This is a genomic window from Longivirga aurantiaca (assembly GCF_042660085.1).
Lineage (GTDB): Bacteria > Actinomycetota > Actinomycetes > S36-B12 > CAIYMF01 > Longivirga > Longivirga aurantiaca.
In genome coordinates, this window is record NZ_JBHSTI010000002.1 from 1 (window position 1) to 56,144 (window position 56,144).

55 protein-coding genes, 1 tRNA gene and 2 pseudogenes (1 of these 58 running past the window's edge) are annotated in these 56,144 nt (G+C 71.4%); 43 read left to right on the forward strand and 15 right to left on the reverse strand.

Annotated elements, in window-relative coordinates; genetic code table 11:
- Positions 1–449 (forward strand): gamma-glutamyl-gamma-aminobutyrate hydrolase family protein (locus ACFQGU_RS00155; protein WP_386763323.1); only part of this gene is annotated, 449 nt, incomplete at its 5' end.
- 160 nt (positions 450–609) lie between these two features.
- Here the strand turns inward: ACFQGU_RS00155 and ACFQGU_RS00160 are convergent.
- Complete coding sequence (locus ACFQGU_RS00160; protein WP_386763324.1) at positions 610–1,185, reverse strand: hypothetical protein; 576 nt, start codon at positions 1,183–1,185, stop codon at positions 610–612.
- 84 nt (positions 1,186–1,269) lie between these two features.
- Here ACFQGU_RS00160 and ACFQGU_RS00165 point away from each other — a divergent pair, with 84 nt between their 5' ends.
- The 6 genes and pseudogenes from ACFQGU_RS00165 to ACFQGU_RS00190 form a co-directional block, all read left to right on the forward strand.
- Complete coding sequence (locus tag ACFQGU_RS00165; protein WP_386763325.1) at positions 1,270–1,608, forward strand: transposase; 339 nt, start codon at positions 1,270–1,272, stop codon at positions 1,606–1,608.
- A gap of 21 nt (positions 1,609–1,629) precedes the next feature.
- Positions 1,630–1,854, forward strand: a pseudogene (locus ACFQGU_RS00170) (IS3 family transposase); the annotation flags it as partial.
- A gap of 619 nt (positions 1,855–2,473) precedes the next feature.
- A complete protein-coding gene (locus tag ACFQGU_RS00175; RefSeq protein WP_386763326.1) occupies positions 2,474–3,130 on the forward strand; it encodes a TetR/AcrR family transcriptional regulator in 657 nt (218 codons plus the stop codon).
- Positions 3,127–4,008 carry an amidohydrolase family protein gene (locus ACFQGU_RS00180; RefSeq protein WP_386763327.1) on the forward strand — a complete coding sequence of 294 codons (882 nt, stop codon included), beginning with the start codon at positions 3,127–3,129 and terminating at the stop codon, positions 4,006–4,008. Before ACFQGU_RS00175 ends, ACFQGU_RS00180 begins: the two co-directional genes overlap by 4 nt.
- Positions 4,005–5,525: an AMP-binding protein gene (locus tag ACFQGU_RS00185; protein ID WP_386763328.1), complete on the forward strand. Its 1,521-nt coding sequence runs from the start codon at positions 4,005–4,007 to the stop codon at positions 5,523–5,525. The genes ACFQGU_RS00180 and ACFQGU_RS00185 overlap by 4 nt, the downstream gene beginning before the upstream one ends.
- 164 nt (positions 5,526–5,689) lie before the next feature.
- Positions 5,690–5,952 (forward strand): annotated as a pseudogene (locus ACFQGU_RS00190) (transposase); the annotation flags it as partial.
- A 280-nt stretch (positions 5,953–6,232) separates the two neighbouring features.
- Here the strand turns inward: ACFQGU_RS00190 and ACFQGU_RS00195 are convergent.
- A tRNA-Gly gene (locus ACFQGU_RS00195) sits at positions 6,233–6,303 on the reverse strand.
- A gap of 179 nt (positions 6,304–6,482) precedes the next feature.
- On the opposite strand from ACFQGU_RS00195, the gene ACFQGU_RS00200 reads away from it, so the two are divergent.
- Positions 6,483–7,676 carry an aromatic acid exporter family protein gene (locus ACFQGU_RS00200; RefSeq protein ID WP_386763329.1) on the forward strand — a complete coding sequence of 398 codons (1,194 nt, stop codon included), beginning with the start codon at positions 6,483–6,485 and terminating at the stop codon, positions 7,674–7,676.
- Positions 7,677–7,752: 76 nt separating this feature from the next.
- Positions 7,753–8,328, forward strand: coding sequence for a dCTP deaminase (gene dcd, locus ACFQGU_RS00205; protein ID WP_386763330.1), 576 nt, complete (start codon positions 7,753–7,755; stop codon positions 8,326–8,328).
- A 20-nt stretch (positions 8,329–8,348) separates the two neighbouring features.
- On the opposite strand, the gene ACFQGU_RS00210 is transcribed toward dcd, so the two are convergent.
- A complete protein-coding gene (locus ACFQGU_RS00210) occupies positions 8,349–9,278 on the reverse strand; it encodes a hypothetical protein (protein WP_386763331.1) in 930 nt (309 codons plus the stop codon).
- Positions 9,279–9,457: 179 nt separating this feature from the next.
- On the opposite strand from ACFQGU_RS00210, the gene ACFQGU_RS00215 reads away from it, so the two are divergent.
- A complete protein-coding gene (locus tag ACFQGU_RS00215) occupies positions 9,458–9,838 on the forward strand; it encodes a VOC family protein (protein ID WP_386763332.1) in 381 nt (126 codons plus the stop codon).
- Here ACFQGU_RS00215 and ACFQGU_RS00220 read toward each other — a convergent pair.
- On the reverse strand, positions 9,835–11,085 hold the full coding sequence (locus ACFQGU_RS00220) for an MFS transporter (RefSeq protein WP_386763333.1): 1,251 nt from the start codon (positions 11,083–11,085) through the stop codon (positions 9,835–9,837). The genes ACFQGU_RS00215 and ACFQGU_RS00220 overlap by 4 nt on opposite strands.
- Before the next feature lie 73 nt (positions 11,086–11,158).
- Here ACFQGU_RS00220 and ACFQGU_RS00225 point away from each other — a divergent pair, with 73 nt between their 5' ends.
- Positions 11,159–11,752: an ArsR/SmtB family transcription factor gene (locus tag ACFQGU_RS00225; RefSeq protein ID WP_386763334.1), complete on the forward strand. Its 594-nt coding sequence runs from the start codon at positions 11,159–11,161 to the stop codon at positions 11,750–11,752.
- Between the two features lie 148 nt (positions 11,753–11,900).
- On the forward strand, positions 11,901–14,111 hold the full coding sequence (locus ACFQGU_RS00230) for an acyltransferase family protein (RefSeq protein WP_386763335.1): 2,211 nt from the start codon (positions 11,901–11,903) through the stop codon (positions 14,109–14,111).
- A gap of 40 nt (positions 14,112–14,151) precedes the next feature.
- Here ACFQGU_RS00230 and ACFQGU_RS00235 read toward each other — a convergent pair whose 3' ends face one another.
- On the reverse strand, positions 14,152–16,329 hold the full coding sequence (locus ACFQGU_RS00235; protein ID WP_386763938.1) for a (Fe-S)-binding protein: 2,178 nt from the start codon (positions 16,327–16,329) through the stop codon (positions 14,152–14,154).
- A 479-nt stretch (positions 16,330–16,808) separates the two neighbouring features.
- Between ACFQGU_RS00235 and dnaK the strand changes: the two genes are divergently transcribed.
- The 5 genes from dnaK to clpB all read left to right on the forward strand — a co-directional run bounded on the left by dnaK (position 16,809) and on the right by clpB (position 23,543).
- Complete coding sequence (gene dnaK, locus ACFQGU_RS00240) at positions 16,809–18,659, forward strand: molecular chaperone DnaK (protein WP_386763336.1); 1,851 nt, start codon at positions 16,809–16,811, stop codon at positions 18,657–18,659.
- Positions 18,656–19,231, forward strand: coding sequence for a nucleotide exchange factor GrpE (grpE, locus tag ACFQGU_RS00245; protein WP_386763337.1), 576 nt, complete (start codon positions 18,656–18,658; stop codon positions 19,229–19,231). Before dnaK ends, grpE begins: the two co-directional genes overlap by 4 nt.
- 41 nt (positions 19,232–19,272) lie before the next feature.
- On the forward strand, positions 19,273–20,475 hold the full coding sequence (gene dnaJ / locus ACFQGU_RS00250; protein ID WP_386763338.1) for a molecular chaperone DnaJ: 1,203 nt from the start codon (positions 19,273–19,275) through the stop codon (positions 20,473–20,475).
- Positions 20,472–20,876, forward strand: coding sequence for a heat shock protein transcriptional repressor HspR (locus ACFQGU_RS00255; RefSeq protein ID WP_386763339.1), 405 nt, complete (start codon positions 20,472–20,474; stop codon positions 20,874–20,876). Before dnaJ ends, ACFQGU_RS00255 begins: the two co-directional genes overlap by 4 nt.
- A 75-nt stretch (positions 20,877–20,951) precedes the next feature.
- Entirely contained in the window at positions 20,952–23,543 is a 2,592-nt protein-coding gene (clpB, locus tag ACFQGU_RS00260; RefSeq protein ID WP_386763340.1) for an ATP-dependent chaperone ClpB, read from the forward strand.
- 64 nt (positions 23,544–23,607) lie between these two features.
- Here clpB and ACFQGU_RS00265 read toward each other — a convergent pair whose 3' ends face one another.
- Together ACFQGU_RS00265 and ACFQGU_RS00270 are read right to left on the reverse strand one after the other, a co-directional pair.
- On the reverse strand, positions 23,608–24,759 hold the full coding sequence (locus ACFQGU_RS00265; RefSeq protein WP_386763341.1) for a DUF6159 family protein: 1,152 nt from the start codon (positions 24,757–24,759) through the stop codon (positions 23,608–23,610).
- 106 nt (positions 24,760–24,865) lie between these two features.
- On the reverse strand, positions 24,866–26,038 hold the full coding sequence (locus ACFQGU_RS00270; protein ID WP_386763342.1) for an aminotransferase class I/II-fold pyridoxal phosphate-dependent enzyme: 1,173 nt from the start codon (positions 26,036–26,038) through the stop codon (positions 24,866–24,868).
- Between the two features lie 85 nt (positions 26,039–26,123).
- On the opposite strand from ACFQGU_RS00270, the gene ACFQGU_RS00275 reads away from it, so the two are divergent.
- The 3 genes from ACFQGU_RS00275 to ACFQGU_RS00285 all read left to right on the forward strand — a co-directional run bounded on the left by ACFQGU_RS00275 (position 26,124) and on the right by ACFQGU_RS00285 (position 28,193).
- Positions 26,124–26,867, forward strand: a complete 744-nt coding sequence (locus tag ACFQGU_RS00275) for an SDR family oxidoreductase (RefSeq protein ID WP_386763343.1) — start codon at positions 26,124–26,126, stop codon at positions 26,865–26,867.
- Between the two features lie 90 nt (positions 26,868–26,957).
- Positions 26,958–27,740, forward strand: a complete 783-nt coding sequence (locus ACFQGU_RS00280; protein WP_386763344.1) for an SDR family NAD(P)-dependent oxidoreductase — start codon at positions 26,958–26,960, stop codon at positions 27,738–27,740.
- A gap of 117 nt (positions 27,741–27,857) precedes the next feature.
- Positions 27,858–28,193, forward strand: coding sequence for a TFIIB-type zinc ribbon-containing protein (locus ACFQGU_RS00285; protein WP_386763345.1), 336 nt, complete (start codon positions 27,858–27,860; stop codon positions 28,191–28,193).
- A gap of 10 nt (positions 28,194–28,203) precedes the next feature.
- On the opposite strand, the gene ACFQGU_RS00290 is transcribed toward ACFQGU_RS00285, so the two are convergent.
- Positions 28,204–28,722 carry a hypothetical protein gene (locus tag ACFQGU_RS00290; protein ID WP_386763346.1) on the reverse strand — a complete coding sequence of 173 codons (519 nt, stop codon included), beginning with the start codon at positions 28,720–28,722 and terminating at the stop codon, positions 28,204–28,206.
- A 44-nt stretch (positions 28,723–28,766) separates the two neighbouring features.
- Here ACFQGU_RS00290 and pyrE point away from each other — a divergent pair, with 44 nt between their 5' ends.
- Positions 28,767–29,309, forward strand: coding sequence for an orotate phosphoribosyltransferase (gene pyrE, locus ACFQGU_RS00295; protein WP_386763347.1), 543 nt, complete (start codon positions 28,767–28,769; stop codon positions 29,307–29,309).
- Between the two features lie 136 nt (positions 29,310–29,445).
- Entirely contained in the window at positions 29,446–30,105 is a 660-nt protein-coding gene (locus ACFQGU_RS00300) for a hypothetical protein (RefSeq protein WP_386763348.1), read from the forward strand.
- A 21-nt stretch (positions 30,106–30,126) separates the two neighbouring features.
- Here ACFQGU_RS00300 and ACFQGU_RS00305 read toward each other — a convergent pair whose 3' ends face one another.
- Positions 30,127–30,813 (reverse strand): VTT domain-containing protein, encoded by a 687-nt coding sequence (locus tag ACFQGU_RS00305; RefSeq protein WP_386763349.1) that lies wholly within the window; start codon positions 30,811–30,813, stop codon positions 30,127–30,129.
- A 14-nt stretch (positions 30,814–30,827) separates the two neighbouring features.
- Entirely contained in the window at positions 30,828–31,508 is a 681-nt protein-coding gene (locus tag ACFQGU_RS00310; RefSeq protein ID WP_386763350.1) for a DedA family protein, read from the reverse strand.
- A 23-nt stretch (positions 31,509–31,531) separates the two neighbouring features.
- Here ACFQGU_RS00310 and ACFQGU_RS00315 point away from each other — a divergent pair, with 23 nt between their 5' ends.
- The 5 genes from ACFQGU_RS00315 (at position 31,532) to ACFQGU_RS00335 (ending at position 36,508) form a co-directional block, all read left to right on the forward strand.
- Positions 31,532–32,182, forward strand: coding sequence for a TrmH family RNA methyltransferase (locus ACFQGU_RS00315; protein ID WP_386763351.1), 651 nt, complete (start codon positions 31,532–31,534; stop codon positions 32,180–32,182).
- Positions 32,183–32,210: 28 nt separating this feature from the next.
- Entirely contained in the window at positions 32,211–32,609 is a 399-nt protein-coding gene (locus tag ACFQGU_RS00320) for a DUF2568 domain-containing protein (protein WP_386763352.1), read from the forward strand.
- A gap of 138 nt (positions 32,610–32,747) precedes the next feature.
- Entirely contained in the window at positions 32,748–34,052 is a 1,305-nt protein-coding gene (locus ACFQGU_RS00325; RefSeq protein ID WP_386763353.1) for an MFS transporter, read from the forward strand.
- Positions 34,053–34,219: 167 nt separating this feature from the next.
- On the forward strand, positions 34,220–35,242 hold the full coding sequence (fbaA, locus tag ACFQGU_RS00330; RefSeq protein ID WP_386763354.1) for a class II fructose-bisphosphate aldolase: 1,023 nt from the start codon (positions 34,220–34,222) through the stop codon (positions 35,240–35,242).
- Positions 35,243–35,494: 252 nt separating this feature from the next.
- On the forward strand, positions 35,495–36,508 hold the full coding sequence (locus tag ACFQGU_RS00335; RefSeq protein ID WP_386763355.1) for a type IV toxin-antitoxin system AbiEi family antitoxin domain-containing protein: 1,014 nt from the start codon (positions 35,495–35,497) through the stop codon (positions 36,506–36,508).
- Between the two features lie 71 nt (positions 36,509–36,579).
- On the opposite strand, the gene ACFQGU_RS00340 is transcribed toward ACFQGU_RS00335, so the two are convergent.
- Complete coding sequence (locus ACFQGU_RS00340) at positions 36,580–37,311, reverse strand: hypothetical protein (protein ID WP_386763356.1); 732 nt, start codon at positions 37,309–37,311, stop codon at positions 36,580–36,582.
- 169 nt (positions 37,312–37,480) lie between these two features.
- On the opposite strand from ACFQGU_RS00340, the gene ACFQGU_RS00345 reads away from it, so the two are divergent.
- The 6 genes from ACFQGU_RS00345 to ACFQGU_RS00370 all read left to right on the forward strand — a co-directional run bounded on the left by ACFQGU_RS00345 (position 37,481) and on the right by ACFQGU_RS00370 (position 43,141).
- Entirely contained in the window at positions 37,481–37,906 is a 426-nt protein-coding gene (locus ACFQGU_RS00345; RefSeq protein ID WP_386763357.1) for a DUF3151 domain-containing protein, read from the forward strand.
- A complete protein-coding gene (locus ACFQGU_RS00350; protein WP_386763358.1) occupies positions 37,907–38,887 on the forward strand; it encodes an NAD(P)/FAD-dependent oxidoreductase in 981 nt (326 codons plus the stop codon).
- A gap of 111 nt (positions 38,888–38,998) precedes the next feature.
- Positions 38,999–40,285, forward strand: coding sequence for an adenylosuccinate synthase (locus ACFQGU_RS00355; protein ID WP_386763359.1), 1,287 nt, complete (start codon positions 38,999–39,001; stop codon positions 40,283–40,285).
- A 139-nt stretch (positions 40,286–40,424) separates the two neighbouring features.
- Positions 40,425–40,886 (forward strand): GNAT family N-acetyltransferase, encoded by a 462-nt coding sequence (locus ACFQGU_RS00360; protein ID WP_386763360.1) that lies wholly within the window; start codon positions 40,425–40,427, stop codon positions 40,884–40,886.
- A 91-nt stretch (positions 40,887–40,977) separates the two neighbouring features.
- Positions 40,978–41,658 (forward strand): GNAT family N-acetyltransferase, encoded by a 681-nt coding sequence (locus tag ACFQGU_RS00365; protein WP_386763361.1) that lies wholly within the window; start codon positions 40,978–40,980, stop codon positions 41,656–41,658.
- 133 nt (positions 41,659–41,791) lie between these two features.
- Complete coding sequence (locus tag ACFQGU_RS00370) at positions 41,792–43,141, forward strand: aspartate aminotransferase family protein (protein WP_386763362.1); 1,350 nt, start codon at positions 41,792–41,794, stop codon at positions 43,139–43,141.
- A gap of 89 nt (positions 43,142–43,230) precedes the next feature.
- On the opposite strand, the gene ACFQGU_RS00375 is transcribed toward ACFQGU_RS00370, so the two are convergent.
- On the reverse strand, positions 43,231–43,434 hold the full coding sequence (locus ACFQGU_RS00375) for a PLDc N-terminal domain-containing protein (RefSeq protein WP_386763939.1): 204 nt from the start codon (positions 43,432–43,434) through the stop codon (positions 43,231–43,233).
- Positions 43,435–43,510: 76 nt separating this feature from the next.
- Here ACFQGU_RS00375 and ACFQGU_RS00380 point away from each other — a divergent pair, with 76 nt between their 5' ends.
- From ACFQGU_RS00380 to purB, 3 genes are all read left to right on the forward strand, one after another.
- Positions 43,511–44,008, forward strand: coding sequence for a hypothetical protein (locus tag ACFQGU_RS00380; RefSeq protein WP_386763363.1), 498 nt, complete (start codon positions 43,511–43,513; stop codon positions 44,006–44,008).
- Positions 44,009–44,077: 69 nt separating this feature from the next.
- Positions 44,078–45,355 (forward strand): phosphoribosylamine--glycine ligase, encoded by a 1,278-nt coding sequence (gene purD / locus ACFQGU_RS00385; RefSeq protein WP_386763364.1) that lies wholly within the window; start codon positions 44,078–44,080, stop codon positions 45,353–45,355.
- 154 nt (positions 45,356–45,509) lie between these two features.
- On the forward strand, positions 45,510–46,943 hold the full coding sequence (gene purB / locus ACFQGU_RS00390) for an adenylosuccinate lyase (protein ID WP_386763365.1): 1,434 nt from the start codon (positions 45,510–45,512) through the stop codon (positions 46,941–46,943).
- 33 nt (positions 46,944–46,976) lie between these two features.
- Here the strand turns inward: purB and ACFQGU_RS00395 are convergent, their stop codons facing one another.
- Positions 46,977–48,128 carry an acyl-CoA dehydrogenase family protein gene (locus ACFQGU_RS00395; protein ID WP_386763366.1) on the reverse strand — a complete coding sequence of 384 codons (1,152 nt, stop codon included), beginning with the start codon at positions 48,126–48,128 and terminating at the stop codon, positions 46,977–46,979.
- A 163-nt stretch (positions 48,129–48,291) separates the two neighbouring features.
- Between ACFQGU_RS00395 and ACFQGU_RS00400 the strand changes: the two genes are divergently transcribed.
- Positions 48,292–48,792, forward strand: a complete 501-nt coding sequence (locus tag ACFQGU_RS00400) for a hydrolase (protein ID WP_386763367.1) — start codon at positions 48,292–48,294, stop codon at positions 48,790–48,792.
- A 42-nt stretch (positions 48,793–48,834) separates the two neighbouring features.
- On the opposite strand, the gene ACFQGU_RS00405 is transcribed toward ACFQGU_RS00400, so the two are convergent.
- Positions 48,835–49,143, reverse strand: coding sequence for a GNAT family N-acetyltransferase (locus ACFQGU_RS00405; RefSeq protein WP_386763368.1), 309 nt, complete (start codon positions 49,141–49,143; stop codon positions 48,835–48,837).
- 66 nt (positions 49,144–49,209) lie between these two features.
- Complete coding sequence (locus ACFQGU_RS00410) at positions 49,210–49,815, reverse strand: SACE_7040 family transcriptional regulator (protein ID WP_386763369.1); 606 nt, start codon at positions 49,813–49,815, stop codon at positions 49,210–49,212.
- Between the two features lie 82 nt (positions 49,816–49,897).
- On the opposite strand from ACFQGU_RS00410, the gene ACFQGU_RS00415 reads away from it, so the two are divergent.
- The 6 genes from ACFQGU_RS00415 to ACFQGU_RS00440 form a co-directional block, all read left to right on the forward strand.
- Complete coding sequence (locus tag ACFQGU_RS00415; protein WP_386763370.1) at positions 49,898–50,830, forward strand: hydroxymethylglutaryl-CoA lyase; 933 nt, start codon at positions 49,898–49,900, stop codon at positions 50,828–50,830.
- 56 nt (positions 50,831–50,886) lie between these two features.
- A complete protein-coding gene (locus ACFQGU_RS00420) occupies positions 50,887–51,780 on the forward strand; it encodes a phosphoribosylaminoimidazolesuccinocarboxamide synthase (protein WP_386763371.1) in 894 nt (297 codons plus the stop codon).
- Positions 51,781–51,988: 208 nt separating this feature from the next.
- On the forward strand, positions 51,989–52,993 hold the full coding sequence (gene galE, locus ACFQGU_RS00425) for a UDP-glucose 4-epimerase GalE (RefSeq protein WP_386763372.1): 1,005 nt from the start codon (positions 51,989–51,991) through the stop codon (positions 52,991–52,993).
- A 298-nt stretch (positions 52,994–53,291) separates the two neighbouring features.
- Positions 53,292–53,471, forward strand: a complete 180-nt coding sequence (locus ACFQGU_RS00430) for a LuxR C-terminal-related transcriptional regulator (RefSeq protein WP_386763373.1) — start codon at positions 53,292–53,294, stop codon at positions 53,469–53,471.
- Between the two features lie 265 nt (positions 53,472–53,736).
- A complete protein-coding gene (locus ACFQGU_RS00435) occupies positions 53,737–55,674 on the forward strand; it encodes an LLM class flavin-dependent oxidoreductase (protein ID WP_386763374.1) in 1,938 nt (645 codons plus the stop codon).
- A gap of 17 nt (positions 55,675–55,691) precedes the next feature.
- On the forward strand, positions 55,692–56,144 hold the 5' portion of the coding sequence (locus ACFQGU_RS00440; RefSeq protein ID WP_386763375.1) for a flavin reductase family protein. Its footprint extends 72 nt past the window's final position; 453 of the gene's 525 nt are visible here — the first part of the coding sequence; its start codon is at positions 55,692–55,694; its stop codon lies beyond the right edge, outside the window.

A 56,144-nucleotide genomic window follows, 5' to 3' on the forward strand; every position in this document is an offset into this window, starting at 1 on the left:
TCGCGGTTCTGAGGGAGGCCCTGGGCGCCGAGGTGCCCGTCCTCGCCGTGTGCCGGGGCGCCCAGCTTCTCAACGTGGCGCTGGGGGGCACGCTGGTCCCGCATCTCGACGATTCTCAGCACCTGCACCGCGGGGCCCGTGCGGACGATCTCTTCGTCGACGAGCACGTGGTCGTCGAGCCGGGGACCAGGCTCGCCGAGCTGTTGGGCCACCGGGAGTGGACCGTGCGGGCGGCGCACCACCAAGCCGTCGACGTCGTCGCTCCCGAGCTGCGGCTGGCCGCGAGGTCGGTGGACGGCGTGGTGGAGGCGGTGGAGCACCCGGACAAGTGGGCCTTCGGAATCCAGTGGCACCCGGAGGACGACGACGGCCACGGCCACGACCTCGCCCTGCTCTGGGGCGCCCTGTGCCAGGAGGCGGGCCGCGCCCGCAACCTGTCGGAGCCGTGAGCCCGACGGCCCTCCGTCGAGCCGCCCCACCCGTCGCCCCACCCAGTTGCGCAGGCCGCACGGTGATCGTGAGGGCGATCATGGCCAAGGAACCGGGTGGGCGAGCCGACGCTGCTCGGTCACTCGTGGGCGCCGTCCTCGGCGCTGAGGCTCCGGCGGGTCACGCCTCGAGGACCGCCCCCATGAGCTCCAGCGTGGCGAGCATGCCGCAGTTGCCCCGCAGGGCCTTCGCGACGTAAGGGACCGGCTCCCTGCCTGCGGGGCTTGTCGCGGTCTCGATAGCCAGGACCGCGTCGTACGTGCTCTCGACGCGCCTCGCCTCGCTCGAAGTCCCAGGTGGGCCGTCACGGCGAGGGGAAGGCTCCAGCCACTCGGTGGACACGGTCACGACGTCGACCACGGCATCCGGCCATGTGCCAGCCGCGGCCTCCGTGCCTGGCGGCCTGACGACCTCGAAGTCCCACGACGGTGTCGTGGAGATGATCCGATAGATCAAAGTCGCCAAAGACATTGCGGTGAACGCAAGAACAGCGGCGATGATCAGTCTCAAGCAGGTCAGCGTGAACGCCCCTGACGACCTGCGCCAAGAGCTCCAGTCGCTGTCGAAGATGGTCCTGATCCACCGCTGCGCCGCGCTGCGGCTAGGGAAGGTCACGACCATCCTGGCCTCGACGAAGTGCACGCTGCGCTGCATCGCTCGACGCTGGGAGACGCCCACACTGAGATCTGTGAGCACGAGAAGCTCCTGGCCGAGCTCACAGCCCAAGCCGCACCTCAGCTGGCCAAGACGTTCGCCGCGGGACCCGACACTGCAGCCGAGATGCTCCTCGTCGCCTGCGACAACCCCGAGCGCGTCCGATCGGAGGCAGCATTCGCACGCCTCTGCGGCGTGGCTCCTATCCCCGCGTCCTCGGGCATGACCACCCGGCATCGACTCAACCGCGGCGGGCACCGGCAGGCCAACGCCGCGCTCTATCGCGTCGTCATCGTGCGCATGCAACACCACGAACCGACCAAGGCCTACGTGGCCAGACGCACCGCTGAGGCCAAGACCAAGTTCGAGATCATCCGCTGTCTCAAGCGGCTTCTGGCCCGCGAACTCTGGGCAGCCATGCGGCCCCTCCGCGAGGCCCGGCTCGAGGCCGGCCTCGCCGCTTGACGGCAAAAGGAGCATCAACGCCTGATGGAGTGCGTGATCGGCCTGTTCAAGACTGAGTGCATCCGCACCACGGTCTTCCACCACGGCCCCTACCAGAACGTCAGCGACGTCGAGCGGGCAACCGCTGGTTGGGTCGACTGGTTCAACAACAACTTTCGCCTGCACAATAGCCTCGACTACCTGACCCCCGAAGAGTTCGAGCAAGCCCACTACGCGGCCCTCAACCGAGAGCCGCAATCCGTATAGGAGCGGCAGAGAACCTCGGGCGCTTCACCCTACTGAGGCCTTCCGTACCGCCCCGTCATACGAGCGTCCTCGAAGCTCTGCGGCCGCCCACCGGCCCCAACTGTCCACGAGTGCAGTCGAAACCACGACTCGATGCCATCCAGTGGCGACTTCAAGCGCCTCTTGGATGTACTCCTGGCCGGACTTGTACGAGTCGGTCCAGACAAACAGGCGACCGAGAAGGAAGGCCGTGTCGCCACACGGCACCTTCTCGTATCCTCCAAGCCCTCCGGAAACGCCACGGTCCTCGCAACTCCTCAAATCGAGGTGTTGCGAGGACCGCGTGAACCCGCCTCGAGGTCGGGGCCGTCGTCGTTCGTCGGGCTTCCGGTCCCGCTGTTCTCGGCCCACCCGAACGAGGCCGTCGCCAGGCGATGCCGCGTGCGGAGGCCGAGCTGCGTCGGGCACTCCACCCGGGTGCTTCCGCCTCTGCGCTCAGGAGCGGAGCGAGCTCGACGGGTCGACGTGTCGTCCCGCGGCGCTTCGGGCGCCGGCGCTGCGCCTCGGGTGCTAGCATTCGATCAATCAATCGATTGATTGATGGCTGGTGAGGGGTCCGGGCGGGAGGAGGCACGGCGGGATGAAGTCCGACGAGGTGCTCCGGGCCGCGGTGCTGCTGTTCGCGCGACAGGGTTACGCCGCGACGGGTATCCGTGAGATCGCGCGTGAGGTCGGCCTGAACTCCGCAACGCTGTACCACTACACGAACGGCAAGGAGGGGCTGCTCGTCGCCGTCATGCAGAGCTGCCTCGACGAGCTCCTCCGCTCGACCGACGAGGCCCTCCGTCACAGCGGCGACCCGCAGGTGCAGCTCGGGCGGCTGATCCGGGCCCATGTCGGGCTCTCGGCCCTCAACCCGCTGTCCTCCCGTGTGACGGATCAGGCGTTCCGTTCCTTGGGGTCCGCCAACCGCGCATCGCTGCTGGTGCTGCGGGACAGCTACGAGTCGCAGCTGGGTGCCGTGATCGATGCCGGCGCCCGAGCCGGTCTCTTCGATGTCGCCGACCCTCGGCTCACCCGGCTGGCGATCCTCGAGATGTGCAACGGCGTCGCGAACTGGTACCGCCATGCCGGCCGCCTGCCGATGCGGGCCGTGCAGATGCAGTTCGTCGACTTCGGCTGCCGCCTCGTCGGTGCGCCGGCGATGGACGAGGCGGAGCTGGGCCCCGTGCAGACGCCGCACCTTCTTCGCTGCGAGCCGTACGCCCCACCCGACACGATGGAGGACCTGAGTTGAACATCACCGATGCGCGCGTCCGACTCCCGCAGGACCGACGGACCAGTGCAAGCTACTCGGCTCCGGCCCGGCAGACGGAGCAGTACGACCGCGTCCTCGGGCTGACCGACAAGATGAACGGCGGCACGCTTTCCGGCCTGCTGAAGGAGATGGACGCCGTCGGCATCAGCCGCGCCGTGATGCATGCCGAGTCCGAAGGGGGCGAGGACGCCGATGCGCTCAACACCGCTCTGCGCTCCGTGCTCGACGAGCACCCCGACCGGTTCGTGGGCGTGGGCTGCGTCGACGTGACCCTGTCCTCGCCGACCGCGATCGCGGCGCAGGCCGCGCGCGCGCAGGACCTCGGGCTGCTGGGGGTGTCGTTCCAGCCTGCATTCTTCGGCCTCGACATCGACGACCGCCGTCTCTACCCGCTCTACTCCAGGGCAGAGGAGGTCGGCCTCGTCGTCGCCGTCCACACGGGGATCAACTACAGCCGCCTGCACCCGATCAAGCACGAGCGCGCGGAGAACCTCGATCAGGTCGCCTGCGACTTCCCCGACCTGCGGCTCATCGCCTGCCACGCGGGCTGGCCCTGGGTGACCGAGTTCGCGGCTGTTGCGCGGCGCCATCCGACCGTCTTCCTCGAGTACGGCGCCATCGCACCCAAGTACGTCGCGAAGCCCGGCACGGGTTGGGATGTCCAGTTCGCCATGATGGCTAACGTCCTTCGGGATCAGGTGCTCTACGGGAGCGATTGGCCGATGATCAGCCCGAGCCGGGCCGTGCAGGAATGGCGGGACTCCGGTCTGCCGGACGCGGCGCTGGAGGCGCTGCTCTCGCGCAACGCCGAGCGGCTCTTCGGTCTTGAGGGCGGCGGCGTGGGACTGCCGACGTGACCCTGACCCTGTCCTCGCAGCTCCGTACGGCAGCGGAGGACTCCTCGGACAGGGTGTTCATCCGAACCATGGGCGAGGAGCTCACCTACGCCGAGACGTGGACCCGCGTGCGGGTGCGCGCCGGGCAGCTCCGGGAGGCCGGGATCCGGCGCGGGGACTCCGTGGCAGTTGTCATGGACAACAGCGCCGATCAGATCGTGATCTGGTTCGCCCTGAATGCCCTGGGTGCCCTGCATGCAGCGCTCAACACCGCGTTCACCGACGCACGGCTGGCGCACAACCTCAGGGTCTCGAAGGCGTCGTGGGTGCTGGCCGACGACCAGTTCCTGGCAGACGTCCAGAACGTCATCGGGACACATGAGCTGCCCGCGCGCGTGATCCCCTCAAGTGCCGTCGGCTCGCTGCCGGGGGCGCCGGTGGACGAGGCGGAGCAGGTCGACGACCTGGCCACGGCCACCCTTCTGTTCACCTCGGGCACCACGGGCGCGTCGAAGGCGTGCGCCCTGTCCAACCGCTACCTGGTCCGGGCCGGCCGGCTGCACGTGACGTACCTTGGGCTGACGTCCGACGACGTCCTCTACAGCCCCTTCCCTCTCTTCCACATAGACGCAGCGACCCTCACGGTGTCGGCCGCCCTGGCGGCCCGAGCGACAGCGGCGATCGGGCTGCGGTTCAGCGCCTCACGGTTCTGGGACGAGGTGCGGGCCATGGACGCCACCGTCTTCAACTTCATGGGCGCCACGCTGACGATCCTGTGGAAGCGCGACCCCGACCCGCGCGACAGCGACCATCGGGTCCGGCTCGCCTGGGGCGTGCCGATCCCCGAGTGGAAGGCCGAGTTCGAGCACCGGTTCGGGTTCCCGCTGTTCCAGGTCTACGGGCTGACCGATGGAGGACTTCCCGCCTACGACCCCGTCGACGGCTCGCAGCGGCCGGGGTTCGCCGGGCGCGTGATCCCCGAGTACGAGGTGCGCATCGACACCGCCGCGCGACGGCACGGCGCCCCCGAGGGCGTGGGCGAGATCCTCATGCGCTCCCGGGAGCCGGGCCTGATGATGAACGGGTACTTCGGGGACCCCGCAGCGACCGAGAAGGCGATCGTGGACGGGTGGCTGCGAACGGGCGACCTCGGGCTGCTCGATGGTGACGGCTATCTGGCCTTCCACGGTCGTCTGACGGACTCTATCCGGCGTCGAGGCGAGAACATCTCCGCCTTCGAGGTCGAAGAGCTCGTCGGAGCCCACCCGGACGTGGTCGAGGTCGCCGCGGTCGGTGTGGCCAGCGACCTGACCGAGGAGGACGTGCAGGTGTGGGTCGTTGCGCGCCAGGGCAGCGGACTCACGGCCGAGACCCTCCACCGCGATCTGGCCGAACGTGGACCCCGCTACCTCGTTCCCCGCTACTACGCGTTCGTGCCGGCCCTCCCGAAGACGCCGACGGAAAAGGTGGAGAAGTTCGAGCTGCGGTCAGCGGGCACGAGCACGTCGTGGGACTCCGAGGCCACCAGCGGCGACTAGCCTCGATCTATCGCGCGGGGTCTGATCTGGTGGCGTGACACGGGTCTTGAAAGCACGGAAGTGCCTGTCCTGGTTGGGAAACTACTGATTGTCGAGGTCAGCAAACTCCCAGCGAGGAAGGCACTCCGTAGGTGAAGAATAGCCGCCGGGTCGTCCCGGTCGTCATGGACGCGTCGAACGAGTCGCTGATCTCCTCCGCGGGCGGGTCGCTGTTGCTAGCCACAGCTCGGGCGACGGCCTGGATCGGGCGCTGTCGGCGGGGTTGGCTCCGTGGCGGGTACCGCGGGCGGTCCGCGACCCGGGCAAGGTGATCCCTGATCTCGCGGTCGCGTTGGCCCTGGGCGGGGACTGTCTCGCGGATGTCGCGGCCCTGCGTGCCCAGCCGACACTGTTCGGTGCGGTCGCCTCGGATCCGACGGTGCCGCGCAAGCAAGCCCATCCCTGTCCCCCGCGACATCAGGTTCTGGTGACGGGCTCGAAGCCACGACCCCGGTCATGCGCCCGGCACCGCCAATCACATGCCCACCCGCGTCCTGCACGCCGCCACCGACCAATACCCAGGAGCGTTAGCCGCTCGCCCGCGCGTGGACCGCGTGGGCTCCCCGTGGGCTAAGCCATGGCCAATAGCGGCCAAAGAAGGCCAGCAGAGGGCAAGAGGCTGTTGGGTGAGCTTCCCGGAACCCTTGCAGGACATAGAATCTGTGGGGAGCGGGTGACGGGAATCGAACCCGCACTGTCAGCTTGGGAAGCTGATGTTCTGCCATTGAACTACACCCGCGGAGCGGTGCTCGTCGGCCATTATGCCCGAGCCCACGGCCCTGTCCCCAACGGCCTCCGCACCCGGCCCGTGCCTCCGCCCGTTTCTCGATGAGGGTGCCCCCGCGGACCTCAGAGGCCCTCATGCTTCCCCAGCGATCCGTCACCTGCCCCGCTGGGAGCGCCTGGGACACTGGCCGCATGCCCGACCGCAGCATCACCGCAGACCTGGGCCTGACCGAGGCGCTGCAGGCGCGCACCCGCGGTTTCGGCAGCTTCACCATGCTGCTGCGCGTCGCCATCGCGACGACCGTGTCGTACCTCGTGGCGCAGCGGTTCTCGCAGTCGGTCCTGCCGATCTTCGCCCCGGCGACGACGCTGCTCGTGGTCCAGTCGAGCGCCTTCAGCACCCTCGGCATGCTGGCCCAGCGGGTGCTCGGCACCGGTCTCGGCGTCGCGGCCGCGACCCTCTACGTGACGTACGTCCCCGTCACGTGGTGGTCGGTGTTCCTCGCGGTCATGGCCGCGCTGCTGGTCTCGCGCGCGCTCCCGGTCGGCCTGGTCGGCCAGCTGCAGCTGCCCGTCGCCGTCGTGTTCGTCCTCGCGCTCGGCCCGGGCGACCTCACGACCGACCTGTGGCGGGTGGCCGACGTCGTCATCGGCGGGATCATCGGCGTCCTCGCCGTGTTCGTGGCGCCGCCGCGGCCGAAGGTGGCCGAGGCCCGGGCCGCGGTCGACGCGTACCTCGTCGACATCGCGGCGCTGATCCGGACGGTGGCCGACGGCATCGGCAGGCCCGACCTCGTCCTGCCCCCACGTGCCCGGCATCCCTTCATCGGCGACGCCCGCGCTCTGCTCGGCCACGTCGGCACGGTGTCCGAGGCCGTGGCCGAGGGGATGGAGTCGGTTCGGTTCAACCCGCGCGCGCGGTCGCTGCAGGGCGAGCTCGAGGACGTCGCGAAGCGCCGCCTCTGGGCCACGGTCCTCGCCACGCAGGCGCGCGCTCTCGCCGGGTCGGCCGACCGCCTCTACGACCGCGACAGCACGCCGCCGGCGCTGCCCGCGGCAACCCTCGCCGCGCTGATGCACGACCTCGCCGACCTGCTCGACCGGGTGGCCGCGGACGGTGTGGATGCGCAGAGCGAGGCTGCCAACCAGGCCCTCGCCGACAGGCTGCGCGGCGCCGTCGCGGCCACCACCGACCACCGCGAGGTCGTCGACGTGCTCGACAGCGTGACGGTGCTCGGACGCGTCGACCAGATCCGCACGCTGATCGGGCACGGCCCGTGGGCCGAGGACCCGTTCGACCACGATGCCAACGAGCTCGCGGGTGGGGATCCCGAGGACGCGCTCAGCCCCGGCGAGCGGCTGCGCCGCCTCGTCCGCCGCGACTGACCCCTCCACGCCCGGGGTGCCGCCGCGGCGGGGCCGCCCGGTAGCCTCCGGGGCAGTAGGAGCCCCTGGAGGAACTGTGCTGCTGTCGGACCGCGACATCCGCGCCGAGCTGGCGTCCGGACGTGTCGTCCTCGAGCCCTTCGAGGAGGCGATGGTCCAGCCGTCGAGCGTCGACGTGCGCATCGACAAGTTCTTCCGCGTCTTCGAGAACCACCGCTACCCGCACATCGACCCCGCGGAGGAGCAGCCCGACCTCACGCGCATGGTCGAGCCCGAGGTGGGCGAGCCGTTCATCCTGCACCCGGGCGAGTTCGTCCTGGCCTCGACGTACGAGGTCGTCACGCTGCCCGACGACATCGCCGGCCGTCTCGAGGGCAAGTCGTCCCTCGGCCGCCTCGGCCTGCTCACGCACTCCACCGCGGGCTTCATCGACCCCGGCTTCTCAGGCCACGTGACGCTCGAGCTGTCGAACGTCGCGACCCTCCCGATCAAGCTGTGGCCAGGCATGAAGATCGGCCAGCTGTGCCTGTTCCGCCTGTCGTCGCCGGCCGAGCACCCCTACGGCTCCGCGCAGTACGGCTCGCGCTACCAGGGCCAGCGCGGCCCGACGCCGTCCAAGAGCCACCTCAACTTCCACCGCACCGAGATCTAGCGATCGTCCAGCACGACTGATCAGGCGCGGGTGAGGCGCCCGAGCTCGGCGCCCTCGTAGTCGTAGAGCACGAGCGTGCCGTCGGACGTGAAGCCGGCGAGCCACGCGCCGCCGAGCCAGCGCGGCGCATCGATGTTGTTGCAGCCGACCAACGTCGAGTTGCCCGAGGTCGCGATGATGCGGCCCTCGGCGTCGGCGTTCCACCGGCCGCCTCCTCCGTTGCAGCCGTCGGTGCCTTTCCAGAGGCCATCCTCCGCGAGTGTGAAGCCGGGCGTCTCGCGGTCCAACGCGCCGCTGTCGGCCGGAGCCGTCGCGGGTGGCACGGCGACCCACGCGCCGACCAGCAGCTCTCGAGTTGCCGCGCGTGAGACTCCCGCGCCCATGCTGGGCGTCGCGTTCAAGGCGCGTCGCATCTCGTCGGTCAGCGAGGCCTGGTCGGGCACGCGTATGCCGGCGTACGCCTTGACCGTCGGGGGAGCGGCCGGCTCGAGCGTCGCGGACTCCGCCCCGCTCGGGTCTACGAGCCGGATCCCTGTGCCCTCCGGCTGCCACCCGGCCACCGCCTCGAGCCAGGCCGCGTCGGGCCGCGCGGGCGTGCCGCATTCCCCGGCCCAGCTGCCGAGCGCGGCTGCGAACATCCCCGACGTGCTCGCCCGCCAGGACAGCCCCACTGCCCCGCAGTCCTGCCACACGGTGACTTCGCCAGGCGAGATCGTCACCAGCAGGCCGGGCGGTGCGCCGTCGGCGCTGACGGACCAGGTTCCGACGAGCGATGCGACGTCGAGGTCGCTCGGGCTCGGCGCCGCGCTCGCCGGAGCGCTGGAGGCCGAGCCCCCGGCGGTCCCGCTGCCATCAGCCCCGGGCGCCGTCTCGGTGCCGCACGACGTCGCGAGCAGCGCGATCGCGGCGAGCGTGCCTGCGAGCCGCAGCAGGCCGGATGCTGGAGCCATCGCCGTCCCCCCTGTGTGTCGAAGCATCGACGGTACGCGCGGATGCGCACCAGACGCTTGGTCACGCGCGTGATCGCGACGATCCGTGCGAGCCCGGTCGACATGGGCCGCCCCACTCGTCGGAGTGATCCGCGGCCAATCCGCTCGACGCGCGCACCACGGCGTACGACGATCGAGGCATGGCCTCCACCGTGCACTGCATGACCTTCGATGCGCGCGACACCTACGAGCAGGCGAAGTTCTGGGCGGCGGTGCTCGACGTCCCGATGTCGCCCGACGACCAGCCGGGCGACCCGGAGGCGCTCGTGCGCAGCCCGCGCGGCGACATCCTGTTCGTGGCGACGCCGGACGCGAAGCACACGAAGAACCGCGCCCACCTCGACCTCGAGCCGAGCGACCGAACGCGCGACGCGGAGGTCGAGCGCATCGTCGCCCTCGGCGCCACGTTCTTCGAGGACCACCGCAACCCCGACGGCACCGGGTGGGTCACGCTGAAGGACCCCGAGGGCAACGAGTTCTGCGTGGTGCGCAGCGCCGCAGAGCGGGGGGCCGCGCACTAGGCGGCCGCAGGCAGCTCCCGCTGGTCGGCCGGCGAGGCGAGCGTCGTCGGCGGTCTCGACGCCGCCCGAACGAGCCCCCGCCCCACGAGGAGCAGCGCGAGCGCGGTGACCAGGCCGCTGCCGACGACGACCGCGCGGACGTCGAGAACGGTCAGCAGCACGCCGCCGACGGCTGTCGCCACGAGCGCACCTGCACCGACCACGGCCTGCAGCACCGAGACGACGCGTCCGAGCACCTCGCGCGGCGCGCGCCGGACGAGCAGCGTCTGCCCGAGCACGTTGAGCAACCCGTTGCCGACGCCGACGAGGCACGACGCCGCAGCCGCCACGGCAACCGATGGCGCAAGCCCGAGAACCACCGCGGCACAAGCCATCAGGAGTGTGCCACCCACCAGCGCCAAGGCAGCGCCGCGGTCGCCGCGCACCCGCCGGGCCGCCCAGGACCCCGCCACGAGGCCGACGGCGAACACGGTCGCGACCACGCCGTACTCCGTCGGCCCTGCGCCGAGGGTCTGCGTGACGAGGAAGACCTCGGCGACGTTCAGCGCCCCGAGCGCGATGACGACCGTCGCCACGACGACGACGTACCCGCGGATGACGGGGTCCGCGCCGACCACGCGCAGGCCCGCGGTGAGCGCGCCGCGCTCACGCCTGCCGCCACTGTGCGACGCCGATCGCGCGGGCGTCCGCGACACCAGCAGGGCTGCTGCGGCGATGACGACGAAGGTCGCGGCGTCGAGCGCGATCGCCCAACGCGCGCCGGCACCGGCGACGAGCGCACCGCCGAGGAGCGGCCCGACGAGGGCGGCCGCCGCCGTCGTGCTCTGGACGGTCGAGAGCGCCGCGGTGAGCCGATCCGCCGGCACGAGGGAGGGCACCCAGGTCTGCCAGGCGGGCCCGAGGAAGGACTGGCCCGCGGCGCGGAGCAGCACGAGGACGACGACGAGCAGGGGGCTGCCCAGAGGCAGCGCCACGGCGATGCCCAGGCACACCACGGCCTGCAGCAGGGCGGTGACCACCACGATGCCGCGCACCGACAGCCGGTCGGCGGCGAGGCCGGACACCGGCGCGAGCAGCAGCTGAGGCACAGCGGCGGCCAGCACGAGCGCCGCCACGAGGGCCGGCCCGTGCCCGGCCTGGCTCGCCCACAGCAGCAGGGCGACGAGCGCCACCTCGTCGCCGACGACGGAGATGCCGCGCCCCGCGGCGACGACCGGGAGGTCTCGGGAGGAGGATCTGAAAGACATGCTTCGAAACTATCCTTTCACATCTACCGCGTGTCAAGACCCGACGACCCCGGCCTGTCGGTACCGTCGGGGCGTGGCCCGCAGACCTGCTCCGCCGAAGGGCGACGTCGTCCTCACCGACGCCTCGGCCGTCCGCGCCCTCGCCCACCCGGCGAGGCTCGCCGTCATCGACGCGCTGTACGCCGGCGAGGTGCTCACGGCCACGCAGTGCGCCGCGCTGGCCGGGATCACGCCCAGCGCCATGAGCTATCACCTGCGGGCCCTGGAGAAGCACGGGATCGTGGTCCGCGCGGAAGCCTCCGCCGACGGCCGCGAGCGCCCCTGGATGCGGGCCGGCGACCGGCTCAGCACCGCGCTGCGCGAGCAGGGGAGGACCGGCCGCGGTGCGGCCGCAGCCTCCGGCCTCCTCGTCGAGCAGTCGATGGCTCTCGACTCCGACCGGCTCCGGCGCGCGATGGCGTCGGACGGCGACGACGACACCTGGGCGCGGACGACGACGTACAGCCGCGACCTGCTCGTGCTCACCCCCGAGGAGGCGCGCGCGCTGCGCGAGTCGATTGAGGCGGTCGTCGAGCCGTACCTCGCGGACCGCCGCCGCACCAAGCGGCCCAAGGGTGCGTCCACGTTCGGCTTCTCGATCGTGCTCGCCCGCGACCCCGACGCCTGACGCCGCACGTCCGACACCCACTCCTGCACCCCTTGGGTCGATCTAGGCAGTTCACCTGCACGCTCTGACCCGTACTCGTGATCTTGGACGTCGCTGATCGCGTGTCGGGCGTCGTCGGCGGCGGTCGGAGGCTGCCTATGCTGACGAGGTGACCGGCACCCACACCGCACCCGCGGAGCAGCGGAGCCGGTCGATGCGCTTCCGGCCCGACGTCGAGGGCCTGCGCGCCATCGCGATCCTCGCGGTCGTCGGCTACCACGCCGGGCTGCCGTTCCTGCCCGGCGGCTTCGTCGGCGTCGATGTCTTCTTCGTGATCTCCGGCTTCCTCATCACCGGGCTGCTCGTCAGCGAGGTCGCCCGCACGGGGCATGTGTCGCTCGCGCGCTTCTGGGCCCGCCGCGCACGGCGCCTCCTCCCAGCCGCGACCCTGGTGCTCGCGCTGACGGCAGCCGTGTCGTTCCTCGTCATCCCCGTGGTCGACCACGAGGTCGTGGGCCTCGACATCGTCGCTGCCGCGTTCTACGTGTCCAACATCCGTTTCGCGGCCCAGGCCACGAACTACCTCACCGAGGACGCGACGCCGTCGCCCGTGCTGCACTTCTGGTCGCTCGGCGTCGAGGAGCAGTTCTACGTCGTCTGGCCGCTGCTGATCCTCGCGCTGGTGTGGCTGCTCGTACGCCGTCGTCGCGCTGCCGCGTCGTCCGTCTCCCCGGCCGCTCTGGCGATCGCGCTCACCGCGCTCGGCGTCGTGTCGTTCGCGCTCTCGCTCTGGCTGACCTCGCGCGTGCAGCCGTGGGCGTTCTTCGGGATGCCCACGCGCGCATGGGAGTTCGCGATCGGTGGGCTGCTCGCGATCGGTGGCGTGGGCCTCGCGCGGCTGCCGCTCGCACTGCGCGCTGGCGCCGGCTGGATCGGCGCCCTGCTGCTGATCGGGTCGATCGTGCTGATCGACGGCAGCCTCCAGTTCCCCGGATGGGCCGCGGTGCCCCCGGTCGTCGGCACGGCCCTGGTGATCCTCGCGGGCACCAGGAGCGACGACGTCGTCCCCGCGCACGGCGTCCCCGCGCTGCTCAGCACGTGGCCGATGCGCGCACTGGGGCGTCTGTCGTACTCCTGGTACCTCTGGCACTGGCCGGTGCTGATCCTCACCGCGGCCGCGCTGGGCGAGCTGTCGGTGCCGGTGAAGCTGGCGCTGGTGCTGCTCGCGCTGATCCCAGCGGCCGTGGCCTACCGCTTCGTCGAGGAGCCCGTGCGGCACAACCCGCGGCTCGTCGCGGTGCCGGCACGTGCGCTGCGCCTCGGCGCGGTGCTCTCGGTGGGCGCGGCGGTGTGCGGCCTCCTGCTCGGGTGGCTGCCGGGTGGGGGATCACTCGCGACCCTCGCGGTCGCGGCCCCCGTCGAGGGTGAGCGCGGGCCGGCGCCGGCCGCGACACCCACCGCTCCTGCGTCCCCGTCGCCGTCCGCCGAGCCGTCGACGTCGCCCTCGGGGAAGCCGTCGAAGACTCCGAAGCCCAGCGCGTCGGCGACCGTGATCGACTGGCCTGCAGGCGATCTCACGCCTGACCCCACTGCCGCCCGCAACGACCTGCCGAAGATCTACGGCAACGGCTGCCACCTCGAGCGGGGCAGCACCGCGCCCGCAGACGGTTGCGCCTTCGGCGACACCGGCTCGGCGACCACCGTGGTGCTGATCGGCGACAGCCACGCGGCGTCCTGGTTCCCGGCGCTCGAGACGCTCGCCACGAAGAACGGGTGGCGGCTGCTGTCGTGGACGAAGTCGGGCTGCCCCGCGCCCGACGTCACGATCTTCCAGCGCAAGCTCTCCCGCCCGTACGACGAGTGCGACACCTGGCGCAGGACGGTGCTCGACCGCCTCACGTCGTCCGACAAGCCGGCGCTCGTGGTCGCCGCGGGCACGCGCACGGAGTCGCTCGTCGACCGGTCGAACGGGTCGCGCCTCGAGGGCACGGGGCGCGCGGGGGCGGAGTGGCAGGCCGGCTGGGGCCGCACGCTGTCCGAGCTGACGAAGGCCGGCGTGCCCGTGGCCGTCATGCGCGACACCCCGTGGCCCGGCAAGGACATGGCCGTATGCGTGGGGCAGAACCGCGGCAACCCGTCCGCGTGCGACGTCACGCGCGACGCGCTCGACGGCACGAAGTACGACGTCGGGATGGCCGCGAAGTACGACGGCGCGACCGGCGTCGACCTGTCGGACGTGATCTGCGACGTCGATCGCTGCCCGGCCACCCACGGCAAGTACCTCGTCTACCGCGACACCGACCACCTCACCGCGACCTTCAGCACCGCGCTCGCGCCGTACCTCAACGCGAAGCTCAAGCCCCTCCTGGCCGCCCGCTGACCGCACTTTCGTGCCCCTCAGGGCCCAGAGGTGCGGTGGTTCAGGCGTCGGTCGGGGTCTTGGTGCGGTCGACGGTGCTGAGCAGGAGGGTGGCGACGTCGGCGACGACGGCGACCGGCTCGTCCTTGCCCTGCGACCGGTTGGTGACGCCGTCGTTCAGCATGACCGAGCAGAACGGGCAGGCGACGGCGATCGTCGTCGCACCGGTGCCGAGAGCCTCGTCGGTGCGGTTGAGGTTGATGCGCGTGCCGATCCGCTCCTCCATCCACATGCGCGCGCCACCGGCGCCGCAGCAGAACGAGCGGTCGGCCGAGCGCTCCATCTCGGTGAGCTGCAGGCCCGGGAGCGAGCCGATGAGCTCGCGCGGAGGCGTGTAGACCTTGTTGTGCCGCCCGAGGTAGCACGGGTCGTGGTAGGTCACCGAGCTGCCGAGCCCCTCGACCGGGGTGACCGGGGTGAGGCGCCCGTCCTTGACGAGGGTCGCGAGCAGCTGCGAGTGGTGGACGACGTCGTAGTTGCCGCCGAGCTGCGGGTACTCACGACCGATCGTGTTCATGCAGTGCGGGCACGTGACGACGATCTTCTTCGCCTTGATCTCGTTGAGCATCTCGACGTTCTGCATCGCCTGCATCTGGAACAGGAACTCGTTGCCTGCGCGACGTGCGGGGTCGCCCGTGCACGTCTCGCCCTCGCCGAGCACCATGAACCGGACGCCGGCCAGGTGCAGCAGCTCGGCCACGGCCTTGGTCGTCTTCTTCGCGCGGTCCTCGAACGCGCCGGCGCAGCCGACCCAGAACAGGTAGTCGACGTCGTCGGGGATGGCCTCGCCGTCGGAGACCTCGACCTCGAAGTCGACCTCCTCGATCCAGGCGTTGCGCTGCGAGGCCTGGGCGCCCCACGGGTTGCCCTTGTTCTCGATGTTCTTGAACAGGCCGTTGAGCTCGGACGGGAACTCCGACTCGATCATCACGCGGTTGCGGCGCATGTCGACGATGTGGTCGATGTGCTCGATGTCCACGGGGCACTGGTTGACGCAGGCGCCGCACATCGTGCACGACCAGAGCACGTCCTCGTCGATCACCGCGTTGTCGTTCTCGCGGCTGCCGACGAGGGGGCGTGCGTGCGCGTCCTGCACCGACTGCGAGAACGACCCGATCTCGACCGGCACCGGCTGCGGCCCCTGGCCGACGCCCGGGCTGCCGAGGTACTGCGGGTTGTTCTTCGCCGCGAGGTACGGCGCCTGCTCGAGCAGGTTGTCGCGCAGGTCCATGATCAGCAGCTTCGGCGACAGCGGCTTCTCGGTGTTCCACGCGGGGCACTGCGACTGGCAACGGCCGCACTCGGTGCACGTGAGCAGGTCGAGGTTGCCCTTCCACGTGATGTCCTCGATCGACGCGCGTCCGAAGATCGCGTCGTCGGCGGGGTCCTCGAAGTCGATCTGCTCGCCGCGCGAGTACATCGGCAGCAGCGGGCCGAGGCCGTTCGGCCGGCGCGAGAACAGCACGTTGAACGGCGCCAGGAAGATGTGCATGTGCTTGCTGTAGAGCACGAGGATCGTCGTACCGAGCACCGCGCCGAACGACAGCAGGATGAAGATCGTCTCGATCCACTCGTTGGCCGTCTCGCCGAGCGGCTCGAGGATCGTCGCCACCCACTGGGACACGAACGCGCCGGACTCGAACGGGAACGTGCCGGTGTTGATCTGCGCCCCGCGGTAGACGAACAGCGTGATCACGATGGTCGCGATCGAGGCGAGGATCAGCCAGGCGCCACCGGTGTGCGAGCCGTAGAAGCGCGACTGCCGGCCGATGCGGTGCGGGTTGCGCTTGATGCGGATGACCGTGAAGACCGTGATGCCGACGAGCACGAGCAGGCCGAACAGGTCCTCGAGGAACCCCACGATCGGCCAGGTGCCGATCAGCGGGATGTGGAAGTCGGGGTCGAAGAGCGCGCCGAAGCCCTCGACGATCGTGAGGCCGAGGACGAGGAAGCCCCAGAAGGTCACGAAGTGCGCGAGCCCGGGCACCGACCACTTGAGCAGCTTGCGCTGGCCGAGCACCTCGACGATCTCGCCCTGGATGCGCACGCCCTTGTCGTCGGTGCGCCCCACCGCCGGCTGCCCCGAGCGGATCACCTGGAAGATCCGGTTGCCGCGCCACGCGGCGAGCGAGAGCGCCACGAGGGTGAGCAGCACGCCGAGCACCAGGCGCACCGTCAGGTGCGTGGCGGAGAACGGCGTCAGCTCGGCGACGTCGGTCGCGAGGAGGGAGAGCGCGGGCACCAGGGCCTCCGGCGGAGAGCGTTGCACGGGCACGAGGGATGTTACCGGCCAGTAACCTACCCGACCGGCGGCGTAGGTGCCCACGCTACCGACGCCGTGTACCGAGCGCTGCGGGTGGCGTTCCGCCGCACGCCGCGTCCGCGAGCGCCGGCAGCCGCGGCCAACCCGCGCGCACGTGACCCAGGTCACGCCCGGACGCCGCGCCCCGCGGGAAGCATCGGCGCAATGGCTGTCGTTATGTCATCTGACATGAGTCGAACAGACTCAAGTTATCTGACTTTCAGATTGACACCGAATGTGAGGCCGGGCAGTCTCGACCTCAGTCGGCACCCGCGACACCCGCCGCGGGCGCCCACCAGCACCGATCGGACGTCCGCTCCAGGGGACGCCCGGACCCGACACGAAAGGCACGTCCCATGGCACGAGCAGTCGGCATCGACCTCGGCACCACCAACTCCGTGGTCTCCGTCCTCGAAGGCGGAGAGCCCACCGTCATCCCCAACGCCGAGGGCGCCCGCACGACGCCGTCGGTCGTCGCCTTCGCCAAGAACGGCGAGGTCCTCGTCGGCGAGGTCGCCAAGCGCCAGGCGGTCACCAACGTCGACCGCACGATCCGCTCGGTGAAGCGCCACATGGGCACAAGCTGGAACGTCGACATCGACGGCAAGGCCTACACCGCCCAGGAGATCAGCGCGCGCGTGCTGCAGAAGCTCAAGCGCGACGCGGAGGCCTACCTCGGCGACGTCGTGACCGACGCCGTCATCACGGTGCCGGCGTACTTCAACGACGCCCAGCGCCAGGCCACCAAGGAGGCCGGCGAGATCGCGGGCCTCAACGTCCTGCGCATCATCAACGAGCCCACCGCTGCCGCGCTCGCCTACGGGCTCGACAAGGGCGAGAAGGAGCAGACGATCCTGGTCTTCGACCTCGGTGGTGGCACGTTCGACGTGTCGCTACTCGAGATCGGCGACGGCATCGTCGAGGTCAAGGCGACGTCCGGCGACAACCACCTCGGCGGCGACGACTGGGACGAGCGCCTGATGCAGCACCTCGCCACCCAGTTCAAGAACGCGCACGGCGTCGACCTCACCAAGGACAAGATGGCGATGCAGCGTCTGCGCGAGGCTGCGGAGAAGGCGAAGATCGAGCTGTCGAGCTCGATGCAGACCTCGATCAACCTCCCGTACATCACCGCGTCGGCCGAGGGTCCGCTGCACCTCGACGAGACCCTCACCCGCGCCCAGTTCGAGAAGCTGACCGCCGACCTGCTCGACCGCACCAAGGCCCCGTTCGCCGCCGTCATCAAGGACGCCGGCATCTCGGTCAAGGACATCGACCACGTCGTGCTCGTCGGCGGCTCGACCCGCATGCCCGCGGTCACCGAGGTCGTCAAGGAGCTCACCGCCGGCCAGGAGCCCAACAAGGGCGTCAACCCCGACGAGGTCGTCGCGATCGGCGCCTCGCTGCAGGCCGGCGTCCTGAAGGGCGAGGTCAAGGACGTCCTGCTCCTCGACGTCACGCCGCTCTCGCTCGGCATCGAGACCAAGGGCGGCATCATGACCCGCCTCATCGAGCGCAACACCACCATCCCGACCAAGCGCTCGGAGATCTTCACGACCGCTGACGACAACCAGCCGTCGGTGCTCATCCAGGTGTTCCAGGGCGAGCGCGAGATGGCGGCCTACAACAAGAAGCTCGGCACCTTCGAGCTCACCGGCCTCCCGCCGGCCCCGCGCGGCGTGCCGCAGATCGAGGTCACCTTCGACATCGACGCCAACGGCATCGTGCACGTGGCCGCGAAGGACCTCGGCACGGGCAAGGAGCAGTCGATGACGATCACGGGCGGCAGCGGCCTCCCGAAGGACGACATCGAGCGCATGATGAAGGACGCCGAGGCTCACGCCGAGGAGGACCGCAAGCGCAAGGAGGAGGCGGAGATCCGCAACAGCGCGGAGAGCCTGCTCCACCAGACCGAGAAGTTCCTCGCGGACAACGGCGACAAGGTGCCGGAGGACGCGAAGAGCAATGTCGAGGGTCCCCTCGCCGACCTCAAGAAGGCGCTCGCCGGCGACGACGTCGACGCCATCAAGGACGCGGCCGAGAAGGTCGCGACCACCAGCCAGGCCCTCGGTGCGGCGATGTACGCCAACACGGGTGCCAACGCCGCCGGCGGTGCCGGTGACTCCGGTGCCGGCGAGCAGACCGCCTCGAGCGACGACGACGTCGTCGACGCCGAGATCGTCGACGAGGACCAGGACAAGCAGTGACCGAGCAGAACGACGGCGGCTTCTCCTTCCAGGACAAGCGCCGCATCGATCCCGAGACGGGTGAGGTCCGGGAGCAGGCAGCTGCTCCCGGGCCCGCCCCGGACGAGTTCGAGCAGATCGTCGAGGGCCTGGTCGTCGACGGCGCCGGCACCGAGACCGACGCCCAGGTGGCCGAGCTCACCGCCGACCTCCAGCGCGTGCACGCCGAGTACGCCAACTACCGGCGTCGCGTCGAGCGCGACCGCGAGACGGTGAAGGACCTCGCCGTCGGGGCGGCCGTCGCCGAGCTCCTGCCGGTGCTCGACGACATCGGCCGGGCGCGCGAGCACGGCGACCTCGAGGGCGCGTTCAAGAGCGTGGCCGAGGCGCTCGTGGCCACGGTCGCGCGGATGGGCCTCGAGACGTACGGCGTCGCGGGCGACCCGTTCGACCCGACGCTGCACGAGGCGATCAGCCACACCCACAGCGCCGAGGTGCAGGGCCCCACCTGCATCCAGGTGTTCCAGCCCGGCTACCGCTACGCAGGCAAGGTCCTCCGCGCCGCCATCGTCGCCGTCGCCGACCCCGAGTAGCACCACGCCCCACGGCGCCAGACACCAGAGAGGAGGACGCCGTGAGCCAGAAGGACTGGATCGAGAAGGACTTCTACAAGGTCCTCGGCGTCCCCAAGGACGCGTCGCAGGACGACATCAAGAAGGCGTTCCGCAAGCTCGCGAAGAAGAACCATCCCGACTCGAACGAGAACGACCCGAAGGCCGAGGCCCGCTTCAAGGAGGCCTCGGAGGCGTACGACGTGCTCTCCAGCGAGACCAAGCGCAAGGAGTACGACGAGGCACGCTCGCTGTTCGGCAGCGGCGGCTTCCGCATGCCGCAGGGCGGTTTCAACCCCAATGCGGGCGGTCAGGGCGGCGGAGTGCCGTTCGACCTGTCCGACCTCCTCGGCCGCGTCAACACCGGCGGCCAGGGTGGCGCGGGCAGCGGGGGCTTCGGCGACGTCCTCGGCGGCCTGTTCAACCGGGGCGGCGGCGCGCGCACGCGCGCACGCCGCGGCGCCGACATCGAGAGCACCGTCACGCTGTCCTTCGACGAGGCGCTCGAGGGCGTCACCCTCCCGCTGCGGCTCACCTCGGATGCGCCGTGCGGCGTCTGCTCGGGCACCGGCGCGCGCAACGGCACGACGCCGCGCATGTGCCCGACCTGCCAGGGCGCGGGCCAGGTCAACCGCAACGCCGGTGGCTTCGCGTTCCCCGAGCCGTGCCGCGCCTGCCGCGGCCGCGGGCTCGTCGTCGACGACCCGTGCCCGAACTGCCAGGGCAGCGGCCATGCGCCCAGCACCCGCACGGTGCAGGCGCGCATCCCGGCCGGGGTGAAGAGCGGCCAGAAGATCAAGCTGCGCGGAAAGGGCGCGGCCGGCGAGGGCGGCGGCGAGGCCGGCGACCTGCTGGTCGTCGTGAAGGTGTCGCCGCACCCCGTGTTCGGCCGCGACGGCGACAACCTCACGGTCAGCGTGCCCGTCACGTTCGCCGAGGCGGCGCTCGGCGCCGACATCGACGTCCCCACCCCGGGGGGAGGCTCGGTCAAGGTTCGCCTGTCCGAGGGGACGCAGTCGGGTCGCATGCTGCGCGTGCGCGGCAAGGGCGTCACCCGCAGGGACGGCACGAAGGGCGACCTCGTCGTCACCGTCGACGTCGCCGTTCCTTCCCGGCTCTCGCACGACGCCAAGGAGGCCCTCAAGGCGTACGCCGCCTCCACGGCCGAGCACGACCCGCGGGCCGATCTGCTCTCGCGGGCCCGGAAGGCCGACGGTGCGTCATGAGCGACAACCGTCTCCGGCCCGACGAGTACACGCCCGTCTACGTGATCTCGGTGGCGGCGCAGATCGCGGGCATGCACCCGCAGACGCTGCGCCAGTACGACCGGCTCGGGCTCGTCTCGCCCGACCGCACCGGCGGCCGCAACCGGCTCTACTCGCTGCACGACATCGCGCGCCTGCGTGAGGTCGCGCGGCTCACCGGCGAGGGCGTCAACCTCGCGGGCATCGCCCGCATCCTGCAGCTCGAGTCCGAGAACGAGCGTCTGCGCTCGGAGGTCGGGCTGCTCCGCGCCGAGGTCCAGCGCCTGCGACCCACCCTCGGCTCACGTACCGCGTCCGGCGCCGGCGAGCCCGGCACCGCCCTGGTCGTCTGGCGCCCCCGCCCCGCCGACCGCGCCCGCTGACGCAGCGGACCAGCACGCAGCCCGATCCCAGAGCACCGGCCGACGCCGGCCAGCACCACCGGAGGTGAACCCCTCATGGATCTCCAGCTCACGACCAAGAGCCAGGAGGCGCTCGCGGGCGCCGTCCGGCGCGCTGCGACGTCCGGCCAGGCCCAGGTCGAGCCGCTGCACCTGCTCGGCACCCTGCTCGCGCAGGGCAGCAGCGGCGACGGCATCGCGACCGCCGTCCTCGACAAGGTCGGCGTCGACCGCGCCGCGCTCACGACGAGCGTCAACGCCGCCCTCGACCGCATGCCGTCGGCCATGGGCCAGACCGTGCAGTCGCCGCAGCTCTCGCCCGCGATGTTCCGCGTCATGCAGGACGCCGACGCCAGCGCCAAGGAGCGCGGCGACCAGTTCGTGTCGACCGAGCACCTGCTCGTCGGCCTCGCCCAGCAGGGCGGCGCCGGGGTCAGCGACGCCCTCGCCGCAGCAGGCGCGACGCCGGCCGCGCTCGTCGACGCGATCTCGTCCGTCCGGCAGCGCCCGGTCACGAGTGCCGAGCCCGAGCAGACCTTCCAGGCGCTCGAGAAGTTCGGCGTCGACCTCACCGCGCTCGCCCGCGACGGCAAGATCGACCCCGTCATCGGCCGCGACTCCGAGATCCGCCGCGTCGTGCAGGTGCTCAGCCGTCGTACCAAGAACAACCCGGTGCTGATCGGCGAGCCGGGTGTCGGCAAGACCGCCGTCGTCGAGGGCCTCGCGCAGCGCATCGTCGCGGGCGACGTGCCCGACTCGCTGCGCGGCAAGCGGCTCATCTCGCTCGACCTCGCGGCGATGCTCGCCGGTGCGCAGTTCCGCGGCCAGTTCGAGGAGCGGCTCAAGAGCGTGCTCGACGAGATCAAGGGCAGCAACGGCGAGGTCGTCACGTTCATCGACGAGCTCCACACCGTGGTCGGCGCGGGCGCCAGCGGCGACTCCGCGATGGACGCCGGCAACATGCTCAAGCCGATGCTCGCCCGCGGCGAGCTGCGCATGGTCGGTGCCACCACGCTCGACGAGTACCGCGAGCGGATCGAGAAGGACCCCGCCCTCGAGCGCCGCTTCCAGCAGGTGCTGGTGGGCGAGCCGAGCGTCGAGGACACCGTGGGGATCCTGCGCGGCATCAAGGAGAAGTACGAGGCGCACCACAAGGTCGCCATCGCCGACTCCGCCCTCGTCGCAGCCGCCACGCTGTCGGACCGTTACATCACCAGTCGCTTCCTCCCCGACAAGGCGATCGACCTCGTCGACGAGGCGGCCTCGCGCCTGCGCATGGAGATCGACTCCTCGCCGGTCGAGATCGACCAGCTCCAGCGCCAGGTCGACCGCATGAAGATGGAGGAGCTCGCCCTCTCGCGCGAGACCGACGACGCCTCGATCGAGCGTCTCGCGAAGCTGCGCTCGGACCTCGGCGACCGCAGCGAGGAGCTGCGCGCGATGCGCGTGCGCTGGGACGCCGAGAAGACCGGGCTCGACAAGGTCGGCGACCTGAAGATCCGGCTCGACGAGCTGCGCATGCTCCTCGACCGCGCCCAGCGCGACGGCGACCTCGAGCAGGCATCGCGCCTTCTGTACGCAGAGATCCCGAACCTCGAGCGCCAGCTCGACGAGGCCGTCTCCTCCTCGTCCGACCGCTCGCGCATGGTGCGCGAGGAGGTCGGCCCCGACGACGTCGCCGAGGTCGTGGCTGCGTGGACCGGCATCCCGGCCGGCCGCCTGCTCGAGGGCGAGACCGCCAAGCTCCTGCGGATGGAGGAGGAGCTCGGCCACCGCGTCGTGGGCCAGAAGGAGGCCGTGCAGGCGGTGTCCGACGCCGTGCGCCGCGCGCGCGCCGGCGTCTCCGACCCGGACCGCCCCACCGGCTCGTTCCTCTTCCTCGGCCCCACGGGTGTCGGCAAGACCGAGCTGGCGAAGGCGCTCGCCGAGTTCCTCTTCGACGACGAGCGCGCGATGACGCGCATCGACATGAGCGAGTATGGCGAGAAGCACTCGGTCGCACGGCTCGTCGGTGCGCCGCCGGGATACGTCGGCTACGACGAGGGCGGCCAGCTCACCGAGGCCGTCCGCCGTCGCCCGTACACCGTGGTGCTGTTCGACGAGATCGAGAAGGCGCACCCCGAGGTCTTCGACATCCTGCTGCAGGTGCTCGACGACGGCCGCCTCACCGACGGCCAGGGCCGCACGGTCGACTTCCGCAACGCGATCCTCGTGCTCACGTCCAACCTGGGCTCGAGCGTGCTCGCCGACGCGACGCTGTCGGCGGAGGCGAAGAACGAGGCCGTCATGAACGTCGTGCGCGCGAGCTTCAAGCCCGAGTTCCTCAACCGCCTCGACGACACCGTGATGTTCCACCCGCTGGGGATCGAGGAGCTGTCGACGATCGTGGCGCTGCAGGTCGATCTCCTCGCGGCCCGCCTGCGCGACCGGCGGCTCGGCCTCGAGGTCACGCCGGCGGCCCGGGACTGGTTGGCCCTCAACGGCTTCGACCCGGCGTACGGCGCCCGGCCCCTGCGCCGGCTGGTGCAGACGGCGATCGGCGACCAGCTCGCGAAGTCGATCCTCGGCGGCGAGGTGGTCGACGGCGACCGCGTGCTCGTCGACGTCGCCCCCGAGGGCGACCGCCTCGTGGTGTCGGCCCAGCGCTGATCCCACGCGGTCGGATGCCGGATGCCGTGCGCTGGCCCGGAATCCGGCATCCGACGTGTTCGGGCTACGTGCGCGGGTCCGTAGGGAGGAAGACGCCGCTGCCCGGCCACGGCCCGGCGGTCGGCGGTGCCGGTTGCGCGGGCTCCGGTGCGTCGTCGGCAGGCAGCACGTCGGTGGCCTGCGGCGGCACGTACGGCGGCGGCGCGAGGTACCCGCCCTGCTCCGGTGCTGCCGGTGCGACGTACGACGCGGGAACGGCGAAGCGCGGGTCGGCGGGGGTCGGGGTGTCGAACGGGTGGGGCGGCACGAACCGGGTGTCCGCCTCGGTCATGGCGAACGTCCAGGTGGGGGCGTCGCCGGCGTACGCCGGATCCGGGCCGCCGAGCAGGGGCGGCAGCACCCAGGTGCCGACGCCGGGGGTCGGCAGGCCGGCGGCGTAGCGGTAGAGCACGGTGCGCAGGTAGACCGAGGTCGCCTGCCAGCACGCCATCACGACGAACCCGCCGACGAGCGCGACCACGATCATCACGAGGCCCAAGCCGGTCGTGAGCCCCTCGTGCTTGCGCACGCCGTCGACGAACGCGAACAGCCCCATCAGGCCGACGGCGAGCACCGCGAGCCAGAGCAGCACGTAGACGATGCCGAGGCGGATGGTGGCGCGCACGTTCGACCCGAACTTCGAGGTGAGCACGTTGCCCGAGCGCCTGATGGTCTCGAACGGCATCGTGCCCTCGGCCATGATCACGGGGATCGCGAACCACGTCGCGACCGCCCACCCCACGCCGGCGAGCAGCCGCACGATCTGCCCAGCGATTCCGAAGCGCTCGAGCTGGCGCAGCGCGACGCCCACCACGGTCGAGAGCGCCGCCCACGCGATGAGCTGCGCACGCCGCTCCCACGCCGCCGCGAGCGCCGACCGAAAGGTCGGGTCGCCGCCGTCCGCGCGCTGCATCGCCGCGGCGACGACGGCGCCGAGGAAGAACGTCGACACGAGGGTGGAGGCGAAGAGCGCGAGCGCGTAGACGATCACGCTCGACCAGTCGCCACGACCATCGGTCGGCAGACCGAAGACGGCGTAGAGCGGGAGCGCGACCAGTGCGAAGGCGACGGAGGCGGCGAGGCTCCCGACCACCAGCAGCGCGATGATCGACGGGTCGCGCTTGAGCAGAGCCCAGGACGCCTCGACCAGCGGCTTGCCCGCGAGCGTCGTAGCCATGCGCGCCTATCGACCTGTTCGGGCGGCGCCTGAACCCGCCGCCCGGGCGACGGTTCCCGCTGGATGCCCGAGAGGCACCGAGAGGCTTGTCAGGCATCCAGAGCGGCTAGGGCAGGGCGCGGGCGAGGCGGTCGAGGGCCTCGTGCAGCACCTCGGGGCGCTTGCAGAAGGCCCAGCGCACGTAGGGCGCGCCGTTCGTCGGGTCGTCGTGGAACACCTGCTGCGGGATCGCGACGACGCCTGCGCGGGAGGGGAGGTCGCGGCAGAAGGCGAGGCCGTCGGCATACGCGGTCGGCCCCACGTCGGTCGTCACGTAGTAGGTGCCCTCGGACGGCGTCACCGCGAACCCGAGACCGATGAGGCCGGCCGACAGGAGGTCGCGCTTGCTCTGCATGTCGGCCGCGAACGAGCGCCAGTGCTCGTCGGGGAGAGCGAGCCCGTCGGCCACCGCCCACTGGAACGGGCCGCCCGACACGAAGCTCATGTGCTGGCGCACCACGCGGACCGCATGGATCAGGTCGCTCGGCCCGGTGGCCCAGCCGACCTTCCAGCCCGTCATCGACAGCGACTTGCCAGCGCTTCCCAGCGTGACGGTGCGCTCGGCCATGCCGGGCAGCGTCGCGAACGGCACGTGCTCGTGGCCGGTGAACACGATGTGCTCGTAGACCTCGTCGCTGATCACGAGCAGGTCGTGCTCGGCCACGACGTCCGCGATCGCGGTGAGCTCCTCGCGCGTGAACACCACGCCCGTCGGGTTGTGCGGCGAGTTGAGCAGCAGCAGGCGCGTGCGCGGCGTGATGGCGGCGCGCAGCGCGTCGACGTCGGGGCGGAACGTGCCGGGGGTAAGAGGCACCTCGCGGCGTACGCCGTTCGCGAGCGAGATGCCGGCGGCGTACACGTCGAACCACGGCGCGAACATCACGACCTCGTCGCCCGTATCGACCAGCGCGAGCAGCGTTGCCACGATCGCCTCGCTGGCCCCGGTGGCGACGCAGACGTCGGCGGTCCAGTCCAGCTCGATGCCGTAGAAGCGCCGCTGGTGCTCGGCGATCGCGCGCCGCAGCTCGGGCAGGCCGTGCACGGGCGGGTACTGGTTGCCGCGGCCGTCCTGGATCGCGCGGATGGCGGCGTCCTTCACCGACTGCGGGCCGTCGGTGTCGGGGAACCCCTGGCCGAGGTTGACCGAGCCGGTCTCGACGGCCAGCGTGCTCATCTCGCCGAAGATGCTGGCGGCGTGCTCGCGCATGCGGGGCACGAGAGGCGGCACGCGTCGGGTCACGTCGCAGAGGCTACGACCCCACGCTCCTGCGAGCACCGCGCTACTCGTGCGACCCGGCCGTGGCGGGTGCGACAGGATGCGACGCATGGCGACAGTGGTGGTGACGGGCGGCTCGCGCGGGATCGGGGCCGCGACCTGCGTGGCGGTGGCCGAGGCGGGCTGGGACGTCGTCGTCGACTACGTGCGCGACGTCGGGGCCGCGGCCGACGTCGTACGCCGGGTCGAGGCGCTCGGGCGCCGCGCGGTCGCCGTCCAGGCCGACGTCCGCGACGCCGAGTCGGTCGAGCGGCTGTTCGCCGCCGCCGACGCGTTCGGCGGCCCGCTGGTGGGCCTGGTCAACAACGCCGGCATCTCGGGCGGCTTCGCCCGCGTCGACACCGTCACCCAGCAGCAGCTCGACGACGTGCTCGGGGTCAACGTGGCCGGCCCGTTCCTCTGCTGCGGCGCCGCCGTGCGCCGGATGTCCACGGCCCACGGCGGCAGCGGTGGCTCGATCGTCAACGTGTCCTCGCGCGCGGCGGTGCTCGGCAGCGCCGGCGAGTGGGTGCACTACGCCGCGAGCAAGGCGGCGGTCGACACGCTCACGGTCGGCCTGTCCCAGGAGGTCGCGACCGAGGGGATCCGTGTGAACGCCGTCGCGGTCGGCCTGGTCGACACCGACCTGCACGCCGCCGCCGGCGAGCCCGGACGTCCGGACCGCATGCGCCCGACGATCCCGATGAAGCGATCCGGCACGCCCGAGGAGGTCGCAGCAGCGATCGTGTGGCTGCTCGGCGACTCCTCGTCGTACACCACCGGCACCGTCCTCGCCGTCTCCGGCGGCCGCTGAAGTCCCCGAGTTACTGCCCAAACGGTCGCAGAGCAGGCCGGTTCAACGACCGTTTGGGCAGTAACTCGCGGACGGGGTGAGGATGGGGGCATGACCACGGCACTCGTCACGGGCGGCACGGCAGGGATCGGCGCGGAGTTCGCTCGGCAGCTGGCGGCACGGGGCGACGACCTCGTGCTCGTCGCACGGGACGGCGAGCGCCTCGCGGCCTTCGCCGCCGAGCTCGAGCAGCGTCACCGCGTCGCGGTCGAGGTGCTCGTCGCCGACCTCACCGACCCCGCCCAGCTCGCGCTCGTCGAGGCGCGCCTCGCGGACGACACCCGCCCGGTCGACCTGCTCGTCAACAACGCAGGGTTCGGCGTCAACCAGGTCTTCGTCGGCGGAGACCTCGACGCCGAGCAGCGCATGCTCGACGTCCTCGTCACCGCCGTCATGCGCCTCAGCCACGCCGCCCTCCCCGGCATGGTCGCGCGCGGCATGGGCGGCGTGGTCAACGTCAGCAGCGTCGCGAGCTTCATCGCCGGCGGCAGCTACAGCGCCGCGAAGTCGTGGGTCACCGTCTTCTCCGAGTCGGTCAACCGGCAGCTCGACGGCACCGGCGTCACCGTCACCGCGCTCTGCCCCGGCTTCACGCACACCGAGTTCCACCAGCGGGCCGAGATGGACGTCGACCACCTGCCGGACTGGTTGTGGCTCGACGCCCCCGACGTCGTGCGCTCGGCGCTGGCCGACTTCCGCCGCGGAAAGCCGGTGTCGGTGCCCGGGGCGCAGTACAAGGCGCTGTCCGCGCTGGCGCGCTACCTGCCGCGGCCGATCGTCCGCCGCGCGAGCGCCGTACGAGGCCCCGACCGCCTCGGTCGCGGTACGCCGTAGGAACCCCCGAGGCTCCCCGCTCGTCGCTCCTGGTGACGGCTCACGTGCTCCACATGCGGCGCACAGGACACCGTGATGTGCTCTCGAGCACCGACACACCTGCGGAGGATGGACACCATGGAGTGCCCGAAGTGCCACGCCCCCATGCGCACCTATGAGCGCAACGGGATCCACATCGACCAGTGCACCGAGTGCCGCGGCGTCTTCCTCGACCGCGGCGAGCTCGACCACCTGATCTCGCTCGAGGCGGCGCAGGCCGAGCCCGCACCCGCGCCGGCACCTGCGGCGGCGGCCCCGGCGTACGCACCGCAGCAGCAGCAGCAGCCGCAGCCGCAGGCCTACCCCCAGCAGGGCTACCAGCAGCCGGGGTACCAGCAGCAGGGCTACCAGCAGGGGTACGGCGGCAAGCCCTACAAGAAGCGCAAGAACTTCCTCGAGGAGCTCTTCGACTAGGTCGGCGCGCTCACGCGGAGACGATGCCCGCGATCGCGTCGGCCACGGTGCCGGGCCAGGCGTCGGGCACCTCGACGATGTCCCACCCGCGCAGGCGCGCCTGGTTGGTCTCGAGCGGATCCGCCGCGGGCGAGGCCACGAACACGACCGGCGCGTCCGGCCAGTCGCCGCCGCGCGACTCGGCGGGCGGGACGGCGGCGTCGACGAGCACGTAGCCCGACACCGCGCGGCGCGACGCCTTCTGCGAGAACCCGAGAGCCGGCGCCAGGGCACCGGCCGAGCCCGCCAGCACCAGCAGCACCGGGGCGACCGTTCCCCCGGTGGCCAGCCCGATCGCGAGGTGCGCCACCCAGTGCGCCGTCGCGGTGCGCTCGTCGTCCTCGGGCGCGGCGTCCGGGACGTGCGGCGACATCACGCGCACGCCGGCGAGACGAGGGTCGTCGAGCAGGGCGTCGGCGACGTCCGCGACGTCGACGACGGCCGGGGCGCCCGGCAGGGGAGGGCAGAGGACGACGCTGGCGGTGGTCACCCGCCCAGCCTGCCTCACCGGGGACGCCGATACCCTCTCGACTCGTGACGAGCCTCGATCGCGACCAGCTGCGCCAGGACATCCTCGACAAGGCCGTGGTCCACGGCCGCGTCGTGCTCTCGAGCGGCAAGGAGGCCGACTACTACGTCGACCTGCGCCGCGTGACCCTCGACGGCGCCACGGCGCCGCTCGTGGGCCGGGTGATGCTCGACCTCACGAGCCACCTCGACTACGACGCCGTCGGGGGACTCACGCTCGGCGCCGACCCGGTCGCGACGGCGATGCTGCACGCGGCCGCCGCCGAGGGCCGCACGCTGGACGCGTTCGTCGTCCGCAAGAGCGAGAAGGCGCACGGCCTGCAGCGCCGCATCGAGGGCCCGGACGTCGCGGGCCGTCGCGTGCTCGCCGTCGAGGACACCTCGACCACGGGCGGCTCGGTGCTCACCGCGGTCGAGGCGCTCCGCGAGGCCGGTGCCGAGGTGGTCGGTGTCGCGGTCATCGTCGAGCGAGGCGCCGCCCCGAAGGTGGAGGAGGCCGGTCTGCCGTACCTCGCGGCGTACTCCCTCACCGACCTCGGCCTCGCCTGACTCCTCCGCACGGGGGACGACGTCACCCTCGCGGACCCCTCGTCACCCGATCGGAGCAACCGAGGCCGTGACCGTGCGAGCACTCTCAGCGATAGCGCTCTCGTAGGGGACGGGTGCAGCGACGCAAGGGGCGGCCATGGCGACGGAGGCACAGGCGACCACGCTCGCCGGCCTGGGCCATGCCCGGCCGCTGTCCCGACGTCCGCTCGCCCAGTGGATCGTCGCCCACACCCGACGCGGCCGCCTGAAGCGCTATGCGCGCGCCATGGGCTGGTACCTCACTACCGACGGGGTGCTCGTCGGCGACGTCGAGGGCATCGCGATCCGGGCGTACGAGGACCGCAAGCACATCGCCGTGGTCGAGCTCGTCGCGCCTGCCGTGCTCCCGCGCTTCGAGGTGCGGCAGCGCGAGAAGAGCACGCCGCAGATCGGCGACGGCATGCGCGAGGTGCACACCGGTGACGCGCACTTCGACGCCTGCTACTCGCTGCGCGCCGAGGAGCCGTGGCTGATCCGCGCGATCGTCGACTCCTCTGTGCGCCAGTCGCTCGTGGCCGCACCCGTGCAGTCGATCACCGCGGTGGGGGACAGGCTGGTCTCGCGCGGAGGGTCAGGGCTCGACCCGCTCGACCTGCTCGCGCGCGGGACGGCGCTTCGCACGCTGCTGCAAGCCGTGCCCTGGGAGGCGTACCCCGACCGTCGCACGATCCCGACCCAGGCCGCGGTCTACGAGGTCGTGCGCGAGCGGCAGATGCGTCCGGTCGAGCCGCTGCCATCCGTGGGGCGCCGGGCCTGACCGTCGGGGATCCCCTGTGGCTCAGGCGCTCTCGGCCTCATCGGCGGAGGCCGGCGCCGGGGTGGAGGCGGCCATGCGGCGCGCGTGCCACCACTCGTAGCCGGCGGGCAGCAGGGAGAGCACCACGATGAGGATCGCGATGACCTCGATGTTGTTCTTGACCCAGGGGATGTCCCCGAGCAGGTAGCCGAGCAGCGTCACGCCGCCGGCCCAGATGACGCCGCCGATGCTGGAGTAGATGAGGAACTGGCGGAAGTCCATCTTGCCGACGCCCGCCAGCAGCGTGATGAAGGTGCGGACGATCGGCACGAAGCGCGCCAGGATGATCGAGCGCGGGCCGTACTTCTCGAAGAAGGCGTGCGTCTTGTCGACGTTCGCGGGCGTCAGGAACCTCGCGTCCGGGTTCTTGAACAGCGCAGGCCCGGACTTGCGACCGATCCAGTAGCCCGAGACGTTCCCCGCGATCGCGGCGATGGTGAGCAGGACGCAGGCGACCCAGATGTTGACGTCGATCGTCCCGGCGCCGATGAACAGACCCGTGACGAACAGCAACGAGTCGCCCGGCAGGAAGAACATGAGGAGCCCGCACTCCACGAACACGATCACCAGCACGGCGACGAACGCCCAGGTGCCGAAGCGTTCGAGGATGGCCTCGGGCTGCAGCCAGCTCGGTCCGATGGCGAGGGTCCAGGTCAGGTGATCCAGCACAGGACGAGGGTAGGTCACGCAGGCGGGGCGCTCTGACCACCGGGCTGCGACTCGGCTGAGGATCCCGTGCCAGGGTCGGTCGAGGCCGGCGCCGTACGTCGTGCCCTCCGGGCGCGTGCGGCACCCCCCAGGACCGTGACGACGGTGGCTGCGATGGCGATCGCGGCGGCGGCGTAGGCGATGTCGCGCAGGACCGGCACCTGGTAGGCGAAGTAGCCGAGCACCGGCAGGCCGACCGCCCAGGGGAGGGCCCCGACGATGTTGGCCGACGTGAAGGCACGCCGGTCCATGGCCGCGGTGCCCGCGATGATCGGGATGAACGTGCGCACCCAGGGGATCCAGCGCGCCACGACCACGGAGAGCCAGCCGTACTTGTCGTAGAAGCGCTCGGCGCGCCTCAGCTGCTCCTTGGCGCGGCCCTTCTCGCGGTTCTCCACCCAGTCGCGGCCGAACCGCTTCCCCGTCGTGTAGCCGACCTCGTTGCCGATGACTGCGGCGAGGAAGGCGCCCGTCACGAGGACGTAGATGTTGACGTCGCTGTTCGGCGAGGCGGCCACGAGCCCGGCGCCGAACAGGATCGTGTCGCCGGGGAGCAGGAAGCCGAGCAGCAGCGCGCACTCGGCGAACAGGAACCCCCACAGCACGGCGTACACGGCGATGGCGCCGAGCGACGACAGGTCAGGGCCTTCCCACACGCCCCCGAGCCTAGGCTGACGGCGTGGATACGCCTGCCGACCCCGAGCCGGACTCCCCGGCGGCGGAGGTCGGGGTGGGGCCGCACCCGCTGCCGTGGCCGGACGACGACCGGCTCGACCCCCAGCTGCTGCGCGACGGCGACCGGCGCAACGTGGTCGACCGCTACCGGTACTGGACGGTCGAGGCGATCGTCGCCGACCTCGACACGACCCGGCACCCGTTCCACGTGGCCATCGAGAACCTCGCGCATGACTTCAACATCGGGTCCGTCGTACGCACGGCCAACGCGTTCAACGCGTCGTCCGTGCGGGTGGTCGGCCGCAAGCGCTGGAACCGCCGCGGCGCGATGGTGACCGACCGCTACCTGCACGTCGAGCACCACGATGACGCGGCCGCACTGGCTGCGTGGGCGGCCGCGGCCGGGATCCCGGTGGTCGGCGTCGACAACCTGCCCGGCTCGGTGCCGCTCGAGACGTTCGACCTCCCGCGGGAGTGCGTGCTGCTGTTCGGCCAGGAGGGCACCGGCCTGTCGGACGCCGCCCGCTCGGTGTGCACGGCCACCGTGTCCGTGGCGCAGTACGGCTCTACCCGTTCGATCAACGTGGGCGCAGCGGCCGCAGTGGCGATGCACGCGTGGATCCGCCGCCACGTCTTCGACCAGCCGCCAGCCTGACGAGCGTTCCCGCTGGCAGTCTGGGCGCGTGACGTCGCCGACCCCTCCGCCGGACCCGACACCGAGCGTCTCGGCGCCCCTGCCGTCCGCGCTGGTGTGGCTCCTGCTCCTCCTGCGATTCCTCCTCGAGCTCGCGCTCCTCGCGGCGTACGTCGTGGCCTGCGCGCGGCTGGCCGGCGGAGTCGCCGGGTGGGTGCTCGGCGTCGTGGTCGCCCTGCTGGTGGCGGCGGTGTGGGGCGTGCTGCTCTCGCCGCGCCGCCGGGTGGCGGCACCGGTGGCCGTGCGGGTCGCGGTCGAGCTCGTGCTGTTCGTGGCGGCGGGCGTGCTGCTCGCGGCGTCCGGCCTCGTGCTCCTCGGCGTACTCCTCGTCGCGGCCGAGCTCCTCGTGCTCGGCCTCCTCCAGGGCCCCGACAAGCACGCCCTCTGACCCGCCTCCTGACGCGAATTACTGCCCGAAGTGGGGTTTCGAGGGCGCGTAGCACCCCACTTCGGGCAGTGACTCGAGCACATCCGCTCGGCGCGAAACGGCGTCGGCGCGGGTGGCCGGACGTGGCAGGGTGCTCCGGTGCCTGACGACGTGACCCCGGACGCCGCTGCCGCGCCCGACGGCGTGCGCGCGGGGCACGACTGGCGGCGCGACGTCGGGCTGCTGCGTCGGCGCGAGATCGGGCTGGTCTTCGGCTCGCGGCTGGTCTCGGACCTCGGCAGCGGCATCGCCCCCATCGCGCTCGCCTTCGGCGTCCTCGGCCTCCCCGGGGCGGACGCCGGCGACCTCGGCCTCGTGCTGTTCGCCGCAGCCGTGCCGCGCGTGGTCTTCATGCTCCTCGGCGGGGTGGTGGCGGACCGGCTCGACCGGGGTCGCCTCATGGTCACGGCGGAGGTGCTGGCCGGGCTCGCCCAGCTGCTCGCCGGCGTGCTGCTCCTGACGGGCACCGCCTCGATCCTCTGGCTCTGCGTGCTCGCGGCCGTGAACGGAACGGCGTTCTCGCTCTTCTACCCGGCGTACGCAGGCCTCGTCCCGTCGCTCGTGGCAGACCCGGGCGACCTGCAGTCGGTGAACGCGCTGCTGCGCCTGTCGACCAACGTGGCCGGGATCCTGGGCACGGCGCTCGGCGGTCTGCTCGTCGCCACCATCGGCGCGGGCCCGGCACTGGTCGTCGACTCGTTCACGTTCCTGCTCTCCGCGACGCTCATCTGGCTGCTCGGCGAGCGGGCGCGCGGCCGGGTCGAGGGGGCGGGCTCGGCGCTCGCCGACCTGCGCGACGGCTGGCGGGAGTTCACCGCCCGCCGCTGGGTCTGGGGCGTGGTGCTGCTGTTCTCCTTCATGAACATCGGCTTCTCCGCCGCCGTCGGCGTCGTGGGGCCGGTGCGCGCGCTGGACTCGTGGGACGGCGCGCCCACCTGGGCGCTCCTCCTGGCGTGCTTCTCGCTCGGCACCGTGACCGGAGTCGTGGTGGCCCTGCGGGTGCGGCCGGCGCGGCCGCTGCTGGTGGCGATGTGCGTCGCGCCGGTGATGGCGCTGCCGATCATCGCCCTCGCGCCGCCGTGGCCGGTGGCGGTCGTGGCCGTGCTGGCCTTCGCGGCCGGCGTCGCCTCCGACGTGTTCGAGGTCCTCTGGATCACGGCCCTCCAGAACAACATCCCGGCCGAGGCGCTGTCGCGGGTGTCGTCGTACGACTACCTCGGCTCGCTGGCGCTCGTCCCGATCGGGCTCGCCGTGAGCGGCTGGGCGGTGGCGACGTACGGGGTCGAGGCGACCATGTCGGCATGCGCGGCCCTGTGCCTGACCTCCGCGATCGGTCTGCTCGACCCGCAGGTGCGCGCCCTGCGCGCCGGACGCGCCGATGGTCTCGACGCCGCCGCAGCCTGAGCCGGGGCCGCCCGCTGCGGCGCGGGACGTACGGCGGGAGTGTGACCTACCGGTCAGTACCCGCCATGCCTGGAACCGCTTGCGGCTGCCGTGGAAGGATGGGCCGCAGAGAACCGCAGGCAACGAAGCCCACGGACCGGTTCCACGTTGTGTAGGAGCGCATTTCCATGCCCATCGCCACTCCCGAGGTCTACGCCGAGATGCTCGACCGCGCCAAGGCCGGCGCGTTCGCATACCCGGCGATCAACTGCACGTCGTCCCAGACGATCGTCGCCGCCATCCGCGGGTTCGCGGAGGCCGAGTCCGACGGCATCGTCCAGTTCTCGTGGGGTGGCGCGGAGTTCGCCTCCGGCCAGGCCGTGAAGGACATGGTCACCGGCGCGGTCGCCCTCGCCGAGTTCGCCCACGTCGTCGCCGAGAAGTACGACGTCCAGATCGCGCTGCACACCGACCACTGCCCGAAGGAGAAGCTGGACGGCTACATGCGTCCGCTCATCGACGTCTCGCTCGAGCGCGTCGCCGCGGGCAAGCTGCCGCTGTTCCAGTCGCACATGTGGGACGGCTCGGCCGTGCCGCTCGAGGAGAACCTCGACGTCGCCGAGGAGCTCCTCGACAAGTGCCACCGCGCCAACATCATCATGGAGCTCGAGATCGGCGTCGTCGGCGGCGAGGAGGACGGCATCGAGGCCACCCACGACGCCAAGCTCTTCTCCACCCCCGAGGACGGTCTCGCCACCGCTGCGAAGCTCGGCCTGGGCGAGCGCGGCCGCTACATGGTCGCCGCGACCTTCGGCAACGTGCACGGCGTCTACAAGCCGGGCAACGTCGTCCTCACGCCGTCCATCCTCAAGGAGATCCAGGACGCCGTCGGCGCCCAGTACGGCAAGGACAAGCCGTTCGACCTCGTCTTCCACGGCGGCTCGGGCTCGCTCCTGTCGGAGATCCGCGAGGCCCTCGACTACGGCGTCATCAAGATGAACATCGACACCGACACCCAGTACGCGTTCACCCGCCCGGTCGTCGACCACATGTTCACCAACTACGCCGGCGTCCTCAAGGTCGACGGCGAGGTCGGCAACAAGAAGCAGTACGACCCGCGCGCCTGGGGCAAGGCCGCCGAGGCCGGCATGGCCGCGCGCGTCGTCCAGGGCTGCGAGGACCTGCGCAGCACCGGCACCCGCATCAGGTAGCTCTCGCGCGAACGACGGCCCCGCAGACCACCGGTCTGCGGGGCCGACGCACGTCCCAGGGGTGTTGCGGAGCACGGCAACGTGCGGCTGGCCGCCGTACGCCGCTGCCGGGACGAAGTGCGCGGAACCCACCGGATCTAGCTGCAATCCGGTGGGTTCCGTGCACTTCGCGACGCAGAGGTTGGCGCGGCTCCCGGTCCTGCTTGTGGACAGGCTCAGCGGGCGTGCCGAGGTTCCCGTCAGGCTGGCGCGGTGCACTGGAGCAGGTCCGACGAGCGGATCGTGGCGGTACGCCGGCGCCTCGGCGACGGTCCCTGGGCGCGCCAGCAGCTGCTTGCAGCCGGGTGGTCCGCTCGGCAGATCGAGCGTGATCTGCAGCAGGGCCGGCTCGAGCGCGTCATCCGGGGGGTGTATGCGCCGACCGGTGTGGTGCTGGCATGGGACGCGCCGCAGACGTACGCCCCGCCGATCCTCGGCGCCGGTGACGACGCAGCCGTCTCGTTCGAGTCCGCGGCGGCCATCCGCCGCATGTGGATCCCGTACCCAGCCGATCCTCGGATACACCTCAGCTCGTCAGGTCGGCCCGTCACCTATGACCCGGTGGTACGCCGGCACCGCACGCACCTGCGCGACGACGACGTCGACGTACTTGCCGGAGTCCGGGTCACGAGCGTGGCGCGGACGGCGGTGGACCTCGCCCGCGGCAAGGCATTCGCCCAGGCCCTCGCGCCGCTCGACTCCGCGACCCGGATCCTGGCGCTCGGGGAGGCTGCGCACTCCGCGGCCGGACGGGTGCTCCTGGCCCGACCCGGCGCCCGTCGACGCGTCGACGCAGCCCTCGGCGAGCTGCGTGCCGCGGCTGGGCGCATCGCCGGTGGGCGGGGAACCCGCGAACTGGTCCGCTGCCTCGAGCAGGTCGACCCGCGCAGCGAGTCGCCGTACGAGTCGTGGTGCCGAGGCGAGCTCGTCTCAGCCGGCGTGCGTATCGAAGCGCTCGGGCTGGAGGTACGGGGCGCCTCGGGCCGGCTCTACTACGCGGACTTCGCCTGGCCGTCGCTGCGGCTGATTGCCGAGGCCGACGGCGTCGAGAAGTACGGAAGCGACCTGCGCACGGTGAGGGAACGGGTGATGGCCGAACGTCACCGCCAGCGCGATCTGGAGGACGCCGGGTGGGAGTTCGTCCGTTGGACCGCGGGCGAGCCGGCTCTGGTGTTCACCGCGCGGGTGGCAAGGGCTCTCGCGGCAGCCACGGCGCGAAGTGCGTGAAGCCCACCGAACTCAGCGCCGATCCGGTGGTCATCACGCACCTCGCCGGTGCGGAGCGAGTTCTGGGCCGGCTACTTCAGGCCGAGGCAGAGATAGCGGCCGGCGGTCGCGGTGTCGATGGTGCCGATGGTCGAGGCCGGGCAGTCGGTCTCGGCGACGACCTCCTTGAGCGCCACGTACGTGGCGTCGGTGGAGTCGCACTCGACGACGAACACCTTGTCTCCGTCGGCCGTGTAGCAGGAGCCCACCGTCTCGGCGAGGGCCGGGGTGGACTTGTCCGACGCGAAGGCGAGACCGAACGCGGCCGCTGCACCCACGGCCAGGACCGTGCCGACGGCGACGACCGCCGTGCCGAGGCCGCCGAGTCCGGAGCCCGAGGCCGCGCTGGCCGCCTTGTAGCGGGCGAACGCCGAGCGCCAGAGGCCGAACGTGACGAAGTAGCCGCCCCACCACAGGATCCCGCCGCCGCGGCTGTTGATCACCATGATCCCGGCGATCGAGACGCCGACGGCGACGAGCACGCCGAGCAGGAACAGCGGTGCCGCTGCTGCGAACGGGCTCGGTCCGCCTGCGGTCGCACCCGGGGCGAGCGGGGCGCCGTACGCCGGTCCGCCGTACTGCGGGTCGCCCAAGAGAGGGGCGCTGGCCTCCGACCCGTCCGTGCCCGGCTGCGGCGTTGCGAATCCTGCCTCGGCGGTCGTGACGTCCTCGGCGGCCTGCGCCTCAACCGTCTCCCAGTCGTGGCCGTTCCACCTGCGCCCGTCGACGACCTGCCCGACCTCGTAGCCCGGCGTTTCGCTCATGACCTGTCCCCCGTCGCGTCGAATGTGCGTGGACCGTAGTGGACCGATGGACCCGGACGCACGCGCGTCGGCCGCGCGTCATGTCACGAATCGGCGCCGGGTCCTGCGGCGGGCGCAGGGGCCGCGAGCCCGTGGAGCGGGCGGCGGCAGGGTCGGGCAGGATCAGCACGTGACCACTCCGATCGACCAGAACCTCATCGGCGGCCCTGCCCCGACGTTCCTGCCGGACGACCCGGCACCGCGCGAGGCGCTCGAGGCGGGCACCGACCCGTACGTCGTCGCCGCCGCGCACCCCACGAGCAGCCTGGTCTGGAGCGTGCTCGCCGACCAGGCGCACGCCGAGGGCCGCACGGTGGAGTCGTACGCCTTCGCGCGCGTCGGCTACCACCGCGGCCTCGACACCCTGCGCCGCAACGGCTGGAAGGGCCACGGCCCGGTGCCGTGGGAGCACGAGCCCAACCGCGGCTTCCTGCGCTGCCTGCACGCGCTCGCCCGCGCCGCCACCCTCATCGGCGAGGAGGACGAGGCCACCCGCTGCACGCTCTTCCTGCGCGACTCCTCGGCGGCCGCCGCCGCCGCGCTCGAAGGTCGCTGAGTGGCACCGAGCGTCGCAGTCGTTGGCGCGGGGATCGGGGGAGTCTCCGCTGCGCGGGTGCTGCAGAGCCGCGGCGTCGACGTCGTCGTGCTCGACCGCGGCCACCGCATCGGCGGCCGGATGGCGGCGCGCACCTTGCGCGGCACCGGGCTGCCGTACGACGGCCGCGTGGTCGACGTGGGGGCGGCGTACCTCACGGCGGACGACGCCGAGTTCGCCGAGGTCGTCGCTGCCTGGGTCGATGCCGGCGTCGCGCGGCCCTGGACCGACACCTTCCTCACCGCCACCTTCGACGGCGTGAGCGGCAGCACCACCGGGCCGATGCGGTACGCCGCCGCGGGGGGGCTGCGCTCGCTCGTGGAGGACCTGGCGGCCGACCTCACCACCGTGGTCTACCCGCGCGAGGTGGCCTCGGTGGAGCGCGACCGCGACGGCGTGCTCGTCGACGGCGAGCGCTTCGACTCCGTGGTGCTGGCCATGCCCGACCCGCAGGCCCGCGACGTGCTCGCGCTCGACGACCCCCTGCAGTTCCGGCTCACCGGCGTCGAGTGGCTGCCGGTGCTCAGCGTGACCGCGGCGTACGCCGCGCACCGCTGGGACGACCTCGACGGGGTCTTCGTCAACGACAACGACGCGATCTCGTTCATCGCCGAGGACGGTCGACGGCGCGGCGACGGTGCGCCGGTCCTCGTCGTCCAGACGCACCCCGCGCTTGCGGCGCGCCACCTCGACGACCCGTCGGGTGCGGCGCCCGAGGCGCTGGCGGCGCTGCGCAGCGTGCTCGACGTGCCGAGCCCGGCGTGGCACGAGGTACGGCGCTGGTCGCTGGCGCGGCCGGAGGCCAACCGGCCGGAGCCGTTCGCGCTCGTGGACGGGATCGGCATCTGCGGCGACAGCTGGGGGGCGCCGCCGCGCATCCAGACGGCCTGGCTGTCCGGGCGGCGGCTGGGCGAGGCCGTGGCGGAGTCGCTCGGCGTCTGAGGCGACGCCGCACCTCTCGCGCAGGGATTCGGACGGTGCCCCTCGCGGCCGGTAGGCTCTGGTGGCACCACCCCTCTGTGGTGCCCGCGTGTCACATCGAGGGAGCGCCAGATGCCGGCGATCGTCCTGGTCGGAGCCCAATGGGGCGACGAGGGCAAGGGCAAGGCCACCGACCTTCTCGGTAGCCGGGTCGACTACGTCGTGAAGTTCAACGGCGGCAACAACGCGGGCCACACGGTCGTGATCGGCCAGGAGAAGTACGCCCTCCACCTGCTGCCGTCCGGCATCCTCACCGATGGCGTGGTCCCCGTGATCGGCAATGGCGTCGTGATCGACCTCGGGGTGCTGTTCCACGAGATCGACGGGCTCGAGGCGCGCGGCGTCGACACGAGCCGCCTCGTCGTGAGCGCCAACGCGCACATCATCCCGTCGTACAACCGCACCCTCGACAAGGTCACCGAGCGCTTCCTCGGCAGCCGCAAGATCGGCACGACCGGTCGCGGCATCGGCCCGACGTACGCCGACAAGATGAGCCGCGTCGGCATCCGCGTGCAGGACCTGTTCGACGAGAAGATCCTGCGGCAGAAGGTGGAAGGCGCCCTCGCGCAGAAGAACCACCTGCTCGTGAAGGTCTACAACCGGCGCGCGATCACGGTCGACGAGGTCGTGGAGGAGCTGCTCGGGCACACCGAGCGCCTGCGCCCGTACGTCACCGACACCACGCTGCTGCTGGGCGAGGCGCTGCAGCGCGACGAGGTCGTGCTGCTCGAGGGCGGCCAGGCCACGCTGCTCGACGTCGACCACGGCACCTACCCGTTCGTGACGTCGTCCAACGCGACCGCCGGCGGTGCGTGCACCGGTGCGGGCATCGCGCCGACGCAGGTGACGCGTGTGATCGCGATCGCCAAGGCGTACATCACGCGCGTGGGCGAGGGCCCGTTCCCGACCGAGCTGTTCGACGAGGACGGCGAGCGTCTGCGCAGCATCGGGCACGAGTACGGCACCACCACCGGGCGCCCGCGCCGCTGCGGCTGGTTCGACATCCCGATCGCGCGCTACGCCTCGCGCATCAACGGCGTCACCGACCTCGTCATCACCAAGCTCGACGTCCTCACCGGCTGGGAGCAGATCCCGGTGTGCGTGGCGTACGACGTCGATGGCGAGCGCCTCGAGGACCTGCCGATGACGCAGACCGGCTTCCACCACGCCAAGCCGGTGTACGAGTACCTCCCCGGCTGGAGCGAGGACATCTCGGGCGCGCGCGAGATCGGCGACCTGCCGGCCAACGCACGTGCCTACATCCAGTACCTCGAGGACCGGTCGAACGCGCGCATCAGCGCGATCGGCGTCGGCCCCGAGCGCGACCAGACCGTCGTCCTCCACGACCTCCTCGACTGACCCGTCCCGCCCGATCGTTTGCGATGAAGTCCCCTACTGGCCTCGTCGGCAGGGCCTCCTCGCCCAGCGGGGGCCCAAGGCGCATCCAATAGAGCCGTACTCAGGAGCCCTTCATCTCGGGCTCTGGCACCCTGACGCCATGATGACGCTGCGTACGGCGGCCCCTCCGGACCACGCGCGGATCCTCGACGTCATGCCGGCGTGGTGGGGCGGGCGCGACCTCCGCGCCCTCGTGCCGTCGCTCTTCCTCGAGCACTTCGCCGGCACGTCCCTCGTGGCCGAGGCCGACGGCGAGCTCGCCGGCTTCCTCATCGGCTTCGTGAGCCAGGACCGCCCGGACGAGGCGTACGTCCACATGATCGGCGTCGATCCCGCTCGCCGTGGCGACGGTCTCGGACGGCGGCTGCACGACGAGTTCGCCGACCTCGTGCGCGAGCGCGGCGTACGACGGATCCGCTGCGTGACCTCGACCGTCAACACCGCTTCGGTCGCGTTCCACACCTCGATCGGCTTCGTCGTCACGGGCACCGGCGTGCCTGTCGAGGCGCGCGGCCTCGAGGCGGACGCCGACGGACACGTGCTCATGTGCCGCGAGATCTGACCGACGCCGGTGCTGCGGGTGTGAGCGGGGAGACGCACACCCGGGCGGCTCGGGCCTGCCACGCACCGCGCGGCGCGACTAGCGTGGAGCCATGATCGAGGAGCGGTTCACGCCGCGCGAGGACCCCAGGCCGGACGACGTCCACTGGCCCGTCGCGCAGTGGCCGCCGCCGCCCGGCATCCACCTGCGCGGCACCTGGGTCGAGCTCACGCCCGCGACCACGCAGGACGCGCACGGACTGCGGATGGCCCTCGACCACGACCACGTCTGGCAGCACCTCATGGGCGGCCCGCTCCCCGACGACAGCACTGCGCGGCACTGGGTCACCAACGTGCTGGACCGCGGCTGGTTCCCGTGGACCGTCCGCCTGCGCCGCGACGTCGGCGGCCGGCACGCCGGCACGATCGTCGGCTGGTCGTCGTTCCTCGAGATCGCGCCGAACGACGCGCGCCTCGAGATCGGCAACACCGCCTACGACCCCGCCGTGTGGGGCTCGGTCGTGAACCCCGAGTGCAAGCTGCTGCTGCTCAGCTACGCGTTCGAGGAGCTGCACATGGGACGGGTGCAGCTCAAGACCGACATCCGCAACCACCGGTCGCAGGCGGCCATCGCCCGTCTCGGCGCCGCGTACGAGGGCGTCCTGCGCCGCTACCAGCGCCGCGCGGACGGCACCGTGCGCGACACCGTCATGTTCAGCATCACGGCCGAGGACTGGCCCGACGTACGCCGATCGCTCGGCGACCGCGTCGACGCGTACGACGCCCTCGCCTGACCTGCGCTACAACCTGACGGCGCACGACGCTCCACCCTGACACCCTGCACGTGACGCTGCTGCGCGCGGCGGCCTACCCTGAGCGGCAGACGCGCGGCCCGACCGCGCCGTACGCGAGCGACCAGGAGATCCCATGTCCTTCACGCCCGACCCCGCCGAGGGCCAGCGCGTCCTCGGGCTCGACCGCGCCCACGTCTTCCACTCGTGGTCGGCGCAGGCCGCGCTCAACCCGATGCTCATCGCCGGCGGCGAGGGCTCGTACGTCTGGGACTACGACGGCAACCGCTTCCTGGACTTCTCCAGCCAGCTCGTCAACACCAACATCGGGCACCAGCACCCGAAGGTGATCGCGGCGATCCAGGAGCAGGCCGCGCTGCTCACCACCGTCGCACCGCAGCACGCGAACGCCGCCCGCGGCGACGCCGCGAAGCGCATCGTCGAGCTGGCCCCCGACGGCTTCAACAAGGTCTTCTTCACCAACGGCGGCGCCGACGCGATCGAGAACGCCATCCGCATGGCGCGCCTGCACACCGGCCGCCGCAAGGTGCTGTCGTTCTACCGCTCGTACCACGGCAACACCGGCGCAGCCATCGCCGCCACCGGCGACCCGCGCCGCTGGCCGAACGAGTTCGCCGACGACCACGTGCACTTCTTCGGCCCCTACCTCTACCGCTCGTCGTTCTGGGCGACCACCGAGGCCGAGGAGGCCGAGCGCGCCCTGCAGCACCTCGAGCAGGTCATCACGTTCGAGGGCCCGGCCACGATCGCGTCGATCCTCTTGGAGTCGGTCGTCGGTACCGCCGGCGTGCTCATCCCGCCGCCCGGCTACCTCGAGGGCGTCCGTGCCCTGTGCGACAAGCACGGGATCATGCTCATCCTCGACGAGGTCATGGCCGGCTTCGGCCGCACCGGCGAGTGGTTCGCGTTCGAGAACTTCGACGTCGTGCCCGACCTCATCACCTTCGCCAAGGGCTCCAACTCGGGCTACGTGCCGGTGGGCGGCGTCATCATCAGCGACCCGATCGCGGCGACCTTCGACGAGCGCGTCTTCCCCGGAGGCCTCACCTACTCCGGCCACCCGCTGGCCTGCGCCTCGATCGTCGCCTCGATCGACGCGATGAAGGAGGAGGGGATCGTCGAGAACGCCAAGCGCATCGGCGCCGACGTGCTCGGGCCCGGCCTGCGCGAGCTCGCCGAGCGCCACCCCGTGATCGGCGAGGTCCGTGGCCTCGGCGTCTTCTGGGCGCTCGACCTCGTGACCGACCGCGCCACCCGCGAGCCGCTCGCGCCGTACGGCGGATCCTCGCCGGCGATGGTCGAGCTGCTCGGCGAGATCAAGAAGCGCGGCGTGCTCCCCTTCGCCAACTTCAACCGCCTGCACGTCGTGCCGCCGTGCAACGTCTCGGACACCGAGGTCAAGGACGGCCTCGCCGTGCTCGACGAGGCGTTCGGCGTGATCGACAAGCACTACACCGGCGCCTGACACCGACGTACACGCAGAGCGGCGGCTCCCTACGGGGTCGCCGCTCTGCCTGTCGGAGGGGATGGTCGCCGTCGTCCGAGGCCCAGGGCTCAGGGGCCGCGCTCGCGGTGCCACGGGTGGCCCCAGACGAACCAGGCGAGGGCGCCGAGCACCCAGAAGAACAGGAACGTCAGGACCCAGGCCGGCTTGGCCAGCGTGCGGACGTCGACGGGGTCGGTCATCCACCAGTCGACGATGGCAGCGAGGTAGACCACCCAGGTGGCGCCCAGGACGATGGGCATCAGCCACTGCATGTCCACGGCTCCAGGATGCTCCGTCCGGCAACCGCAGTCCTGTCCGCCGATGTGCTGCGCGCGCAGGACCGCGTCCATGACGATGGTGCGCATGACCCTCGACGACGACGTGCTCGACGCCGCCACGCAGCGCAAGGTCGCGGTCGCGCTCTTCAACCGCGTGTGGGACCTCCTCGACTCCGGCGACGGGCGATCGGCGGAGGAGACCGCGGAGATGCTCGACGCCGCCCACGCGAGCCGCTACCTCTGGCGCCGGATGGGCGGCGAGGAGCAGGCCATCGTCGGCGAGTGGCAGATCAGCCGGGCGTACGCCGCGGCGGGGCTCGGGCTCGAGGCCGTGCGGCACGCCAACGTCTCGCTCGCGCTGCTCGTCGCGGCCGAGGGCGAGCTGCCCGACTGGCTGACGGCATCGGTGCACGAGGGGCTCGCCCGCGCCCTGCTCGCGAACGGCGACGGCGCAGGTGCGTCGGCCGCCATCCGCGAGGCCGCGGCCCTGGCAGCCCGGATCACCGACGCCGAGGACCGCGACCTCGTCGAGGCGCAGATCGCCGAGCTCATCTCCGACGACGCCTGAGGCGGCGCCCTCCCTCAGGCCGCGCAACCGGCCTGAGGGCCGCGGCCCCTGTCGCCTAGGGTGAGACGCGTGAAGGTGCTCGTACTCGGATCCGGTGCTCGTGAGCACGCCCTCGTCCGCGCGCTCGCCGCGGACGCGACCGTGGAGGAGCTGCACGCGGCGCCCGGCAACGCAGGCATCGCGGCTGACTCCTCGGTGCACCCCCTCGACCTCGCCCACCCGGCAGCGGCCGTGGCGCTGGCGCAGGCCCTGGGCGTCGACCTGGTCGTCGTCGGGCCCGAGGGCCCGCTCGTGATCGGTGTGGCCGATGCGCTGCGCGCCGCCGGCATCGCGACCTTCGGCCCCGGCGCCGAGGCAGCCCGCCTCGAAGGCAGCAAGGCCTTCGCCAAGGAGGTCATGGCCGCCGCGAGCGTGCCCACCGCCATGGCGCACGTGTGCGAGACGAGCGACGAGGTCGAGGCGGCCTTCGACGCGTTCGGTGCGCCGTACGTCGTGAAGGACGACGGCCTTGCCGCGGGCAAGGGAGTGGTCGTCACCGACGACCGCGTGGCAGCGCTCGAGCACGCGCTCGCGTGCCTCGCCAAGGGCGACGGCCGCGTGGTGGTCGAGGAGTTCCTCGACGGCCCCGAGGTGTCGCTCTTCTGCCTGTCGGACGGCGAGCACGTGGTGCCGCTGCAGCCGGCCCAGGACTTCAAGCGCGTGGCCGACGGCGACCTCGGCCCCAACACCGGCGGCATGGGCGCCTACTCGCCGCTGCCCTGGGCGCCGGACGGGCTCGTCGAGGACGTCGTGGCCCGCGTGGTGCAGCCGACCGTCGACGAGCTGCGACGCCGCGGCACGCCGTTCATCGGCGTGGTCTACGCCGGCCTCGCGCTCACCTCGCGCGGTCTGCGCGTCATCGAGTTCAACGCCCGCTTCGGCGACCCGGAGACCCAGGTCGTGCTCGCACGGCTGAGGACTCCGCTCGCGCACGTGCTGCAGGCCGCCGCCACCGGCGCCCTGCACGACCTCGAGGACCTGCGCTGGCGCGACGGCGCCGCGGTCACCGTGGTCGTCGCGGCCGAGAACTACCCCGGCACGCCGGTCAGCGGTGTGGCGATCCGCGGTCTCGACGAGGCGAACGCGGTCGACAACGCGTACGTGCTGCACGCCGGCACCGCGCACGACGCCGTCGGCGACGTCGTCTCCGCGGGCGGTCGCGTGCTCTCGGTCGTCGGCGTCGGCGCCGACCTCGCCGAGGCCCGTGAGCGCGCGTACGCCGCCGTCGACCTCATCGACCTCCCGGGCTCGCACCACCGCAGCGACATCGCGCTCGCCGCCGAGCTCGGCGAGATCCACCTGCCCTGAGCGGCCGCCGCACCGGCTGACGTCCACGAGATCGACAGGTGGCCGCCCGCGAACGGTCGATCCCGTGGGCCTCACCCACGATGGCCGATTCCGGCGTACGCCCGCGACCTGAGAGGATGAGGCGTACCGCCCGCCTCGACCTGAAGGCCGCCGCATGCCCAGCACGCCCGCGATCCCGAACGTCCTCGCCTCCCGCTACGCCTCGACGCCCATGGCGACGGTGTGGTCTCCCGAGCACAAGATCGTGCTCGAGCGCCAGCTCTGGATCGCGGTGCTCAAGGCGCAGCGCGACCTCGGCATCGAGGTGCCGGACGGCGTCGTCGAGGCGTACGAGGCGGTCGTCGACCAGGTCGACCTCGACCGCATCCGCGATCGCGAGCGGATCACGCGGCACGACGTCAAGGCGCGGATCGAGGAGTTCTCCGACCTCGCCGGCTTCGAGCACGTGCACAAGGGCATGACCTCGCGCGACCTCACCGAGAACGTCGAGCAGCTGCAGATCCTTCGGTCGCTCGAGATCGTGCGCGACAAGACGGTGGCCGTGCTGGCCCGCCTCGCCAACCACGCCATCGCGTACGAGGACCTCGCGATCGCCGGCCGCTCGCACAACGTGGCCGCGCAGATGACCACGCTCGGCAAGCGCTTCGCCTCCGCTGCCGACGAGATGCTCGTCGCGCACCGCCGCGTCGAGGAGCTCATCGGGCGCTATCCGCTGCGCGGCATCAAGGGCCCGGTCGGCACCGCGCAGGACATGCTCGACCTCCTCGACGGCGACACCGGCAAGCTCGACGAGCTCGAGGACCGCGTCGCTGCGCACCTCGGCTTCAACCACGTGTTCACCAGCGTCGGCCAGGTCTACCCGCGCTCGCTCGACTGGGACGTCGTCACGGCGCTCGTCCAGCTGGCGTCGGGCCCGTCGTCGTTCGCGACCACCGTGCGCCTCATGGCCGGCAACGAGCTCGTCACCGAGGGCTTCAAGCCGGGCCAGGTCGGCTCGTCGGCCATGCCGCACAAGATGAACTCGCGCTCGTGCGAGCGCATCAACGGCTTCGCGGTGATCCTGCGGGGCTACGCCTCGATGGTCGGCGAGCTCTCCGGCGCGCAGTGGAACGAGGGTGACGTCTTCTGCTCCGTCGTACGCCGCGTGGCGCTGCCGGATGCGTTCTTCGCCATCGACGGCCTGCTCGAGACGTTCCTGACCGTGCTCGACGAGTTCGGCGCGTTCCCCGCCGTCGCGGAGCGAGAGCTGCGCCGCTACCTGCCGTTCCTCGCCACGACCAAGGTGCTGATCGCCGCGGTCAAGAACGGCGTGGGCCGCGAGGTGGCGCACGAGGCGATCAAGGAGCACGCCGTCGCCGTCGCGCTGCAGATGCGCGAGAAGGGCACCGAGGGCAACGACCTGTTCGACCGCCTCGCCGCCGACCCGCGCCTCGGCCTCTCGCGCGAGGACCTCGAGGCGCTCGTGGCCGAGCCGATCGAGTTCACCGGCGCCGCCCGCACCCAGGTGTCCGCCGTCGCCGACGAGATCGAGCACCTCATGGCCGAGCGCCCCGACGCCGCCGTCTACGCCCCCGAGCCCATCCTCTAGCCCGACGAGACCGACCAGACAGCGCGGCCTCGGTCAGAGGCCGAGCTCGCGGGCGATGAGCATGCGCTGCACCTCGCTCGTGCCCTCGCCGATCTCGAGGATCTTCGAGTCGCGCCACATGCGGGCCACGGGGTACTCGTTCATGAATCCGTAGCCGCCGTGGATCTGGGTGGCCTCGCGGGCGTTGGTCACCGCGCTCTCGGACGAGTGCAGCTTCGCGATCGCCGCCTGCTTCTTGTACGGCGCACCCGCGCGCATGCGCGCCGCGGCGTCGTACCAGGCGAGGCGCGAGGTGTGCGCGCGCATCTCCATGTCGGCGAGCTTGAAGGCGATGGCCTGGTTGGTGCCGATCGGGCGGCCGAAGGCCTCGCGGGTCTGCGCGTACGTCACCGACTCGTCGACGCAGCCCTGGGCGAGGCCGGTGGCCAGCGCGGCGATCGCGATGCGGCCCTCGTCGAGGATCGAGAGGAACTGGGCGTAGCCGCGACCGCGCTCGCCGAGCAGGTTGGCCGCCGGCACGCGGCACTCGGCGAACGAGAGCTCGTGGGTGTCGGAGCACTGCCAGCCGACCTTGGAGTACTTCGGCGCGACGGTGAATCCAGGCGTGCCGCTCGGCACGATGATCGCCGAGATCTCCTTGCGGCCGTCGGCCTTCTCCCCGGTGACGGCCGTGACGGTGACGAAGCCGGTGATGTCGGTGCCCGAGTTGGTGATGAAAGCCTTGGTGCCGTTGATGACCCACTCATCGCCCTCGAGCCGCGCGGTGGTGCGCGTGCCGCCGGCGTCCGACCCGGCGCCCGGCTCGGTGAGCCCGAAGCCGCCGAGCATCTGACCGGTGACGAGCTGCGGCAGCCACTGCGCCTTCTGCTCGTCGGTGCCGAATCGGTGGATCGGCATCGCGCCGAGCGACACCGCGGCCTCGAGGGTGATCGCCACCGACGAGTCGACGCGCGCGAGCTCCTCGAGCGCGACGCACAGGGCGAGGTAGTCGCCGCCCATGCCGCCGACCTCCTCGGGGAACGGCAGGCCGAACAGCCCCATCTCGCCCATCTGCTTCACGATCGCGTAGGGGAACTCGCCGCGTTCGTAGAGGTCGCCGATGATCGGCGCGATGACGTCGTGCGCGAACTCCTCGACCGTCGCGCGCAGCGCCTCGAGCTCGTCGTCGAGCCGGGTGTCGACCATGGGTTCCTCCGTCGGGGTCCGCCTGATGTTAGTGAACGCTAACTGACGGCCTGGCGCAAGGGAAGGTGCGCGGGGGAGCGCACTGGGACGCCGCCGTACCCGCGGGTGCCTCGACGCCGCATGGCCACGCCTACCGGACTACCGTGAAACGAGGAGGCCGATCATGAGCGTTCCGAGCACCTACACCTCCGTGAACGACACCGGCTGCTGCGCCGTGCCCAACGTGGACGACTGGGACGGTCGCACGATCGACCTGCACCAGCAGTTCATCCGGATGCACACGCGGAGCCTGTTCCACATCCCGCTCACCATGGGCCGCGTCATGAAGGCGCTGGATGAGGCGGCGACCCGGGCGGGGGCCCAGATGCCGGGCGAGCATGCGATGGTGCTGAGCCGCGACCTCTCGCCGTGGCGGGCCGAGCAGCTGTTCGCGGTGTCGGCACCGGTCGAGGGTGCCGACAACGTCGTCCTCGACGGCACCTTTGCATCGCGCGCGTTCGAAGGGCCGTACAGCCAGGCCCCGACCTGGCGCGACGGCCTCGTGCAGTACGCGGCGTCGCTGGGGCGGGACGTGGCGGAGGTCTACTTCTTCTACACGACCTGCCCGAAGTGCGCCCGCCACTACGGAAGCAACTTCGTGATCGTGCTGGGACGGCTCGTCTGAACTGCGCCGCGCCGCGACTGACCTCGTACGGCGTGCCGCTCGTCAGTCGGTGGCGGTGCTGCGCGGGGCTCCGTACACGAGGGACTGGTAGTCGGGGTGCTTGCCGATCCAGCCGGAGATGAACGGGCAGAGCGGCAGCACCTGGCGCTCGCCGGCGTCGCGGACGTCGTCGAGCGCGGCGCGCGCGAGGGCTGAGCCGATGCCCTGGCCCTCGAACGCCGGCAGCACCTCGGTGTGGGTGAAGACCACGAGGGCGTCGGTGAGCTGGTACTCCGCGAAGCCCGCGAGCACGCCGTCGACGCGCGCCTCGTAGCGCGCGGATCCGTCGTTGCGCGTGACCTCGACCGTCATGACGTTCCTCCCCTGAGCGGGTGCGACGCCGGTGCAACCACGTCACCACCGCCCGTATGCCCGGCGTCAGGCGCGGGGGAGGGTGCCGGGGGTGAGCAGCGCGGCAGTGGCCATGCGGGTGAGGAGTTCGGCCATCTCGGCGCGGTCGATGCGGGCGCTGTGCGGTGTGGAGTTGATGAGGCCGAACGTCGCGTGCGCTGCCGACCGGGCGTGCTGCTCGTCGGTGCCGGGCACGGCGTCGCGGATCGCGCCGACCCAGATCTCGACGTACGCCCGCTGCAGCCGGCGCACCTCGCGCTGGTCGTCCTCGCCGAGGCTCGCGATGTCGCGGTTGTAGACGGTGATGAGCGCGGGCTGGCTGAGCGCGAACTCCACGTGCGCCTCGATGAGCGAGGGCAGCAGGTCGGACGGCGAGGCTGCGGCCCGGCGCCGCTGCGACCCCTCGGTGAGCAGCGAGCGGCTGATCCCGAGCAGCATCTCGCCGAGCACGGCGTCCTTGCTGGGGAAGTGGCGGTAGAGCGCGGGGCCGCTGATGCCGACGGCCGCGCCGATGTCGTTGATCGAGACGCCGTTGAAGCCGCGGTGGGCGAAGAGCTCGGCTGCCGTGGCGAGGATCTGCTCGCGGCGCGTGCCGGGCACGGCCGCATCCGGGGCCACGGGCGTCGTCGTCACGTCGGCCAGGATAGACAGGCGCTGTTAACGTCTGATCACCGCACACTCCACCGATGCCCAGACCGATGCCGAGGTCGCTCCTATGCGTGAGCCGCAGGTCGTCCCTCTCGACGGTCTGCCCGCGCGCGTCACTGTCTACGAGGTGGGCCCGCGCGACGGGCTGCAGAACGAGAAGGCGATCGTGCCCGTCGAGGTGAAGGCGGAGTTCGTGCGCCGCCTGGTCGCCTCCGGTCTCACCGCGGTCGAGACCACGAGCTTCGTGCACCCGACCTGGGTGCCGCAGCTGGCCGACGCCGAGGCCCTGCTCGCTGCGCTGCCGGCGTACGACGGGGTGCGCATGCCGGTGCTCGTGCCGAACGAGCGCGGTCTCGTACGTGCCCTCGACGCCGGCGTGCGCGAGATCGCGGTGTTCGGCAGCGCGACCGAGACGTTCGCGCGGCGCAACCTCAACCGCACGGTGGCCGAGCAGTACGAGATGTTCGCGCCCGTGGTGGCGGCGTACCGCGAGCGCGACCTGCCGGTGCGCGCGTACGTGTCGATGTGCTTCGGCGACCCGTGGGAGGGCGACGTCCCGGTGCCGCAGGTGGTCGAGGTCTGCGCGCGGATGATGGCGCTCGGCGCCACCGAGCTGAGCCTCGGCGACACCATCGGCGTCGCGAACCCGGGGCACACCCGCGCGCTGCTGACGGCGCTCGCCGAGGCCGGAGTCGACCTCGGCGCGGTGTCGGTGCACTTCCACGACACGTACGGCCAGGCGCTCGCGAACACGCTTGAGGCGCTGCGCTGCGGCGTCACCTCGGTCGACTCCTCGGCCGGCGGCCTGGGCGGCTGCCCGTACGCCGAGAGCGCGACCGGCAACCTCGCCACCGAGGACCTCGTGTGGATGCTGCACGGCCTCGGGATCGAGACCGGCGTCGACCTGCCGGCGCTGGTGGCGACCAGCGTCTGGATGGCGGAGCAGCTCGGCCGCCCGAGCCCCAGCCGCACCGTCGCCGCCCTCGCCCCGCGCGGCTGAGCCACCTCCACGACGTACGGCGGGAGCGGCATCGGGCGGGCGATAGGCTCCGCGACGTGAGCAGCGCCGTCGCACCGACCCCTGAGTACGAGCTCCCCGAGGGCTACACGCACATCTACTCGGGCAAGGTCCGCGACCTCTACAAGACGCCGGACGACCGGCTGCTGTTCGTGGCGTCCGACCGCATCTCGGCGTACGACTGGGTGCTGCCCACGCCGATCCCGGACAAGGGCCGCATCCTCACGGCGATGTCGATCTGGTGGTTCGACCGCCTCAGCGACCTCGTGCCCAACCACGTGATCACCACCAACGTGCCCGACTCCGTGGCCCGCCGCGCGATGGTGTGCCACCGCCTCGACATGTTCCCGGTCGAGTGCGTGGCGCGCGGCTACCTCACCGGCAGCGGCCTCACGGAGTACCAGGCGCAGAAGTCGGTGTGCGGCGTCAACCTGCCGCCGGGGCTGAAGGACGGCTCGAAGCTGCCCAAAACGATCTTCACGCCGGCCACCAAGGCCGAGCTCGGCGAGCACGACGAGAACGTCACCTTCGACGAGGTCGTGGCGGCCATCGGCCAGGACGAGGCGCAGCAGCTGCGCCGTCTCACCACGCTCGTCTACGACCGCGCGGCGTCCATCGCCGCCGAGCGCGGCCTGATCCTCGCCGACACCAAGCTCGAGTTCGGCTCGCGCCCCGACGGCACCATCGTGCTCGCCGACGAGGTGCTCACCCCCGACTCGAGCCGCTACTGGCCCGCCGACGAGTGGGAGCCGGGGCACGCGCAGCCGTCGTTCGACAAGCAGTACGTGCGCGACTGGCTCACGTCGCCCGCCTCGGGCTGGGACCGCCACTCCGGCGAGGCGCCCCCGGCGCTCCCGGACGACGTCGTCGAGAAGACGCGCGCCAAGTACGTCGAGGCCTACGAGCGCCTCACCGGCAAGCGCTTCGCCTGACCCCTCCCGCCGAGACCGATCAACCCGTTGCTTCCGGTCCTGGTAAGCGACGGGATGATCAGTGTGAGCGCTCGGGGTTTCGATAGGGCGGTGGCCGACTTTCGGTGCGGCTGCTGGGTTCTTTCGATTCGTCGAGGGTGCGCTTTCGATCGGACGAGAGCTGGGCCGACGTACTCCGCAGCCGCGGATCACGGCCTAGGGTGGACCCATGACGTGGGTTGTGACAGGCGGCGCTGGGTACATCGGATCGCACGTGGTGCGGGCTTTCGCGGACGAGGGCATCGACACGATCGTGCTCGACGACATGAACAGCGGGCGCGCGTCGTTCGTGCCGTCCGGTGTGGAGATCGTCAACGGCTCGATCACCGACCCCGTGCTGATGGCGGGTGTCCTCGGCCGTGAGGGCATCGAGGGCGTGGTGCACGTGGCCGCGCTGAAGTACGCCGGTGTCAGCGTGCGCGAGCCGCTCGACTCCTTCCGCGTCAACGTCGAGGGCACGCGCGTGCTGCTGCAGGCCTGCCTCGACTCCGGTGTGCGCAACGTCGTGTTCTCGAGCAGCGCCGCGGTGTTCGGCACGCCCGACACCGACCTCGTCACCGAGGAGACCCCGAAGAACCCCGAGTCGCCGTACGGCGAGAGCAAGCTCATCGGCGAGTGGATGCTGCGCGACGTCGCGCGCGCCGCCGAGCTCAACGGCGAGCCGCCGTTCCGCCACACCAGCCTGCGCTACTTCAACGTCGTCGGGTCCGGCGTCCCCACGGTGTACGACGCCAGCCCGCACAACCTGTTCCCGATCCTGCTGGCTGCCGTCACCGAGGGCCGCACGCCGACCGTCTTCGGCGAGGACTACAACACCCCGGACGGCTCCTGCGTCCGCGACTACATCCACGTGAGCGACGTCGCCTCGGCCCACGTGGCCGCCGCCCGGGCGCTCGCCGCCGGTTCGCCCGTGTCGCCGGCGTACAACCTCGGGCGCGGCGAGGGCGTCAGCGTCAAGGAGATCATCGGCGCGGTGGCCGACGTGATCGGCCGCCCGGTGCCGTACGACGTCGGCGCGCGCCGCCCCGGCGACCCCGACCGCATCGTGACCTCGGGCGCCAAGGCCGAGGCCGAGCTCGGCTGGCAGGCCACCCGCGACCTGCGCGAGATGGTCGCGAGCGCCTGGGAGGCCTGGAACCTGGCCGCCGCCGAGGGCACCGCCCGCCTCGGCTAGTTGTACTGCCCGGGCAGGTTGGTGCAGGGCGACGCACGTGTGATGTGTGCTTGATCGGAGAAGGACCGCCTGGCGTAGCTACTGCGCGCGACAGGCGGAGGGTGCGCGGCCGGACATCGCGATCCTCGACGTCCGGCCCCCCGACCTCACGGCTTGAGAGGTCGTGCAGCGCACGGTGACCTCGTGCCCGGGAACGCGGATCGTCCTGCTTACGGCGCATGCGGACGGTGCCGCTGCCCATCTCGCTCCCACAGTGCGTGCAGCGTTCGCGGGTCGCCCTACTGATGCGCCGGAGTTCATGGGTAGCACCCACGGCCCAGAGCCGACGACGACGTTGACACTGCGCCCGCGAGAGGTTCTTCGCCCTGTCGCCGCTGGCGAGACCAATCGCGAGATCGCGGCTGCCCGGGGGCTCACCACGATCACGATGAAGTCCTTCTGGCAGGAGGTGCTGCAGAAGCTCGGTGCCAGTGAGTGAGCAGAAGCCCTCCGCGCCACCCAGCAGCATGGCCTCCCTCCGCAGTGGAGCTGCGAGCCGCGGCCTTCGGCGCCCCCCGCACAGGGTAGGTGCGCGGCCTTCCCGGCCCGGATGGCTCCGCTCACCCGCGACCCTTCGCCGACCCGCGGGTCTGACGGATGTGACGGGATCTTGACCGCCGCGGGCTGCTCACCTATGGTTCTTCATAACAGAAGTAGTTCTGCTAGAGAGAACTATGGCGAGAGCGTCGCGGAGAGGCATACAGATGAGGTTCTCGGTCTTCCTGACCTGGCACGAGCTCGATCCAGCCTCGAATGGCGAGACGAACTACGCGGATCACCTGGCGCAGGCGAAGCTGGCGGACAGCCTCGGCTACGACGGCATCTCCATGCCCGAGCATCCGCTCGTCCACATCGTCAAGTCCCCGAACGCACTCATCAACGCAGTCGGGATCGGGCAGCACGTCCGGTGCGACGTCGCGGTCCACGTCCTGGTCCTGCCGCTCCACCATCCCCTCCAGCTGGCTGGGGACGTCGCCGCTGCCGACCATGCGCTGGACGGAAGGCTCGTGCTCGGCGTGGGTCGAGGTGCCTACAGGTACGAGTTCGACCGGTTCGGCGTCGACTTCAACTCCTCTCGCGGTCGCTTCCTCGAGTCGCTGAACATCCTGGAGAAGATCTGGGAGCACCCCGACGGCGCTGTCTCGTACGACGGTGAGTTCTGGTCCTTCGACGACACCTACGTGTGGCCGCGCCCCATCTCGGAGCCACGTCCACCGATCTGGATCGCCGGTCAGACCGCTGCCACGATCGAGTGGGCCGTCGACAATGGCTACAACGTTCTGAACGCCCTGATGCGTCGGCAGGACGCGATCGCGGAGGACGTGGCGGGTACCTTCCACAACCGGCGCGAGATGAACGGGCTGTCCAGGGACGAGGTCCAGCTCGGCATCTCCAGGCCCACCTTCATCACCAAGGACCCGGACCGCATCCGGAGGCGGATCGAGGAGGCGGGAACGCTCCACCAGATCCACACCCACATGCACAACTTCACCGAGAATGCCGATCCGCGCTCCTACGTGGCGCCTAAGCCCGTGCCCGACATGCCGACCGCCGAGGACATTCGCACGGGCATGCTCCTGGGTTCTGGCGAGCAGATCCTCGAGCGCATCGAGCGCTATCACGAGCTGGGGATCGATGAGATCCACCTGGGTATGGGCTTCGGAGCGCCTCAGGCGGAGATCCTTGATTCCATCCAGGAATTCGCCGAGGACGTGATGGCTCCCTACCGGCGCAACCACGGGATTCCGGGCCCGGCGCCGCTGAGCGCTGTTGCTCGCGAGTCAGGTCGGGCCATGTCCACAGCCTTGGCACGCGAGATCATCTCGCTGCGCGCGGCCGAGCGGGGCACGGAGGCTGTGGCGACTGTCCGTGAGCCGGAGGCGTCCTTCGTCACCTCGAAGGCCTGGTTCAAGCTCCGCCTGCACAGCCGTGGTTCCGGACCCGCTCTCATGATTGTCCCGGATACCGGCCAGCAGGCGCGCGACGTCGAGGAGCTGGCGTCGCTTCTCGCTCAGGACCACAGGGTCTACGTCCTGGAGAGGCGTGGCCGAGGAGACAGCGAGGACGAAGCCACGACGTACGGACTCACGCGCGAGGCTGAGACGGATCTCGTCCAGACTCTCAACGCCTTGACCGAACCTGTGACGGTCATCGGGTTGGGCTACGGCGGCGCCTTGGCACTGCGCGCGTCGACGCTCACGCAGACGCCGATGAAGGGTCTCATCTTGTGGGACGGCGGATTCGAGCTGGACTCCGAGGCGAAGGCGCGGGTCGTGGCCGGCACCGAGCGTGTCGAGGCTGCCGTCGCAACGGGGGATACGCGGCTGGCCTATGAGGGCTACGTGATCCACCGCTCGCCGACGGCCCTGAGCATGGGTTCGCCTGACGCCCGTACGTCACGCACCATCGGCAGGGAACTGAGGGAGCTCGCCCTCTACTCCCCGCTCGACACGCAGGTCGCCAGGCTCAGGATGCCCATCGTGAGCATCGAGCGCGACGCCTCGCTCGCGGATGAGCATCGACGGGTTCTTCCCGACGCTCGCTTCGAGGTCATGACGAGCGATCACGCGGACCTCACTGCCTGCATCTCTGAACTGGCCCACGTGGTGAAGGCTCCCGACCTGGTCGGAGGGAACCGGTGATGCCCCAGACCGCACAGGTGGCCGACCTGGACGCGACGCGCCTCCGCGAGGTGTCCGCGGATGCGTACCGAGAAGTCATGGCCACCGTGCCCACGGCTATCTCGGTTCTAGCCGCTCGAACCCCTGAGGGGCGGCCAGTGGGCCTGCTGATTCAGGCAGTGGTGAGCTTGTCGGCCGACCCGCCACGGATCCTCGTCAGTGTCTCGGAGTCCTCCAGGACGCTGCCTCATCTGCTCCGCTGCGGCTTCTTCAGCGTCAACGTCCTGTCCCATGACGGGCTCGAGCTGTCCTCGCGCTTCGCCTCGAGGGCCGAGGACAAGTTCGCTGGTGTCGGCTGGGGGTCCAGCGGGCCGGGGCATGATGTGCCGATCCTCACCGATGGCGTGTCAGCCAGCATCGTGTGCGCCATCGAGGAGGTCCTGCCGCGTCATGATCATTCGATCATCATCGGGCAGGTCCTGGAGGCGCAG

Coding starts and splice junctions, on each gene's coding strand:
- ACFQGU_RS00265 (WP_386763341.1), bottom strand. CDS start 24,759: ATGGCTACGACGCTCGCGGGCAAGCCGCTGGTCGAGGCGTCCTGGGCT.
- clpB (WP_386763340.1), top strand. CDS start 20,952: ATGGATCTCCAGCTCACGACCAAGAGCCAGGAGGCGCTCGCGGGCGCC.
- ACFQGU_RS00370 (WP_386763362.1), top strand. CDS start 41,792: ATGTCCTTCACGCCCGACCCCGCCGAGGGCCAGCGCGTCCTCGGGCTC.
- ACFQGU_RS00405 (WP_386763368.1), bottom strand. CDS start 49,143: ATGACGGTCGAGGTCACGCGCAACGACGGATCCGCGCGCTACGAGGCG.
- ACFQGU_RS00210 (WP_386763331.1), bottom strand. CDS start 9,278: ATGGCTCCAGCATCCGGCCTGCTGCGGCTCGCAGGCACGCTCGCCGCG.
- ACFQGU_RS00375 (WP_386763939.1), bottom strand. CDS start 43,434: ATGCAGTGGCTGATGCCCATCGTCCTGGGCGCCACCTGGGTGGTCTAC.
- ACFQGU_RS00400 (WP_386763367.1), top strand. CDS start 48,292: ATGAGCGTTCCGAGCACCTACACCTCCGTGAACGACACCGGCTGCTGC.
- ACFQGU_RS00380 (WP_386763363.1), top strand. CDS start 43,511: ATGACGATGGTGCGCATGACCCTCGACGACGACGTGCTCGACGCCGCC.
- ACFQGU_RS00165 (WP_386763325.1), top strand. CDS start 1,270: ATGCTCCTCGTCGCCTGCGACAACCCCGAGCGCGTCCGATCGGAGGCA.
- ACFQGU_RS00435 (WP_386763374.1), top strand. CDS start 53,737: ATGAGGTTCTCGGTCTTCCTGACCTGGCACGAGCTCGATCCAGCCTCG.
- ACFQGU_RS00430 (WP_386763373.1), top strand. CDS start 53,292: ATGGGTAGCACCCACGGCCCAGAGCCGACGACGACGTTGACACTGCGC.
- ACFQGU_RS00200 (WP_386763329.1), top strand. CDS start 6,483: ATGCCCGACCGCAGCATCACCGCAGACCTGGGCCTGACCGAGGCGCTG.
- ACFQGU_RS00355 (WP_386763359.1), top strand. CDS start 38,999: ATGCCGGCGATCGTCCTGGTCGGAGCCCAATGGGGCGACGAGGGCAAG.
- ACFQGU_RS00395 (WP_386763366.1), bottom strand. CDS start 48,128: ATGGTCGACACCCGGCTCGACGACGAGCTCGAGGCGCTGCGCGCGACG.
- ACFQGU_RS00285 (WP_386763345.1), top strand. CDS start 27,858: ATGGAGTGCCCGAAGTGCCACGCCCCCATGCGCACCTATGAGCGCAAC.
- ACFQGU_RS00275 (WP_386763343.1), top strand. CDS start 26,124: ATGGCGACAGTGGTGGTGACGGGCGGCTCGCGCGGGATCGGGGCCGCG.
- ACFQGU_RS00360 (WP_386763360.1), top strand. CDS start 40,425: ATGATGACGCTGCGTACGGCGGCCCCTCCGGACCACGCGCGGATCCTC.
- ACFQGU_RS00255 (WP_386763339.1), top strand. CDS start 20,472: ATGAGCGACAACCGTCTCCGGCCCGACGAGTACACGCCCGTCTACGTG.
- galE (WP_386763372.1), top strand. CDS start 51,989: ATGACGTGGGTTGTGACAGGCGGCGCTGGGTACATCGGATCGCACGTG.
- ACFQGU_RS00340 (WP_386763356.1), bottom strand. CDS start 37,311: ATGAGCGAAACGCCGGGCTACGAGGTCGGGCAGGTCGTCGACGGGCGC.
- dnaK (WP_386763336.1), top strand. CDS start 16,809: ATGGCACGAGCAGTCGGCATCGACCTCGGCACCACCAACTCCGTGGTC.
- ACFQGU_RS00300 (WP_386763348.1), top strand. CDS start 29,446: ATGGCGACGGAGGCACAGGCGACCACGCTCGCCGGCCTGGGCCATGCC.
- ACFQGU_RS00415 (WP_386763370.1), top strand. CDS start 49,898: ATGCGTGAGCCGCAGGTCGTCCCTCTCGACGGTCTGCCCGCGCGCGTC.
- ACFQGU_RS00365 (WP_386763361.1), top strand. CDS start 40,978: ATGATCGAGGAGCGGTTCACGCCGCGCGAGGACCCCAGGCCGGACGAC.
- purB (WP_386763365.1), top strand. CDS start 45,510: ATGCCCAGCACGCCCGCGATCCCGAACGTCCTCGCCTCCCGCTACGCC.
- fbaA (WP_386763354.1), top strand. CDS start 34,220: ATGCCCATCGCCACTCCCGAGGTCTACGCCGAGATGCTCGACCGCGCC.
- ACFQGU_RS00280 (WP_386763344.1), top strand. CDS start 26,958: ATGACCACGGCACTCGTCACGGGCGGCACGGCAGGGATCGGCGCGGAG.
- ACFQGU_RS00175 (WP_386763326.1), top strand. CDS start 2,474: ATGAAGTCCGACGAGGTGCTCCGGGCCGCGGTGCTGCTGTTCGCGCGA.
- ACFQGU_RS00220 (WP_386763333.1), bottom strand. CDS start 11,085: ATGTCTTTCAGATCCTCCTCCCGAGACCTCCCGGTCGTCGCCGCGGGG.
- ACFQGU_RS00215 (WP_386763332.1), top strand. CDS start 9,458: ATGGCCTCCACCGTGCACTGCATGACCTTCGATGCGCGCGACACCTAC.